General features: G+C 65.2%; 54 protein-coding genes (1 of these 54 running past the window's edge). 34 read left to right on the forward strand and 20 right to left on the reverse strand.

All coding sequences use genetic code 11. The annotated features are described in order from the left end of the window. Window positions 1–5: 5 nt before the first annotated feature. Window positions 6–311 carry a hypothetical protein gene (locus tag K410_RS0115115; protein ID WP_028135667.1) on the reverse strand — a complete coding sequence of 102 codons (306 nt, stop codon included), beginning with the start codon at window positions 309–311 and terminating at the stop codon, window positions 6–8. Window positions 312–596: 285 nt separating this feature from the next. On the opposite strand from K410_RS0115115, the gene cysS reads away from it, so the two are divergent. The 4 genes from cysS to K410_RS0115145 all read left to right on the forward strand — a co-directional run bounded on the left by cysS (window position 597) and on the right by K410_RS0115145 (window position 4,658). Then, complete coding sequence (gene cysS / locus K410_RS0115125) at window positions 597–1,979, forward strand: cysteine--tRNA ligase (RefSeq protein ID WP_028135668.1); 1,383 nt, start codon at window positions 597–599, stop codon at window positions 1,977–1,979. 115 nt (window positions 1,980–2,094) lie between these two features. Then, the gene (locus tag K410_RS0115135; protein ID WP_028135669.1) at window positions 2,095–2,586 is read left to right on the forward strand and encodes a GNAT family N-acetyltransferase; all 492 of its coding nucleotides are present in this window, start codon (window positions 2,095–2,097) and stop codon (window positions 2,584–2,586) included. Next, entirely contained in the window at window positions 2,583–4,181 is a 1,599-nt protein-coding gene (gene cimA / locus K410_RS0115140) for a citramalate synthase (RefSeq protein ID WP_028135670.1), read from the forward strand. The genes K410_RS0115135 and cimA overlap by 4 nt, the downstream gene beginning before the upstream one ends. Window positions 4,182–4,280: 99 nt before the next feature. After that, a complete protein-coding gene (locus K410_RS0115145) occupies window positions 4,281–4,658 on the forward strand; it encodes a VOC family protein (protein ID WP_028135671.1) in 378 nt (125 codons plus the stop codon). 109 nt (window positions 4,659–4,767) lie between these two features. Here K410_RS0115145 and K410_RS0115150 read toward each other — a convergent pair whose 3' ends face one another. Next, window positions 4,768–5,373 carry an LOG family protein gene (locus K410_RS0115150; protein ID WP_028135672.1) on the reverse strand — a complete coding sequence of 202 codons (606 nt, stop codon included), beginning with the start codon at window positions 5,371–5,373 and terminating at the stop codon, window positions 4,768–4,770. Between the two features lie 201 nt (window positions 5,374–5,574). Between K410_RS0115150 and K410_RS0115155 the strand changes: the two genes are divergently transcribed. The 4 genes from K410_RS0115155 to K410_RS0115170 all read left to right on the forward strand — a co-directional run bounded on the left by K410_RS0115155 (window position 5,575) and on the right by K410_RS0115170 (window position 10,103). Then, window positions 5,575–7,524, forward strand: coding sequence for an ABCB family ABC transporter ATP-binding protein/permease (locus K410_RS0115155; RefSeq protein ID WP_028135673.1), 1,950 nt, complete (start codon window positions 5,575–5,577; stop codon window positions 7,522–7,524). 69 nt (window positions 7,525–7,593) lie between these two features. Continuing rightward, entirely contained in the window at window positions 7,594–8,298 is a 705-nt protein-coding gene (locus K410_RS0115160; RefSeq protein ID WP_283805934.1) for a phosphatidylserine decarboxylase, read from the forward strand. Window positions 8,299–8,383: 85 nt separating this feature from the next. Beyond that, a complete protein-coding gene (locus K410_RS0115165) occupies window positions 8,384–9,265 on the forward strand; it encodes a CDP-alcohol phosphatidyltransferase family protein (RefSeq protein ID WP_028135675.1) in 882 nt (293 codons plus the stop codon). A 118-nt stretch (window positions 9,266–9,383) separates the two neighbouring features. Beyond that, on the forward strand, window positions 9,384–10,103 hold the full coding sequence (locus K410_RS0115170) for an RraA family protein (RefSeq protein WP_028135676.1): 720 nt from the start codon (window positions 9,384–9,386) through the stop codon (window positions 10,101–10,103). A 2-nt stretch (window positions 10,104–10,105) separates the two neighbouring features. Here K410_RS0115170 and K410_RS0115175 read toward each other — a convergent pair whose 3' ends face one another. Both K410_RS0115175 and plsY read right to left on the reverse strand, forming a co-directional pair. Then, on the reverse strand, window positions 10,106–10,399 hold the full coding sequence (locus K410_RS0115175) for a hypothetical protein (protein WP_028135677.1): 294 nt from the start codon (window positions 10,397–10,399) through the stop codon (window positions 10,106–10,108). A gap of 123 nt (window positions 10,400–10,522) precedes the next feature. After that, window positions 10,523–11,203, reverse strand: a complete 681-nt coding sequence (gene plsY / locus K410_RS0115180) for a glycerol-3-phosphate 1-O-acyltransferase PlsY (RefSeq protein ID WP_028135678.1) — start codon at window positions 11,201–11,203, stop codon at window positions 10,523–10,525. 298 nt (window positions 11,204–11,501) lie between these two features. Between plsY and K410_RS0115185 the strand changes: the two genes are divergently transcribed. From K410_RS0115185 to K410_RS0115215, 7 genes are all read left to right on the forward strand, one after another. Then, window positions 11,502–12,275, forward strand: coding sequence for a motility protein A (locus tag K410_RS0115185; protein ID WP_028135679.1), 774 nt, complete (start codon window positions 11,502–11,504; stop codon window positions 12,273–12,275). A 23-nt stretch (window positions 12,276–12,298) separates the two neighbouring features. Next, window positions 12,299–13,129 carry an OmpA/MotB family protein gene (locus K410_RS0115190; RefSeq protein ID WP_028135680.1) on the forward strand — a complete coding sequence of 277 codons (831 nt, stop codon included), beginning with the start codon at window positions 12,299–12,301 and terminating at the stop codon, window positions 13,127–13,129. 222 nt (window positions 13,130–13,351) lie between these two features. Continuing rightward, window positions 13,352–15,250 (forward strand): potassium transporter Kup, encoded by a 1,899-nt coding sequence (locus K410_RS0115195; protein WP_028135681.1) that lies wholly within the window; start codon window positions 13,352–13,354, stop codon window positions 15,248–15,250. 139 nt (window positions 15,251–15,389) lie between these two features. Beyond that, window positions 15,390–17,318, forward strand: a complete 1,929-nt coding sequence (locus K410_RS0115200) for a potassium transporter Kup (RefSeq protein WP_028135682.1) — start codon at window positions 15,390–15,392, stop codon at window positions 17,316–17,318. Window positions 17,319–17,622: 304 nt separating this feature from the next. Then, window positions 17,623–17,949 carry a rhodanese-like domain-containing protein gene (locus tag K410_RS0115205; RefSeq protein WP_028135683.1) on the forward strand — a complete coding sequence of 109 codons (327 nt, stop codon included), beginning with the start codon at window positions 17,623–17,625 and terminating at the stop codon, window positions 17,947–17,949. 9 nt (window positions 17,950–17,958) lie between these two features. Then, window positions 17,959–19,137, forward strand: coding sequence for an aminotransferase (locus tag K410_RS0115210; protein ID WP_028135684.1), 1,179 nt, complete (start codon window positions 17,959–17,961; stop codon window positions 19,135–19,137). Window positions 19,138–19,139: 2 nt separating this feature from the next. Beyond that, window positions 19,140–20,279, forward strand: coding sequence for a polyamine ABC transporter substrate-binding protein (locus K410_RS0115215; protein WP_028135685.1), 1,140 nt, complete (start codon window positions 19,140–19,142; stop codon window positions 20,277–20,279). Between the two features lie 98 nt (window positions 20,280–20,377). On the opposite strand, the gene K410_RS0115220 is transcribed toward K410_RS0115215, so the two are convergent. The 7 genes from K410_RS0115220 to K410_RS0115250 form a co-directional block, all read right to left on the reverse strand. Further along, a complete protein-coding gene (locus K410_RS0115220) occupies window positions 20,378–21,310 on the reverse strand; it encodes a lipid A biosynthesis lauroyl acyltransferase (protein ID WP_028135686.1) in 933 nt (310 codons plus the stop codon). Between the two features lie 8 nt (window positions 21,311–21,318). Then, window positions 21,319–22,596, reverse strand: a complete 1,278-nt coding sequence (locus K410_RS0115225) for a beta-ketoacyl-ACP synthase (RefSeq protein WP_028135687.1) — start codon at window positions 22,594–22,596, stop codon at window positions 21,319–21,321. Between the two features lie 18 nt (window positions 22,597–22,614). Next, window positions 22,615–23,820, reverse strand: coding sequence for a beta-ketoacyl-ACP synthase (locus K410_RS0115230; protein ID WP_028135688.1), 1,206 nt, complete (start codon window positions 23,818–23,820; stop codon window positions 22,615–22,617). Continuing rightward, window positions 23,817–24,287 (reverse strand): 3-hydroxyacyl-ACP dehydratase FabZ family protein, encoded by a 471-nt coding sequence (locus tag K410_RS0115235; protein ID WP_028135689.1) that lies wholly within the window; start codon window positions 24,285–24,287, stop codon window positions 23,817–23,819. The genes K410_RS0115230 and K410_RS0115235 overlap by 4 nt, the downstream gene beginning before the upstream one ends. A 10-nt stretch (window positions 24,288–24,297) precedes the next feature. After that, window positions 24,298–24,585: an acyl carrier protein gene (locus K410_RS0115240; protein WP_007592476.1), complete on the reverse strand. Its 288-nt coding sequence runs from the start codon at window positions 24,583–24,585 to the stop codon at window positions 24,298–24,300. A gap of 213 nt (window positions 24,586–24,798) precedes the next feature. Continuing rightward, complete coding sequence (locus tag K410_RS0115245; RefSeq protein WP_028135690.1) at window positions 24,799–25,140, reverse strand: hypothetical protein; 342 nt, start codon at window positions 25,138–25,140, stop codon at window positions 24,799–24,801. A 305-nt stretch (window positions 25,141–25,445) separates the two neighbouring features. Further along, entirely contained in the window at window positions 25,446–26,375 is a 930-nt protein-coding gene (locus tag K410_RS0115250; RefSeq protein WP_028135691.1) for a hypothetical protein, read from the reverse strand. A 421-nt stretch (window positions 26,376–26,796) separates the two neighbouring features. Here K410_RS0115250 and K410_RS40385 point away from each other — a divergent pair, with 421 nt between their 5' ends. Continuing rightward, complete coding sequence (locus K410_RS40385; RefSeq protein WP_196236018.1) at window positions 26,797–26,964, forward strand: hypothetical protein; 168 nt, start codon at window positions 26,797–26,799, stop codon at window positions 26,962–26,964. After that, window positions 26,961–29,525 carry a cation-translocating P-type ATPase gene (locus K410_RS0115260; RefSeq protein WP_028135692.1) on the forward strand — a complete coding sequence of 855 codons (2,565 nt, stop codon included), beginning with the start codon at window positions 26,961–26,963 and terminating at the stop codon, window positions 29,523–29,525. Before K410_RS40385 ends, K410_RS0115260 begins: the two co-directional genes overlap by 4 nt. Here K410_RS0115260 and K410_RS0115265 read toward each other — a convergent pair. Both K410_RS0115265 and K410_RS0115270 read right to left on the reverse strand, forming a co-directional pair. Continuing rightward, the gene (locus K410_RS0115265; protein WP_028135693.1) at window positions 29,522–30,025 is read right to left on the reverse strand and encodes an MgtC/SapB family protein; all 504 of its coding nucleotides are present in this window, start codon (window positions 30,023–30,025) and stop codon (window positions 29,522–29,524) included. The genes K410_RS0115260 and K410_RS0115265 overlap by 4 nt on opposite strands. Window positions 30,026–30,297: 272 nt before the next feature. Further along, on the reverse strand, window positions 30,298–32,037 hold the full coding sequence (locus K410_RS0115270) for an ATP-binding protein (RefSeq protein WP_028135694.1): 1,740 nt from the start codon (window positions 32,035–32,037) through the stop codon (window positions 30,298–30,300). A 436-nt stretch (window positions 32,038–32,473) separates the two neighbouring features. On the opposite strand from K410_RS0115270, the gene K410_RS0115275 reads away from it, so the two are divergent. Further along, complete coding sequence (locus K410_RS0115275; protein WP_028135695.1) at window positions 32,474–33,439, forward strand: catechol 2,3-dioxygenase; 966 nt, start codon at window positions 32,474–32,476, stop codon at window positions 33,437–33,439. A gap of 212 nt (window positions 33,440–33,651) precedes the next feature. On the opposite strand, the gene K410_RS0115280 is transcribed toward K410_RS0115275, so the two are convergent. Continuing rightward, the gene (locus K410_RS0115280; RefSeq protein ID WP_028135696.1) at window positions 33,652–37,176 is read right to left on the reverse strand and encodes a molybdopterin cofactor-binding domain-containing protein; all 3,525 of its coding nucleotides are present in this window, start codon (window positions 37,174–37,176) and stop codon (window positions 33,652–33,654) included. Next, complete coding sequence (locus K410_RS0115285) at window positions 37,176–37,658, reverse strand: (2Fe-2S)-binding protein (protein ID WP_028135697.1); 483 nt, start codon at window positions 37,656–37,658, stop codon at window positions 37,176–37,178. The genes K410_RS0115280 and K410_RS0115285 overlap by 1 nt, the downstream gene beginning before the upstream one ends. A gap of 238 nt (window positions 37,659–37,896) precedes the next feature. Here K410_RS0115285 and K410_RS0115290 point away from each other — a divergent pair, with 238 nt between their 5' ends. The 8 genes from K410_RS0115290 (at window position 37,897) to K410_RS0115325 (ending at window position 46,133) form a co-directional block, all read left to right on the forward strand. Next, entirely contained in the window at window positions 37,897–39,354 is a 1,458-nt protein-coding gene (locus K410_RS0115290) for a hypothetical protein (RefSeq protein WP_028135698.1), read from the forward strand. Next, the gene (locus K410_RS0115295; RefSeq protein ID WP_028135699.1) at window positions 39,351–40,247 is read left to right on the forward strand and encodes a UPF0280 family protein; all 897 of its coding nucleotides are present in this window, start codon (window positions 39,351–39,353) and stop codon (window positions 40,245–40,247) included. Before K410_RS0115290 ends, K410_RS0115295 begins: the two co-directional genes overlap by 4 nt. 15 nt (window positions 40,248–40,262) lie before the next feature. Next, window positions 40,263–40,847 (forward strand): amino acid synthesis family protein, encoded by a 585-nt coding sequence (locus K410_RS0115300; RefSeq protein ID WP_028135700.1) that lies wholly within the window; start codon window positions 40,263–40,265, stop codon window positions 40,845–40,847. 80 nt (window positions 40,848–40,927) lie between these two features. Further along, window positions 40,928–42,130 (forward strand): ABC transporter substrate-binding protein, encoded by a 1,203-nt coding sequence (locus K410_RS0115305; protein ID WP_028135701.1) that lies wholly within the window; start codon window positions 40,928–40,930, stop codon window positions 42,128–42,130. A 155-nt stretch (window positions 42,131–42,285) separates the two neighbouring features. Continuing rightward, on the forward strand, window positions 42,286–44,175 hold the full coding sequence (locus tag K410_RS0115310) for an ABC transporter permease (RefSeq protein ID WP_028135702.1): 1,890 nt from the start codon (window positions 42,286–42,288) through the stop codon (window positions 44,173–44,175). Then, window positions 44,172–44,963 carry an ABC transporter ATP-binding protein gene (locus tag K410_RS0115315; protein ID WP_028135703.1) on the forward strand — a complete coding sequence of 264 codons (792 nt, stop codon included), beginning with the start codon at window positions 44,172–44,174 and terminating at the stop codon, window positions 44,961–44,963. Before K410_RS0115310 ends, K410_RS0115315 begins: the two co-directional genes overlap by 4 nt. Further along, window positions 44,960–45,664: an ABC transporter ATP-binding protein gene (locus tag K410_RS0115320; RefSeq protein WP_028135704.1), complete on the forward strand. Its 705-nt coding sequence runs from the start codon at window positions 44,960–44,962 to the stop codon at window positions 45,662–45,664. Before K410_RS0115315 ends, K410_RS0115320 begins: the two co-directional genes overlap by 4 nt. Window positions 45,665–45,677: 13 nt before the next feature. Continuing rightward, on the forward strand, window positions 45,678–46,133 hold the full coding sequence (locus tag K410_RS0115325) for a MarR family winged helix-turn-helix transcriptional regulator (RefSeq protein ID WP_028135705.1): 456 nt from the start codon (window positions 45,678–45,680) through the stop codon (window positions 46,131–46,133). A 164-nt stretch (window positions 46,134–46,297) separates the two neighbouring features. Here K410_RS0115325 and K410_RS0115330 read toward each other — a convergent pair whose 3' ends face one another. Together K410_RS0115330 and K410_RS0115335 are read right to left on the reverse strand one after the other, a co-directional pair. Then, the gene (locus K410_RS0115330; RefSeq protein WP_028135706.1) at window positions 46,298–46,987 is read right to left on the reverse strand and encodes a hypothetical protein; all 690 of its coding nucleotides are present in this window, start codon (window positions 46,985–46,987) and stop codon (window positions 46,298–46,300) included. A gap of 125 nt (window positions 46,988–47,112) precedes the next feature. Then, window positions 47,113–48,309 carry an amidohydrolase family protein gene (locus K410_RS0115335; protein ID WP_028135707.1) on the reverse strand — a complete coding sequence of 399 codons (1,197 nt, stop codon included), beginning with the start codon at window positions 48,307–48,309 and terminating at the stop codon, window positions 47,113–47,115. Between the two features lie 159 nt (window positions 48,310–48,468). On the opposite strand from K410_RS0115335, the gene K410_RS0115340 reads away from it, so the two are divergent. From K410_RS0115340 to K410_RS0115365, 6 genes are all read left to right on the forward strand, one after another. Beyond that, window positions 48,469–49,242, forward strand: a complete 774-nt coding sequence (locus K410_RS0115340; protein ID WP_028135708.1) for a ferredoxin--NADP reductase — start codon at window positions 48,469–48,471, stop codon at window positions 49,240–49,242. A gap of 95 nt (window positions 49,243–49,337) precedes the next feature. After that, a complete protein-coding gene (locus tag K410_RS0115345) occupies window positions 49,338–49,661 on the forward strand; it encodes a hypothetical protein (protein WP_028135709.1) in 324 nt (107 codons plus the stop codon). Window positions 49,662–49,751: 90 nt separating this feature from the next. Continuing rightward, window positions 49,752–51,023, forward strand: coding sequence for a cytochrome P450 (locus K410_RS0115350; protein ID WP_028135710.1), 1,272 nt, complete (start codon window positions 49,752–49,754; stop codon window positions 51,021–51,023). Window positions 51,024–51,121: 98 nt separating this feature from the next. Next, a complete protein-coding gene (locus K410_RS0115355) occupies window positions 51,122–51,307 on the forward strand; it encodes a hypothetical protein (protein WP_028135711.1) in 186 nt (61 codons plus the stop codon). Between the two features lie 14 nt (window positions 51,308–51,321). After that, window positions 51,322–51,519 (forward strand): hypothetical protein, encoded by a 198-nt coding sequence (locus K410_RS0115360; RefSeq protein WP_028135712.1) that lies wholly within the window; start codon window positions 51,322–51,324, stop codon window positions 51,517–51,519. A 67-nt stretch (window positions 51,520–51,586) separates the two neighbouring features. Continuing rightward, on the forward strand, window positions 51,587–51,829 hold the full coding sequence (locus tag K410_RS0115365) for a hypothetical protein (protein ID WP_028135713.1): 243 nt from the start codon (window positions 51,587–51,589) through the stop codon (window positions 51,827–51,829). A gap of 34 nt (window positions 51,830–51,863) precedes the next feature. Here the strand turns inward: K410_RS0115365 and K410_RS0115370 are convergent, their stop codons facing one another. Further along, the gene (locus tag K410_RS0115370; RefSeq protein WP_028135714.1) at window positions 51,864–53,114 is read right to left on the reverse strand and encodes a DUF763 domain-containing protein; all 1,251 of its coding nucleotides are present in this window, start codon (window positions 53,112–53,114) and stop codon (window positions 51,864–51,866) included. A gap of 126 nt (window positions 53,115–53,240) precedes the next feature. On the opposite strand from K410_RS0115370, the gene K410_RS0115375 reads away from it, so the two are divergent. Continuing rightward, window positions 53,241–54,380: a mechanosensitive ion channel family protein gene (locus K410_RS0115375; protein WP_028135715.1), complete on the forward strand. Its 1,140-nt coding sequence runs from the start codon at window positions 53,241–53,243 to the stop codon at window positions 54,378–54,380. Between the two features lie 12 nt (window positions 54,381–54,392). On the opposite strand, the gene K410_RS0115380 is transcribed toward K410_RS0115375, so the two are convergent. Then, the gene (locus K410_RS0115380) at window positions 54,393–55,316 is read right to left on the reverse strand and encodes a PepSY domain-containing protein (protein WP_028135716.1); all 924 of its coding nucleotides are present in this window, start codon (window positions 55,314–55,316) and stop codon (window positions 54,393–54,395) included. Then, window positions 55,313–55,477: a hypothetical protein gene (locus K410_RS39510; protein WP_155253416.1), complete on the reverse strand. Its 165-nt coding sequence runs from the start codon at window positions 55,475–55,477 to the stop codon at window positions 55,313–55,315. The genes K410_RS0115380 and K410_RS39510 overlap by 4 nt, the downstream gene beginning before the upstream one ends. A gap of 99 nt (window positions 55,478–55,576) precedes the next feature. Between K410_RS39510 and K410_RS0115390 the strand changes: the two genes are divergently transcribed. Continuing rightward, window positions 55,577–55,627, forward strand: partial view of a TetR/AcrR family transcriptional regulator gene (locus tag K410_RS0115390; protein ID WP_028135717.1) — the beginning only. The gene runs 660 nt beyond the window's last position; 51 of the gene's 711 nt are visible here — the first part of the coding sequence; it begins with the start codon at window positions 55,577–55,579; the stop codon falls past the right edge of the window.

A 55,627-nucleotide genomic window follows, 5' to 3' on the forward strand; every position in this document is an offset into this window, starting at 1 on the left:
CAAATTCAGCGCTGGCAGGTGATTGCGACATATTCGTCGCAATGGCCATGGGAGCAATTTGTGCCGGATTTGGGGACGGAGCCGGTAATTTCGTCGGGATCGACCCGGCGATAGGCTGACGCCTGGGCAAAATCTCGTGACTGGCAATAGGTGCGCGCGGCGGAGGCGCCGCATTTGTCACCTTTGGCCAGGCACTGGTCGACGCCGTAGCCGCTGGCCTGGTTGGCGATGATGAAGACGCGGGTCTCGGCGCAGGCGTTGGATGCGGCGAAGACGAAGGCGCTGGCAATGAGCGCGGGCAAGAATCGCATGAAAAGGCACCGGGGCAAAAAGGGGAACTGCCGGTTCCAGAATGGGCTCAAATGGTTAGGGGATCGTGAACCCTCGGGACGGACGCGCCTTGCGGGAGACAAAGCGGGGCTTCGCGGCTCTCTTGACGCAGGGGCGCCTGATGGCCCATATGTTCCGCATGAACGGTCTCCTCGCCATTTGCGCCATTTGCCGCGAGATTACGAGCTAGCGATTCGCTGGCTGGAGCCGTCTTTTCTCAAACACGTTGAGAGCCTTGGACGCCCGGCCGCAAGGGATGGGTTGTCATGGAATTGCGCCTCTACGATACGCTGAGCCGGGACAAGCGGGCCTTTGTGCCGCTCGATGCCAGCAACGTCCGCATGTATGTGTGCGGACCGACCGTCTATGACTTCGCCCATATCGGCAATGCGCGGCCGGTGATCGTGTTCGACGTGCTGTTCCGGCTGCTGCGCCACCTCTACGGCGAGGCGCATGTCAAGTATGTCCGCAACATCACCGACGTCGACGACAAGATCAACGACCGCGCCGCGCGCGATTTCCCCGGCCTGGCGCTGAACGAGGCGATCCGCAAGGTGACGGAGGAGACGGGCCGGCAGTTTCATGCCGACGTCGACGCGCTGGGCTGCTTGCGGCCGAGCGTCGAGCCGCGTGCGACCGAGCACATCGCCGAGATGCGCGAGATCATCGAGCGGCTCGTCAAGGGCGGCTTCGCCTATGTCGCCGAGGACCACGTGCTGTTCTCGCCGCAGGCGATGAACGCGGCCAATTCCTCGCTGCCGCGCTATGGCACGCTGTCGAAGCGGTCACTCGACGAGATGATCGCCGGTGCGCGCGTCGATGTCGCGCCCTACAAGCGTGATGCGACCGATTTCGTGCTGTGGAAGCCGTCCAAGCCCGGTGAGCCGTCATGGGCCTCGCCGGCCGGCATCAAGGCCGAGGGCCGTCCGGGCTGGCACATCGAGTGCTCGGCGATGGCCTGGAAGCATCTCGGCGAGCATTTCGACATCCATGGCGGCGGCATCGATCTCGTGTTTCCGCATCACGAGAACGAGGTCGCGCAGAGCTGCTGCGCCTTCCGCCGCGAGCGCATGGCGAACTACTGGATGCACAATGGCTTCCTCCAGGTGGAGGGCGAGAAGATGTCGAAGAGCCTCGGCAACTTCATCACGATCCACGAGCTGCTGAAGGACTGGCCGGGCGAGGTGCTGCGCCTGAACATGCTCAAGACGCACTACCGTTCGCCGATCGACTGGACCATGAAGTCACTGGAGGAGAGCGCCAAGACGCTGGACGATTGGTATCGCGTCGCGGCGGACGTCGAACCCGGCAAGCCGGCTGCGTCCGTCATCGAGCCGCTGCTCGACGATCTCAACACGCCGCTGGCGATCGCGGCAATGCATGGTCTGCGCGGCGGAGACGTGAGTGCCCTGGCGGGCTCGCTGCGGCTGCTCGGCTTCCTGTCCGAGAGCGCTGCGCAGTGGGAAGGCCGCAAGCAACAGGCGAGCGGCGTCGATGCCACGGAAGTCGAGCGCCTGATCGCGGAGCGCACCGCGGCCCGTAGCCGCAAGGACTTTGGGGAATCCGACCGGATTCGTGATCTGCTCGCCGCGATGGGCGTTGCGATCAAGGATTCCAAGGAAGGAACGACGTGGGAGATTGCGCGATGAAGCGGCCCGACACGCCTTTCCCGCGGCACTGGATCTATTACATCGCGCTGAAGATCGCTCTGCTCGCGGGCGCCGTAGCGCTGGTGCTCAAGCTCTATGGGATGTGGTGAGGACGATGGGACAGACTCTGCCAAAGCCCGCACTTAGGCCGTTCCTGCCCGAGGACGTGCCGCTGCTCGCAGCGATCTTCACCGCCAGCATCGAAGAGCTGACCGGCGAGGACTATAGCGAGGTGCAGCAGCAGGCCTGGATGGAGCTCGCGGAAGGCGAAGAGTTCGGCAAGCGGCTCGCGGCCGACCTGACGCTGATCGCGACCATCGAAGGCTCGCCGGTTGGTTTTGCGTCGCTGCGCGGCAACGACCACATCCGCATGCTCTATGTGCATCCGGCAGTCAGCGGGCACGGCATCGCCAGCATGCTGGTCGACGCGCTGGAGAAGCTTGCCGGCGGCCGCGGCGCGCAAAGCCTCACCGTCGACGCCAGCGACACCGCCGAGGGCTTTTTCGCCAAGCGCGGCTACACCGCCCAGCAGCGCAACAGCATTACCGTCAACGATGAGTGGCTCGCCAACACGACGATGAAGAAGACGCTGGGAGCCGCGCGATGAGCAAGCAGCGTCTTTATCTGTTCGACACCACGCTGCGCGACGGCGCGCAGACCAACGGCGTCGACTTCACGCTGACCGACAAGCAGGTCATCGCCGCCATGCTCGACGACCTCGGCATCGATTATGTCGAAGGCGGCTATCCCGGCGCCAATCCGCTCGACAGCGAGTTCTTTGCCAGCAAGCCCAAGCTCGATCATGCGCGCTTCACCGCGTTCGGCATGACGCGACGGGCCGGGCGCTCGGTCTCGAACGATCCCGGCGTGGCCGGCTTGTTGGAAGCGAAGGCGGATGCGATCTGCTTCGTGGCGAAGGCCTCGGCCTATCAGGTGCGCGTCGCGCTGGAGACGACGAAGGAGGAGAACCTCGCCTCGATCCGCGACAGCGTCGCGGCCGCGAAGGCCGCCGGCCGCGAGGTCATGCTCGATTGCGAGCATTTCTTCGACGGCTACAAGGAAGATGCCGCATTCGCACTCGCCTGCGCCAAGGCCGCCTTCGATGCCGGCGCGCGCTGGGTGGTGCTGTGCGATACCAACGGCGGCACCATGCCTGACGAGGTCGAGGCCATCGTCACCGAGGTGACGAAGCACATCCCCGGCGATCACGTCGGCATCCACGCCCATAACGACACCGAGCAGGCGGTGGCCAATTCGCTCGCCGCCGTGCGGGCCGGCGCGCGGCAGATCCAGGGCACGCTGAACGGCCTCGGCGAGCGCTGCGGCAATGCCAATCTCTGCTCGCTGATCCCGACGCTGAAGTTGAAGCAGGGTTTTGCCGATTCCTTCGAGATCGGCGTCACCACGGAGAAGCTGGCGACCCTCGTCAAGGTCTCGCGCACGCTCGACGACATGCTCAATCGCGTGCCGAACCGGCATGCTCCTTACGTCGGCGAGAGCGCCTTCGTCACCAAGACCGGCATTCATGCCTCCGCGGTGTTGAAGGACCCGCAGACCTACGAGCACGTGCTGCCGGAGACGGTGGGCAATCACCGCAAGGTGCTGGTCTCGGACCAGGCCGGACGGTCCAACGTCATCGCCGAGCTCGAGCGGGCCGGCATCGCTTACGAGAAGAGCGATCCCAAGCTGACGCGCCTCGTCGAGGAGTTGAAGGAGCGCGAGGCGCAAGGCTACGCCTATGAGTCCGCCAACGCCTCGTTCGAGCTGCTGGCGCGTCGCACGCTCGGCAAGGTGCCGCATTATTTCGAGGTCGAGCAGTTCGACGTCAATGTCGAGCAGCGCTACAACGCGCTCGGCGAGCGCGTCACCGTGGCGCTCGCGGTGGTGAAGGTCGACGTCGCCGGCGAGCACCTGATCTCGGCCGCCGAGGGCAACGGCCCCGTCAACGCGCTCGACGTCGCCATGCGCAAGGACCTCGGCAAGTACCAGAAATACATCGAGGGCTTGAGGCTGATCGATTACCGGGTGCGTATCCTCAACGGCGGCACCGGCGCGGTCACGCGCGTGCTGATCGAGAGCGAGGACGAGAACGGCGACAGCTGGACCACGGTCGGCGTCTCCCCGAACATCATCGACGCCTCGTTCCAGGCGCTGATGGATTCGGTGATCTACAAGCTCGTGAAGTCGGGCGCGCCGGCGTAGAGTCCTGTCTCGTCATTCCGGGGCGGTCCGCAGGACCGAACCCGGAATCTCGAGATTCCGGATTCACGCTTCGCGTGCCCCGGAATGACGGGGGGACCAATGATCGACCACATTTCCGTCGGCGTCAGCGATCTCGATCGCGCCGCCAGATTCTACGAGGCGACGCTCGCAGCGCTCGGCCTTGCGCGCCTCGTCACCCGGCCGCGGACGGTCGGCTTCGGCAAGGCCTATCCCGAGTTCTGGATCAATCTGCGCGAGAGCATGCCGCCTGTAGCCCGGGAAAGCGGCGTGCACATCTGCCTGCGGGCCAAGACGACGGACGACGTCGATGCGTTTCATGCCGCGGCTCTCGCGGCGGGCGGGGCCTCGGACGGTGCGCCCGGCATCCGCCCGCACGATCGCGTGCGCTACTACGCGGCGTTCGTCGTCGATCCCGACGGCAACCGCATCGAGGCGGTGACGTTTCCGCAAGGGTAGCGGGCGGCCTAAAGCGCGATGCGATTGGGATGAATCGCCATCGCGCTTTAGGTTGTTGTTTAAGCATGATCTTTCCGGAAAACCGCTGCGCACTTTTCCGGATCATGCTTTAGAGCCGGCGCGCCACGTCGGGCGCGAGATCGCGTTGGCTGTCAGGAATCTGCGCAGCAGCGGCGCGCAATCGCGGAACGATCTCCTCGACCTTGTCGGCCTTGAGGATATCGACGGTGAGACCGGCGCGGATGAACTCGGTTTGGCGCATGTGGGCCACCAGAGAGAACAGCGGCTCCCAGAAATTGTCGATATTGGCGAGCAGCACGGGCTTGGCGTGACGACCGAGCTGCTGCCAGGTCAATTGCTCGACCAGCTCCTCGAGCGTGCCGAGGCCGCCGGGCAGGGCGACGAAGGCGTCGGAGCGTTCGAACATCAGCCGCTTGCGCTCGTGCATGTCGGGCGTGACGACCATCTCCTGCACGCGCGTCAGCGCGTTCTCGCGCATCCGCAGGAAGTCGGGGATGATGCCGGTGACCATGCCGCCGTGATCGAGCACGGAGGTTGCGACCGCCCCCATCAGCCCGAGCGAGCCGCCGCCATAAACGAGGCGGATCTTGCTATCCGCCAGCGCCTTGCCGAGCGCTTTCGCCGCCTCGATGAAGTTGGGATTGGTTCCAGGGCCGGAGCCGCAATAGACACAGACGGTTTTGATCGTGCTCATTGGTGCCATGATGCATTGCAGCGAAGAGGCGTCAAGCCCTTCAGGTGATTCGATACTCCCGGAAATCTACCGGTAAATGGCGGCAAACAATCGAAGATTCGCCATTTGACGGGGTGCGCTGGCATCGGGAAGGCTCTATATGACAGGGGAAAATCGTAAATCTCGATGACGCCCGCATCCGGTGGGCTTTCAGGCTTCTTGATGGACCAACCTCAATCGTTCGACGGCGCCGACGTTCCTGTCGGCGGTGCGCCCGAGCAGGGGACGCTGATGGGCACGCTGGCGCATCTGTGGCCCTATATCTGGCCGGGCGACCGCTTCGACCTGAAGATGCGCGTGGTGTGGTCGCTGGTGCTGCTGCTCGCGGCCAAGCTGATCACGCTCGCGGTGCCCTTCAGCTTCAAATGGGCGACGGACGCGCTGACCGGCGCCAACACCGCGCCGATTGCGGCCGACAATTGGCAGCTCTGGGTGATCGCCTCGCCGTTGCTGCTGACGGTGAGCTACGGCGTGATGCGCATCCTGATGGCGCTGCTGACGCAATGGCGCGACGGCATCTTCGCGCGCGTCGCCATGCACGCGGTGCGCAAGCTCGCCACCATCACCTTCATCCACATGCACGAGCTGTCGCTGCGCTTCCACCTCGAGCGCAAGACCGGCGGCCTGACCCGCGTGCTCGAGCGCGGCCGCGAGGGCATCGAGGTCATCGTCCGCATGGTGATCCTGCAGCTGATCCCGACCATCGTCGAGGTCTCGCTGCTGATGGCCGTGCTGCTCTGGCAGTTCGACTGGCGCTACGTGGTCGCGACCCTGATCATGGTCGCGCTCTACATGTACTACACCTACATCGCGACCGAGTGGCGGATCGGCATCCGCCGCAAGATGAACGATTCCGACACCGAGGCGAACACCAAGGCGATCGACTCGCTGCTCAACTACGAGACCGTGAAATATTTCAGCGCCGAGGCGCGCGAGGCGCAGCGCTACGACAAATCGGTGGAGCGTTACGAGGAAGCCAGCGTCCGCACCTATACCTCGCTCGCGGTGCTCAACACCGGCCAAGCGGTGATCTTCACGCTGGGCCTGACCGCGACCATGCTGATGTGCGCGATCGGCGTGCGCAACGGCACCAACACCGTCGGCGATTTCGTGCTGGTCAACGCCATGATGATCCAGCTCTACCAGCCCCTGAACTTCATGGGCATGGTCTATCGCGAGATCAAGCAGGCGATCATCGACATCGAGAAGATGTTCGGCGTGCTCGGCCGCGAGGCCGAGATCAAGGACGCCCCCGATGCCAAGCCGCTGGTCGTCTCCGCCGGCACCTTGCGCTTCGAGGACGTGCGCTTCGCCTATGAGCCGACGCGTCCGATCCTCAAGGGCATCAGCTTCGAGGTGCCGGCCGGCAAGACCGTCGCCATCGTCGGCCCGTCGGGCGCAGGCAAGTCGACCATCTCACGCCTGCTGTTCCGCCTCTATGACGTCTCCGGCGGCAGGATCCTGATCGACGGCCAGGACATCCGCGCGGTGACGCAGGATTCGCTCCGCGCCTCGATCGGCATGGTGCCGCAGGATACCGTGCTGTTCAACGACACCATTCGCTACAACATCCGCTACGGTCGCTGGGACGCCAGCGATGCAGAGGTCGAGGAAGCGGCGCAACTGGCGCAGATCGACCGTTTCATCCGCATGGCGCCGAAGGGCTACGAGACCCAGGTCGGGGAGCGCGGGCTCAAACTGTCCGGCGGCGAGAAGCAGCGCGTCGCGATCGCGCGCACCGTCTTGAAGGCGCCGCCGATTCTGGTGCTGGACGAGGCGACCTCGGCGCTCGATACCCACACCGAGCACGAGATCCAGGGCGCGCTCGATCGCGTGGCGAAGAACCGCACCTCGCTGGTGATCGCGCACCGGCTCTCGACCATCGTCGGGGCCGACGAGATCATCGTGCTGGATCAGGGCCGCATCGCCGAGCGGGGTACCCACGCCAAGCTGCTCGCCCATGGCGGCCTCTATGCCAGCATGTGGAACAGGCAGCGCGAGGCCGAGGCGGCGCGCGAGAAGCTGGCGCAGATGGGCGACACCGCCGAGGCCCCCAACCGGGAGCCGCCCCCGGTCGATGACGCCCTGACGACGCCTGCGGCGGCGGTGTGACCTTGTCTCCGGTCCCAACTCTGGCCTAAACAGGCCCGCGCGACCTGCGCCATTAACCCCGAGCGGCAGATAACGATGTCCATTCTCGATTCGATCCAGCGTCAGATCCCGCCGATCCACAAGGAGGGCTATCCCTTCATCGGCGGCTTTGCGCTGGTCAGCCTGGTCCTGTTCTGGCTGTGGTCGCCTCTGGGCTGGATCGGCACGATCCTGACCGTGTGGTGCGCGCTGTTCTTCCGCGATCCCGTGCGCGTGACGCCGGTGCGCGAGGGGCTGGTGGTGTCGCCGGCCGACGGCCGCGTCTCGATGATCACCATGGCGCTGCCGCCGGCCGAGCTCGGGCTCGGCGACCGGCCGCTGCCGCGCATCTCGGTGTTCATGAGCGTGTTCAATTGCCACGTGAACCGCGCGCCGGTCGCGGGCCGGGTGGACCGCATCGCCTACCGCCCCGGCCTCTTCATCAATGCCGAGCTCGACAAGGCCAGCGAGGACAACGAGCGCAACTCGCTGGTCATCTCGACGCCGACGGCCCGCATCGGCGTGGTGCAGATCGCAGGCCTCGTCGCCAAGCGCATCGTCTGCTTCGTCCGCGAAGGCCAGGCGATCGGTGCCGGCGAGCGCTTCGGCCTGATCCGCTTCGGCTCGCGGCTCGACGTCTATCTGCCCGTTGGCACCAAGGCATTGGTCTCGGAAGGGCAGACCGCCATCGCCGGCGAGACGATCTTCGCCGATCTTGCCGGCGACGACCCCGGCCGCGCCTTCCGCGCCAATTAACCTATAGTCGGTCCACGCGGGCCTTCCGCTGCGATGGCGGAGGGGGGCGCGGCTTGCTATATCTCGCCTCGAGGTGAGGACAGCCATGACGCCCTACGATCTGAGAGATCCCGATACGCGCCGCCGGCGGTTCCGGCCCATTCCGGTACGGATGCTGGTGCCGAACGTCATCACATTGCTGGCGATCTGCGCCGGCCTGACCTCGATCCGGCTGTCGATCGAAGGGCGGATGTCGCTCGCCGTCTATGCCATCGTGTTTGCGGCCGCGCTCGACGGTATCGACGGCCGCATCGCGCGCATGATCAAGGGCCAGTCCAAGTTCGGCGCCGAGCTCGACAGCCTCGCCGATTTCGTCAATTTCGGCGTCGCGCCCGGTCTGATGCTGTATTTCTGGCAGCTGCACGAGCTCGGCAATGCCGGCTGGATCGCCGCCATGGTGTTCGCGATTTCCGGCGGCCTGCGCCTGGCACGCTTCAACGCCACCATGGACGATCCCAACAAGCCGGCCTTCGCCGCCAATTTCTTCACCGGCGTGCCGGCGCCGGCCGGCGCGATCACCGTGCTGCTGCCGATCTACGTCGCCTTCCTCGATCTCGGCCGCATGCCTGCGGCGGTGACGGCGGCCTACACGCTTCTGATCGCCTTCCTGATGGTGTCGCGCCTGCCGGTGTTCTCCGGCAAGACCAAGCGCATGCGCGTGCCGCCGGAGCTGGTGCTGCCGGCCTTCGTCGCGGTGATCGTCTTCATCGCGCTGCTGATCGCCTATCCCTGGCACGTGCTGTCGATCGGCACGGTGCTGTATCTTCTGGCTTTGCCGCTCGGCTACAAATCCTATCGCGACCAGGCCCGCGCGATGGAGGCTGCTGCGCCCGCGGGAGACGAGGTCTCTTCGCCGCCCTCGGCGCCGACGCTGACGAATTTGTCGGAGCCGCCGCAGGACGACGACCGGCCCGGACGGCTGCACTAAAGCGCACGCGGATATCTGCCATGAAGCAGGCCTGAGTTGGGTTGAGACCCGATCTCGGCTATATCGCCCTGTGACGGCGGCATCACGTCAATCAGCCGCCAATCTGGGAGAGAACGCCGTGACCGATAACGCGACCGGGCCGCTGCCCGCTTCCGTCCTCGAAGCGCTGGGCCGCTACGACACGCCGACGATCTGCAATGCCATGGAGATCGTGGCGCCCGAGCGCCGGCTGATCGGCTACACCACCAAGCAACTGGTCTGCCCGTTCCCCGATTTGCCGCCGATCGTCGGCTATGCCCGCACGGTTGCGATCCGCTCGGTGCTGAAATCCTCGCTTCCGGCCGAGGAGCAGTCGAAGCGCCGCATCGAGTATTACGAATATGTCGGCACCGGCCATGGGCCGCGCATCTCCGTGATCCAGGACATCGACGGTCCCGACGTCGGCTACGGCGCGTTCTGGGGCGAGGTGCAGAGCAACGTCCACAAGGCGCTCGGCTGCCTCGGCGTCATCACCGACGGCTCGATCCGCGACATCCCGCAATGGGCCCCTAGCTTCCAGGCGCTGGCCGGATCAATCGGCCCGTCGCACGCCTGGGTCCATGCCGAGAGCTTTGGCGGCGAGGTCCGCGTCGCCGGCATGACCGTGAGGTCTGACGACCTGATCCATGCCGACCGGCACGGCGCCATCGTGATCCCGCTCGACGTCGCCGCAAAGCTGCCTGAGGCCGCCGAGCTCTGCGGCCGCCGTGAGACGCCGATCCTGGAGATCGCCCGCAGTCCCGATTTCTCGCTGGATAAGCTGAAGGCCGCGCTGAAACGCTCGGCGGAGATCCACTGAGTCTATGGCGACGACGCCGATCGCGGGCTGCCTTGTTCGGCCAGGAACAGGGCAGCCTGATCCGGCTCTCCCAGCACGGCGGCGGCACATCCGATCAAGGCGAAGCCGCCGGCGAAGTCCCACAGGGTGATGTCGTCCGCGCTGTTGGGGCTGTGAAGCAATCGCGCCGCGAGCAGGGCGAAGGCCGCCTCGACAAAGAGCAGGGCGCTGAACGCCGGCAGGACCAGCTCCGGTTCGAGCAGATGGAGCGCCAGCACCGCCGGCAACGCGGTGAGAACACCGAATAGCGTCAACATTGCAATCGCTCCCGCGATCGAGCATGTGCAGGCCGCAGAATAGCAGATCATTGAGGGGCCCGCCCGTGGCGCAGGGCCGCAGTTCGCTTGGGAACTCAGCTTCGATGGCGAGCGAGCAGTTCCTTAAGCCTCCGGCCGTGGTTCCGGACTGAATTGCCCGAACCGTGGTTCGGTCCCGGCGAGCAGGCGCTGAATGTTGGTGCGATGGCGCACGATCACATAGATGCCACCTGCAATCACCAGCAATCGAAAGGGCAAGGGTTGCTCGAGGACGCAGACGAGGGCGATCGCCGTCAGCGCGGCCAGCATCGAGCCCAGCGAGACGATGCGCAAGACAGCCAAGGCGACAGCAAAAGCGATTGCTGCTCCGAGCCCGACCGGCCACGCCATCGCAAGCAGGACGCCGAGCCCTGTCGCCGCGGATTTGCCGCCGGTGAAGTTCAGCCAAATCGAAAGGGCGTGTCCCAGCAACGCGGCAAGTCCGGAAAGACACACGGCCCAGTCGATCCAGCCTTGCGGATCGAGCGCGGCCGGCGGCGACCCCGATGGAAACGTGAAGACCCAGCCAAAGAACCAGCGGGCAAAGACGATTGCCGCGGCACCCTTGAGCACATCAACCAGAAGCACAGCCAGCGCGGGCCATTTTCCGAGGATGCGCAGCACATTCGTCGCGCCGGTCGATTTGGAGCCGTGCTTGCGAATGTCGATACCCCTCAGCAGTTTCCCTGCGAGATAGCCGGTGGGCACAGAACCAAAGAGATAGGCGATGGCCAATCCAATCGCGCACGTCAGCCAGAAAACCATGGGAGACCCCTCGACGCTCCAGTGTCGGCCATAACGGCTGCGTGTTCATGGGTCCGCCGCCCGGAGGGCGAGGACATCATCGGCCGAGGGCGCTTTTATGGTTAGTGAAACGTTGAGATCCCTGTCGGCAAGCGGCAAAGCCGGCATCCCCCAAGCGCACTGTGCCGGTCCGGCGTGCTGGCTCAACTTAACCTTTACGCGGCTTTAAGGGCGGCGCTCTAGGGTTTGCGATGCGGTTCGGGGTTGGGCCGCACCAGCGGCCAGGACGGCCGTTGTCGCGTACGCGTTGGAGTCGAGAATGGATATCGCAACACTCGTCGGGTTGGCCGCGGGCGCCGTGGTGGTGTCGACGCTGATCTTGATGGGCGGCAGCTTCGGGATGTTCTACGACATCCACGCCGTGATCGTCATCTTCGGCGGCTCCTTCGCCGCAACGATGATCCGCTTTCCATTGTCTGCGATGATCCATGGCGTGCCGCTCGGCGCGAAGTTTGCCTTCACGCTGAGCCGCCTTTCGGCCCACGACCTCGTCGACGAACTCGCCCGCATCGCCGAAATCGCCCGCAAGCAGGGTCCGGTCGGGCTGGAAAAGGTCGAGACTGACGAGCCGTTCCTCGCCAAGGGCATCCGCTACGTCGCCGACGGCTACGACCTCGATTTCATTCGCGACAATCTGGAGCGCGACCGCGACAACTTCCTGATGCACCTCGACGAAGGCAGCAAGATCTACCGCGCCGTCGGCGACTGCGCCCCGGCGTTCGGCATGATCGGCACGCTGCTCGGCATGGTGCAGATGTTCTCCAACATGTCGGATCCTTCCAAGCTCGGTCCGTTCATGGCCACCGCGCTGCTGGCGACCCTGTACGGCGCCGTTGTCGCCAACCTGGTCTGCCTGCCGATTGCCGACAAGCTGCACGGCAAGCTGCTCGACGAAGAGACCAACCGCACCCTGATCATCGACGGCATCCTGATGATCCGCGACTCCAAGAGCCCGACCCTGGTGCGCGAAATGCTGCTGGCCTATCTGCCGGAGAAGCATCGTAACACCGAGGGAGAGCCGGTGCCGGCCTAAGGCCGCTGCCTGGAATTTGAGAGATGGCCAAGAAGAAGCGCGGCAATGCTCACGGCGGCGGCCACGGCTGGTTCGTGACCTTCGCCGACCTGATGGCGCTGCTACTGGCGTTCTTCGTCATGTTGGTCGCGTTCTCCACGCAGGATGCCAACAAGCTGAAGATCGTCGCGGGCTCGATGCGCGAGGCGTTCGGCGTGCAGAGCGAAGCGCGCTACTCCGGCATCGTCGAATCGGACGGTCTGCCGACGCGCCCGCGGCTCAAGAACGTCGACCACATCCAGCCGGAAGATGCCTCCAACACGCCGACGCCGGATCAGGAAGACCGCGAGAAGACTTCCGGCGCAAAGATCAAGGTCGACCGCAATTTCGCGCTCGCCGCAGCCTCGCTGCGCCAGGCGTTGCAGGACATGCCGGAGCTGACCGAGATGTCCAAGCACATCATGTTCGAGGAGACCAAGCAGGGCCTCAACCTGGAGATCGTCGACCAGGACGGCCGCTCGATGTTCGCCGACGGCTCCAAGGTGCCCTATGACCGCACCCGCCGCCTGGTCGAGAAGCTAGCGATCCCGCTCAAGGCCACGCCGCTCCGCGTCTCCATCGCCGGCCACACCGCGGCCGGCTTCGTGCCGAACCGCAGCGATTACGGCGCCTTCGATCTGTCGGCCGACCGCGCCAATGCCGTGCGTCAGATTCTCGAACGCGAGGGCCTGCCGCCGTCGCACATCTTCGCCGTCTCCGGCAAGGCGGACACCCAGCCACTGTTTCCGGACGATCCTTCGCTCGCAGCCAACCGGCGAGTGACCATCACCCTGATGCGCGAGGATCCGCCGCTGCCGCCAAATCTGAAGCCCTGATCGGGACGGTGAGCGTCGGCTTCCGACGCGATCATGCCCGGAGGATAATTCTCTTGCGCTACCATGTTACCTGAGGCATGTCGTCGCGCGGGCGATGAGCGTGGCTGCAGCGTCACAGCATCCGGCTCCGCGCCTGCTATGGTGGTGCGCCGATTGACAGGCGCACCGGAAGCGTCAAAAGGCGCCGGATCAATTCCCAGGGAAGAAGCGTTCTCCACCCTCATGACGGCGAGCATCACACAGGCCGAGACCCAGGAAGGGCCGGTCAGATCAGGTTTTTGGGCCCTTACGCTCGGGAGCATCGGCGTCGTCTTCGGCGATATCGGCACCTCGCCGCTCTACGCATTTCACGAGGCGGTCAAGGGCGCGGCCCATGGCGAGCCGGTCTCACGGGTCATCGTGCTCGGTGTGCTCTCGCTGATCCTGTGGGCCCTCTTGATCGTCGTCACCGCCAAATACGTCCTGCTGTTGCTGCGTGCCGACAATAACGGGGAGGGCGGCACGCTCTCGCTGATGGCGCTCGGTCAACGCGCGCTCGGGCGGCGAAGCTGGGTCTTGATGGCGCTCGGTGTGGTGGGCGCCTCCATGTTCATCGGCGATTCCATGATCACGCCGGCGATCTCGGTGCTCTCGGCGGTGCAGGGCCTCAAGCTCGCGACCCCCGCGCTCGAGCACTATGTCGTGCCGCTCACCGTCCTCATCCTGGTGCTGCTGTTCGCGGTCCAGAGCAAGGGGACCGCCTTGGTCGCATCGGCCTTCGGGCCTGTGATGGTGGTCTGGTTCGCCGTGATCGCGGTGATGGGGGCCGTCCACATCGCAGACGACCCCACCGTGCTCGCGGCTATCAATCCCTATTACGCGGTGCAGTTCGTGCTGTCGCACGGCGTGATCGGCCTCGTGACGCTCGGCGCCGTGTTCCTGGCGGTGACTGGCGGCGAGGCGCTTTATGCCGATCTCGGCCATTTCGGCCGCAAGCCGATCCAGTCGGCGTGGATGTTCTTCGTGCTGCCCGCGCTCCTGATCAACTATTTCGGGCAGGGTGCGCTGGTGCTGTCCGATCCCAGCGCGATCGAACACTCCTTCTATCGCATGGTGCCCGAGAGCCTGGTGCTGCCGCTGGTCGGACTCGCGACAGCTGCAACCGTGATCGCGAGCCAGGCGGTGATCACCGGCGCCTATTCGCTGATCCACCAGGCCGTGCAACTCGGTCTCCTGCCGCGTTTCGAGGTGCGATACACCTCCGAATCCCATGCCGGCCAAATCTATCTGCCGCGCGTCAATCGCCTCCTACTGATCGGCGTGATGCTGCTGGTGCTGCTGTTCCACACCCCCAGCAATCTGGCCTCGGCCTACGGCATTGCCGTCTCCACCACCATGGTCGTCGACGGCATCATGGGTTTCGTCGTGATCTGGAAGTTGTGGAACTGGCGCGCGGCGACGGCCGCGGCCGTGATCGTCCCCTTCGTCATCGTCGATTTGAGCTTCTTCAGCGCCAACCTGCTCAAGCTGCTCGACGGCGCCTGGGTGCCGCTGCTGTTCGGCGTCGTCATGGCGGGGACGATCTGGACCTGGCGCAAGGGCTCCGGAATCCTGATCCAGAAGACGCGACGGATCGAGGTGCCGCTCGACGATCTGATCCGCAGCCTCGAGAAGCGGCCCCCGCACATCGTCAAGGGTACCGCGGTGTTCCTGACCAGCGATCCCGCGTTCGTGCCGACCGCGCTGCTGCACAATCTCAAGCACAACAAGGTGCTGCACGAGCACAACGTGATCCTGACCATCGAGACCGCGCACACGCCGCGGGTCGATCTGGCGGAGCGATTCCGCATGGAGAAGATCAGCGACAAGTTCTCCAAGGTCCGTCTGCGCTTCGGCTTCATGGAGCAGCCGAACGTGCCCAAGGCGCTCGCGATCGCGCGCAAGCAGGGCTGGCAGTTCGACATCATGTCGACGTCGTTCTTCGTGTCACGACGATCGCTGAAAGCATCCGCGCAGTCGGGCATGCCGCTGTGGCAGGATCATCTGTTCATCGCGCTCAGCCGGTCCGCCAACGATGCCACCGACTATTTCCAGATCCCCACCGGTCGCGTGGTTGAGGTCGGAACCCAGGTCACCATCTAGAACGAAACTGCAGTAGCTATGCGGATTTGCATGGCTAAGGCCCGAAATCGGGCTAGGCCATGCCGGTAGCGCAGGACTATAAGCCGCGCGCTCTTCCGCCGTTGTGCAGTGAAGCATTCTAGAGGCCGCAGGCTCTCCCATGACAAGTGATGTAGCGATTTCCGCTCCGGAAACGGTGGCGGCCAATGGGCATGGCGACGCCCATACCACCGCCGGTTTCGGGGCGCTGACGCTCGGCAGCATCGGGGTGGTCTACGGCGATATCGGCACCAGTCCGCTCTACGCCTTCCGCGAGGCGGTGATGGCCGCCTCGGGCGCAGAGGGGCTGCCGACGCCGGCCGCGGTGCTTGGCGTGCTCTCCCTGATCCTGTGGGCGCTGATCGTCGTTGTGACGCTCAAATACGTCGTGATCCTGCTCCGGGCCGACAACAACGGCGAGGGCGGCACGCTGGCGCTGATGGCGCTGGCACAGCGCGCGGTCGGCACCGGCGGGACGACCATCGTGCTGCTCGGCATCATCTCCGGCGCGCTGTTCTACGGCGACGCCGTGATCACGCCGGCGCTCTCGGTGCTGTCGGCGATCGAGGGCATGAAGGACGTCACGCTCAGGTTCGAGCCCTATATCGTGCCGCTGACGGTGATCATCCTGGTCTGCCTGTTCGCCGTGCAGTCGCGCGGCACCGCCCGCGTCGCCGCCTTCTTCGGCCCGATCATGTGCGTCTGGTTCGCCGTCATCGCGGCGGCGGCAATCCATCCGATCATCCAGCAGCCGCAGGTGCTGCTGGCTCTGAACCCGCTCTACGCCGTGTCCTTCATGCTCCACCACGGCATCATCGGTTTCGTGACCCTGGGCGCGGTGTTCCTGGCCGTCACCGGCGCCGAGGCGCTCTATGCCGATCTCGGCCATTTCGGCAAACGGCCGATCCAGATTGCCTGGCTGTCGATCGTGCTGCCCTCGCTGGCGCTGAACTATCTGGGGCAGGGCGCGCTCGTGCTCAGCGACCCCGGCGCGATCGTGAGCCCGTTCTTCCAGCTGTTTCCGCAAGGCTTCTTCCGCGGCTGCATGGTCGTGCTCGCCACCATGGCGACCGTCATCGCCAGCCAAGCGGTCATTACCGGCGCCTATTCGCTGACGCGCCAGGCGATCCAGCTCGGCCTGCTGCCGCGCTTCGAAATTCGCCACACGTCTGAAGCCCATTCCGGCCAGATCTTCATCCCCCGCATCAACCAGCTGCTGCTGGTCGCGGTGGTGCTGCTGGTGCTGCTGTTCCGCTCCTCGAGCGCGCTGGCTTCGGCCTACGGCATCTCCGTCACCGGGACCATGGTGGTCACGGCGATGATGGGCTTCGTCGTGGTCTGGAAGGGCTGGCGCTGGAAGCCGCTGGCGGCCGCGGCGCTGATCGCCCCGTTCCTGCTCCTCGATCTGACCTTCCTGAGCGCGAACCTGCTCAAGGTGCTCGAAGGCGGCTGGGTGCCGCTGGCGCTCGGCGCGCTCATGATCATCGTGATGTACACGTGGCGGCGCGGGAGCCGGCTCCTGTTCGAGAAGTCGCGTAAGCTCGAGTTCCCGCTCGCCGAGCTCGTCGCCATGCTGGAGAAGCGGCCGCCGCAGCGCGTGCCGGGCACCGCCGTGTTCCTGACCTCGGATCCCCTGAGCGCGCCGACGGCGCTGATGCACAGCCTGAAGCACTACAAGGTGCTGCACGAGAAGAATGTCATTCTCACCATCGAGACGGCGCAGACCCCGCGCATCGATCCGTCCGAGCGGGTCAAGCTGGAGCAGATCTCGCCGACCTTCTCCAAGGTGACGCTCAGGTTCGGCTTCATGGAATCGCCCAACGTGCCGAAGGCGCTGGCGATCGCCCGCAAGCTCGGCTGGCAGTTCGACATCATGTCGACCTCGTTCTTCCTGTCGCGAAGGGCGCTGAAGCCCGCAGCTCATTCGGGCATGCCGCGTTGGCAGGACCGGCTGTTCATCTCGCTCAGCCGCTCCGCCAACGACGCCACGGACTATTTCCAGATCCCGAGCGGCCGCGTGGTCGAGGTCGGCACCCAAGTGGCGATCTAGCTCCGCTGTCGTCGCCCGGCTTGACCGGGCGACCCAGTCTTCCAGAGACGGCGCGGCTAGAACCGAGGAGCCGCGGCGTACTGGATTCCCCGCCTGCGCGGGGAATGACATCGAGGGCGTGGTGAGAAGGAGCGCGGTGTCTCTGGCGCGGCCTCCGAACGCCGCACTTCAAGTCGCTGTGATTTAGCTTTAACTTGCGCCGCGCGGCTCAAGCCTTTGTAGCGCTTGATTTTCGTCTCCCGAGAGGCGAGGTTGCCGGCGGCCGGGACGCCCCGGCCTGCGGCTCGCGATGTTGGAGGATGATGTGGCAAACCAGGTGCAGGATCTGACCCCGGACGAGGTCTCCAAAGGTGTCGCGGAAGGACGCTATCTGCTGGTCGACGTTCGCGAGCCGAACGAGGTCCAGGCCGAGGCCTATCCTTACGGCGTCGTCGTTCCGCTCTCGACCTTCGATCCCAAGGCGATTCCCGATCCCCAGGGCAAGCAGGTCGTGTTCGCCTGCCGCTCGGGCAAACGCTCGGTGACGGCCTCGCTCGCGGCGCAGGCGGCGGGCCTGCCTTACGACAAGCATCTGGCCGGCGGCATGCTGGGCTGGAAGGCGGCCGGTCTTCCCAGCAAGGCCGGCGGCTGACCTCACCCGATGTCCAAGAGCTCCTCGCTGAACAAGGTCTTCGCCGACCTTCCCGTCACCATCTTCGAGGCGATGTCGCAGGCCGCCCGCGACAACGACGCGATCAATCTCGGCCAGGGCTTTCCTGACGATCCCGGCCCGGAGGACATCCGCCGTGCCGCGGCCGAGGCCTCGCTGAACGGCTACAACCAGTACCCGTCGATGATGGGCCTCCCGGAGCTGCGCCAGGCGATCGCGACCCATTACGGTCATTGGCACGGCCTCAAGCTCGATCCGATGAGCGAGGTGATGGTCACCTCCGGCGGCACCGAGGCGCTGACCTCGGCGATCCTCGCGGTGGTCCAGCCCGGCGACGAGGTGGTGTGCTTCCAGCCGGTCTATGATTCCTATCTGCCGATCATCCGCCAGGCCGGCGGCATTCCGCGCCTCGTGCGGCTGGAGCCGCCGCACTGGCGGCTGAATGAGGACATGCTGAAAAGCGTCTTCAATTCAAAGACCAAGGCGGTGCTGTTCAACAACCCCTTGAATCCGTCCGCGGTGGTCTATCCGCGCGAGGACCTCGAGCTGCTGGCGCGCTACTGCCAGGAGTTCGACGTCATCGCGATCTGCGACGAGGTCTGGGAGCACGTCACCTTTGACGAGCACAAGCACATCCCGTTGATCACCATCCCGGGCATGCGCGAGCGCACCATCAAGGTCGGCTCGGCCGGCAAGATCTTCTCGCTGACCGGCTGGAAGATCGGCTTCGTCTGCGCCGCGCCACCGCTCCTGCGCGTCGCCGCCAAGGTGCACCAGTTCCTGACCTTCACCACCGCGCCGAACCTGCAGGCCGCCGTGGCCTACGGTCTCGGCAAGTCCGACGACTACTTCCTGTCGATGCGCAAGGATTTGACGCGGAGCAGGGACCGCCTGACCAGGGGGCTGGAGAGCCTCGGCTTCCCCGTGCTGAAGTCGCAAGGCACCTACTTCCTCACCGTCGACCTGTCACCGCTCGGGCTCAATGAGAGCGACACCGAATTCTGCTGGCGCATCGTGAAGGATTACAAGGTCGCGGCGATCCCGGTCTCGGCATTCTACGAGCAGGACCCGGTGACCTCGGTGGTGCGTTTCTGCTTCGCCAAGAAGGACCAGACGCTGGACACCGCGCTGGAACGGCTCTCTGACGCGGTGCGTGGACGCAAGAGGTAGTGATGACGAAGGTCGGCCGCGCGAGGCTTTGCTTTTCCTGGCTTTGCCTTGGTTTTGCGATCGTCGCGCCGCTGACGTTGCTTTCCGCCCCGGTTCAGGCGGAGCAGCGGGTCGTCAATTTCTACAACTGGTCCAATTACATGGCGCCTGATGTCCTGGAGGCCTTCACCAGGGAGACCGGGATCAAGGTCGTCTACGACACGTTCGATGCCAACGAGACGCTGGAGACGCGCCTGATGGCCGGAAAGTCCGGCTACGACGTCGTGGTGCCCACCGCCTATTTCCTGCAGCGCCAGATCAAGGCCAGCATCTTCCAGAAGCTTGACAAGGCGAAGCTGCCGAACCTCGCCAATGCCTGGCCGATGGTGACCAAGCATCTGGCGACCTACGATCCCGGCAACGTCTATGCCGCCAACTACATGTGGGGCACGACCGGCATCGGCTACAACGTTGCCAAGGTGAAGCAGATCCTCGGGGCCGATGCCAAGATCGACAGCTGGGACATCGTCTTCAAGCCGGAGACCCTGGCAAAATTCAGAGATTGCGGCGTGCACATGCTCGATTCCGCCGACGACATCTTCCCGGCGGCGCTGAACTGGCTCGGGCTCGATCCGAACTCGACCAAGCAGGCCGACCTCGAGAAAGCCGCCGATGCCGTCGCCAAGGTCCGTCCGTCCGTCCGCAAGTTCCACTCGTCCGAATATTTGAGCGCGCTCGCCACCGGCGAGATCTGTTTCGTGGTCGGCTGGTCCGGCGACATCATGCAGGCCCGCGCCCGCGCCGCCGAAGCCAAGAAAGACAACAGCAGCGGCATCGAGATCGGCTACGCCATTCCGAAGGAGGGCGCGCAGATGTTCCTCGACAATTTGGCCATCCCCGCCGACGCCAAGAACGTCAACGAAGCCCACGAGCTGATAAACTATCTCTACCGTCCCGATGTCGCCGCCAAGAACTCGGACTTCCTGTCCTACGCCAGCGGCAACCTCGCCGGCCAGAAGCTGGTCGATCCGAAGATCCTGAACGACAAGAACATCTATCCGGACGAGGCGACGCTTTCAAAGCTGTTCGTCATCACGGCGCGCGAGCCGGCGACGCAGCGCATCATCAACCGGCTCTGGACCAAGGTGAAGACGGGGCGGTGAGGCTCAGGTCATTCCGGTGCGATGCGAAGCATCGAACCTGGAATCTCTAGATTCCGGGTTCGGTCCTGCGGACCGCCCGGAATGACGGCAGACGGCTGCTACCGCCACCTGCGATGCAGCCACAGCCATTGCTCGGGATGTTCGCGCACCCAGCTTTCCACCACGCTCGTGATCGCCTGGGTCGTGCCCTGGATGTCGATCTTGCCCTCGGCGTCGCGCACCGGCGGGATCTCTTCGCTGATCTCGCCGCGGAAGCGGCCACCGGGCAGGCGGATGATGCGCACGCCGTGGATCGGGCAGTCGACCTGGCGCAAGAGGCGCGCCAGCATCGGATTGGCGCGGGTCTTGCGGCCGAAGAAGGTGACCTCGACGCCGCCGGTCAGGTATTGGTCGATCAGCATGGCGACGTGCTTGCCGTCCTTCAGCGCCTGCGCGAGCCGCAGCGGCGCGTCGCGGCCGGCGGGGATCAGCGTGCCCATGTTGACCTGGCGCATCTCCTGGATGATGCGGTCGGCGGAGGCAATGTTGGGGCGGCGGTAGAGGATCGCAGCGTCCAGCCCGTGCGCGACTGCCGCGAGCGCCGGCAATTCCCAATTGGCCAGGTGTGCGGCGAAGATCAGCGCCGGCTTGCCGTCGTCGCGGATGCGGTCGAACAGTTCGATGCTGCTCTGGCTCAGTTCGATCCGGCTCTTCTCCGGATGGGCACGGTCGTAATCCCAGACACGGTCCATATGGGCGAACTCGGCGCCGACGCGGCCGAGATTGTCCCACACGCCCATCAGGATCCGTTCGATCTCCTCCGGCGGTTTCTCGGGAAATGCCGCAGCGAGATTGGCACGGCCGATGCGGTGCTCGCGCAGGCGCGGGCCGATCGTCTTCACGACGCGTGCGAAGAAGTCCGAAGTCTTGACCGGGTCGAAATAGCGCGTGGTGCGCAGCATGCCGACCGTGGCGGCACCGATCAGGCTGCCGCCGATTGATTTGGCAGCCGCCCGCGCGCGGGCCTTCGTGCTCGCAGTCAGTAGCGCCATGCGTCCGGTCAGGCCGGTTCGCGGGTCAGGATCAGCGAGGCGTTCTGGCCGCCGAAGCCGAACGAGTTCGACATCACGGCGGTGACGCGGGCATCGCGTGCCTTGTTGCCGACGACGTCGAACAGGATCGTGGGATCCGGGGTGTCGTAGTTGATCGTCGGCGGAATGCGCTGATGCTCGAGCGTGAGCAGCGAGAAGATCGCCTCGACCGCACCGGCGGCCGAGATGGTGTGGCCCACCATCGACTTGTTGGAGGTGACCGGAATCTTCTGCAGGAGCTCGCCGAACACGGCCGATGTCGTGTTGTACTCCATCTTGTCGTTCTCGGGCGTTGCGGTGCCGTGCGCGTTGATGTGGTCGATCTGGTCCGGCGTCATGCCGGCGTCGGCCAGCGTCTTGTTCATGCAGCCGATGATCGGCTTGCCGTCGGGCGAGGAGCGGGTGCGATGGAAGGAATCGGTGAGCTCGCCGCAGCCGGCGATCACGCCGAGAATCTTTGCGCCGCGCGCGGTGGCGGCCTCGTAGCTTTCGAGCACCAGCGCGCCGGCGCCTTCTGCCATCACGAAGCCGTCGCGGTTCTTGGAGAAGGGGCGGGAGGCCGCCTGCGGCGGATCGTTCTGGGTCGACAGCGCCGAGAGCAGCGAGAACCGCACCATGGCTTCAGGATTGACCGTGCCGTCGGTCGCGACGCACAGCGCAGCGTCGGTCTCGCCGCGGCGGATCGCTTCGACACCGAGCTGGATCGAGGTTGCGCCGGAGGCACAGGCTGTCGACAGCGAGATCGGCGAGCCCTTGGTGCCGAAGGTCTCGGCGAGGTGTGCTGCGACCGAGCCGAACATGAAACGGTGATGATAGGCGGCGTACTTGCCGCCGCCGGAGATGCGCAGCAGATCGTCATAGTTGAAGTCGGGCTTGCCGACGGCGCGACCGAGCTCGCGGCGCTGCGGCCATTCCACCTCGACCGGCGCGACCGCCAGGAACAGGGGGCCCGGGAAATCGGCCTTGGCGCCGATGCCGGCCTGATCGAGCGCCTCCTGCGTGACGAGCTCAGCCATCCGTTCGGACAGGCCGGTGGACGAGAACGGCTCGACGCTGACGAAATCGACAGTGCCGGCCATCGTGGTCTTCAGACCGTCGACCGGAAAGCGGGTGATGGTGCGGATGCCGGATTCGCCGGCGACGAGCTTCGCCCAATTGTCGGCCTTGCCGGCACCGAGCGAGGTCATGATCCCCATGCCGGTGACGACGACGACGGGGCGCCCGAGTTTGTCGCGTGGTGCAGTCATGTCGATCCCCCGGGTGAGCTAGTCAACTGCCTCGACCAGCGCCATGCCTTCGCCGCGCCAGTGTCCGGCTCCCACCACCACAATCTGGGTGGGCGCTCCCTGCATTTCAATCTCGGTGCCGGTGGAATCGTTCGGCGGGAACAGCGCACCACGCGAGATCGACAGCGCGGCGAGTGCGATGCCGAGCGGGAATTGCGTCTCCATGGTGTGGCCGAACATCGTGCCGGTCGAACGCACCGGGAATTCGGCGTGAGCCTTCAGGAAGCCGCGCTCTTCGCTCGTCGCCGGCTCCGCACCGGTCGCGCCCGTGATGATCGCGCCCTTGCCCTCGCGCTTGGGCAGCTTGGCCCAGAGCTGCTCCAGCGTCGCGGCCATGTCGCCGGGCTGCTTGCGCCGGGCGAGATCGGCGACGACGCTCGACAGTCTTGCGAACGGCTTTGCGCCGCGCGCTTGCGCGTGGGCTTTCGATTCCAGCACCAGGAACGCGCCGGCCGAGCCGAGCGCGAAACCGGCGTGATCCTTGCGCGCCCACACCGGTGCGAACTTGTCCTTCAGGTTGAAGTCGCCGAATTCATAGAGGACCATGAGGTCCTTGCGCTCGCCGTTATGCGAGCCGCCGACCAGGGCAATGTCGCTCTCGCCTGAGGCGATGCGCGCCAGCGCGATGCGGGCGGCATCGGCCCCCGCAACTTCTTCGCCCATGAAGGTGCGCGAGGTGCCGCCAAGACCGTGCACGATGGCGATGTTGCCGGCGAGCAGGTTGGAGAGCTGCGCCAGGAACAAGGTCGGCCGCAGATCGCTCATCAGCCGTTCGTTGAGGAAGCCGGGCGCGTTCGCCCCCTTGGCCTCGGCTGTCAGCACGCCGGTGTCGACGTTGAGGTCGCGCTCGCCGCCGCCGGCGGCTACCACCATGTCGATCTTCGACAGGATGTCCTTGTTGCCCTTGATCCCGGCGGAATCGAGCGCAAGGCCGGCGGCATAAGTGCCGATGCGCTGCCAGGCTTCCATCTGGCGCTGGTCGCCCTTCTTCGGGATCTGGCTGTCGAAGCTGACAGGCATCAGGGGATGCACGATGTAGGGCGCAAAGCCCTTCTCGTCGACGTTGATGCGCTTCTCGGAAAGCGCGGCCCAATTGGCGTCCAGGCCTTCGCCGAGCGAGGTGGCAAGGCCAATGCCGGTGATCCAGACCTCGGTCTGGCCGGGCTTCGAAGCAGTGTCAATCATGGCGATACGGCCTGTTGCGGAAAGCCGACACGCTCGGCGACTTTCGCCATGTATCCGCGCATATCCGCATTGGGGAAGGGGATCAGCGTGAAGGTCAGCGCTGAATTCGCGCGCAGCTTGCCGCCGACCCTGATCTTGGCTTCAGTCATGGCGTAGCCGGAGCCTTCATAGGTGAGGCTCGCCTCGATGCTCATGAGATCGCCGGGGAAGACCGAGCCGCGCACCTTGGCTTCCTTCACGGCGGCAAGAATCGGCATGCGCTCGAACTTGAACACGCCGAGTTGGAGCCAGCCGGAGGCCTGCGCCATCGATTCGATCAGGAGCACGCCGGGCATCAAGGGGTAACCCGGAAAGTGCCCCTCGAAGATGGTGCTCTCCTTGGGGACCTGGGCTTCGACGACGATCGTCTTCTCGTCGACCTTGAGGTCGACGATGCGATCGATCATGTGGAAGTATTCGAGTTGCATGGCCGCGCGCTTACGCGCTCGCGCCCTTGGCCGCAACCAGTTCGTCGATGCGGGCGCACAGGTTCTTCAGTACGAAATACTGCTCGGTGGTCGCCTTGCCGTCGTTGACCTCCTGGGTCCACTTTTCCAGCGGCAGCTTGATACCGAACTGCTTGTCGATCGCGAAGGCGATGTCCAGAAAATCGAGGCTGTCGATGCCGAGGTCATCGATGGCATGGCTATCCGGCGTGATCGTGTCGCGTGGGATGTCGCAGGTTTCAGCGATGATCGTGGCGACCTGATCGAATGTGGAGGACATCACTAAGCCTTTGATATATTGCGGGTATTTGTCAGATTGTCCAGAGTGGCACGGTGGGTGGGCATCGCGCCCCTGATGACGCCCTCAACCCCCGCTCTGGCCGGGTCGAAAGCCCGTATATCGGAGCGCCGCCCTGAGTTCAATGGAGCCGGGCAGGCGAGGAGACGGGGCTGGGGACGCCCGCCGGGGCCTGCTCCCGCCGGCGGACCGGGCCTAGATATGCGGCGTCGTGATCTTGACGCAGTCGCGACGGCCCATCAGCACGCAATCCTGGGTCCGGCGCAGGTCAGCGATGCTGACCGCGAGCCAAATTCCAATGGCGGTCAACGCGATGGTGAAGGCCAGCGCCGCGATGTTGGCGAGCATGCGATGACGGAAATCGCCCGGCTCGGCACGAGGCTGCTCGTAGCGCGACAGGTCGAGCGGTTCGGGCGCGCCGCGCAACGGCTTCACGGTACCGCTACCGCGGTGGACCGCGGGGGGAGGCGAGGTGCGCGGCCTGAACTGGAGCACCCGGTGCTCGTCGTCAGAGCTTATGGGCCGCTGGGTCGTCATAGGGCGGGATCACTCCGAAGCACGCTTTTTGATAGCATACGTGATCAACGTGTTGCAGAAAATCTTCGCAATGTCCGCGTGCAATCATGCGCCCGCTCTATTTGTGCATGGACTGTGCGGAGCGATCGTGAAACCGGCCGTCACGGCGTCGGCACGACGCGAGGGTTGCGTTGCAACAACGGGCATAGCGACGGCCACAGACGTCGCGCCCTGGTTTCCGTCTCCGGCCGCGGCGCGCGCCTCATGGGATCGAGCATCAACGCGGCCGCGCCCCGCCATACACGGCCGCGCGTGAGCGCATGGCGTCAACCGGCCAGGCCTCGTTCGATGTTCCGCAGCCGCACGAAGGCCGCCCATGCCCGCGGATAATCCTTGTCGGCGGGATCGATCGAAAGCAGCGCGCAACGCGCTCTCTGGATCTCTTGCGACGACACACGTTTCGTCGGAGCCTCCGATGTTCTCGACTGCTCCCAACGCGCCTCGATCTCCTTCGCAGCAGCCAAGGCTTCGGCGGCCGTCAGCTCCTGCGTCGATTTCGCCGGACACTGGCCTGAGGGCGGCGCCGGCCATGCGACCGGTGGCCGATCGGCCTGCCAGATCGGTTCGCTGTCCGGTGCAGCCTTCATCTGCGACACTGTAGGTTGCCCTGCCGGCGCCGGTCCCGTCCCGGCCAGTCCTGTCCTTGCCGGACCGGGCGAGCCCGCCACGGCTGGTGCGACTGCTGCAGTCCGCGCGGCGAGTTGGCCAAGCTGTTGCTCCATCGTGCCGCCGCTCGGTTGGGGAATGACCTTCCCGACGGCCTTGGCGACGGCCAGCGCGCCGGGGGCTATCGGCATTTGTTGTTCGGCAGTCCTGACCTCGGTTGCCGTCGGGCACGATCTGTATGGCAGGTGTTGAGAGGTAATCCGGCCGCCGTCGTCGACCCGGGCGAGGTCGCTGGCCACGGCGTAAACGAACGCGGCACCGATCGCGTGGCCGGCCTTGTCCTTCGCGTTCACAGCGCCGCAGACATATCTCGCAGCGTCCACCTCGACCGTGCGCAGGCCGCTGAAGTGAGCTGAATGCGGTTCGATCAGCATGCGGGAGACTGCTGCTCGGGCCTTGCGATGCTCAGATTGAAACATGCTCCATATTTCATCGGGATTGACGATGTCGGGCTGGTAGTTCCACATGTAGCCAGCCCCGAAGAATGCTGCGCCGACGCACGTCGCGATGATGGATGCTCGCAGGTTCATGAGATCGCGCCCTCCAGCAGGCACGACTCGTCCGCGTCTCCGTCTGTGGACTTGACGAAAACCGTGGAGGTTGTGCCGGATTATTTACGCTAGTAGTGCGCGAGACTCTTAATAAAGCGTGTTCGATTGTGAAATCATCTCGGTTCCCGTAGGGCGGGAACTTTATTTCCCGCCGGCGGCGTCATTTTCGCCTGCGAGCTTCACTCTTCGTTGGACCGCGCTTGTCATGAGGGTGTCATGAAGCAAGCGGCGGCGGAGTTCTCGGGATCGGCGCCATCGCGTCCCGGGCAACGGTTTGACATTCCGCAAACACGTATGGGGGCTGCCCGGTACTGTCCGCCTGCATGATTGCCGAAGCAGCGTTCTGCCCCGATGTCGGGGGTGAGGTGGGCTCCAGGTCATGCTAACTGGAGACACGACCATGAGCATCATCTTCCGCATCCTCTTCGTCATTGCCGGCGCCATCACCGCGTTGTTCGTCGCGCGTGATGCCCTGAACTTCACCATCATTCAGACCTTCGTCGCCGTCCTGCTTGTGACGGCCATCGTGGGGGCTGGAAGTCTCTGGGGCCTGCGGCGGAAGACGTGAGCAAGGCAGAACGCGGCGTTTCCGGCGGACTGAGCGAAACCGAGGCTCGGCTGCGGCTGCAACACGAGGGGTTCAACGAACTGCCTCGGGCCGAGCGACGCACGCCGCTGCGCATCGTGCTGGAGGTGCTGCGCGAACCGATGCTTGCGCTGCTCCTGGGCGGCGGGCTGGTCTACCTCCTGCTTGGCGACCTCCGCGAGGCGCTGCTTCTGCTGGCGTTCGGCGCCATCTCCGTCGTAATCACGATCGTGCAGGAGACCCGCACTGAACGCGTGCTGGAAGCCCTGCGGGAGCTGACCAGTCCGCGCGCGCTCGTGGTCAGGGATGGGGAGCGGCGGCGGATCGCGGGCCGGGACGTCGTCCGCGGCGATCTTCTCGTCCTGGCCGAAGGCGACCGGGTGCCGGCGGACGCGGTGCTCGTCAGCGCGCATGATCTGGCGGTCGACGAGTCGCTGCTGACCGGCGAGTCGGTCCCTGTTCGTAAGCAGGCCGTCAAGACGCCGGCGCGCGAAGCCGCTTCGGCCGAGCATCGCCCCGGCGGCGACGATCAGCCTTTCGTGTATTCGGGCTCGTTGGTGGTGCGAGGCGAGGGACTGGCCGAGGTCGGGGCCACCGGCCCTCGCAGCGAGATCGGGAAGATCGGCCTGTCGCTACATGGCTTGCAGGCAGAGCCGCCGCGGTTGCAACAACAGACCGCACGGCTCGTGCGGCTTTGCTTTCTCGGCGGCGCGGCGATCAGCCTGGCCGCTGTCCTGCTTTACGGAACGTTGCGCGGGGATTGGCTGCAGGCGCTGCTCGGGGGCATCGCCATCGGCATGTCCATGCTTCCCGAGGAGTTTGCCGTCGTCCTCACGGTGTTCATGGCGATGGGCGCCTGGCGCATTTCGAAGGCGCGCGTGCTGACGCGGCGCTCCGCCGCGATCGAGGTGCTTGGCTCTGCCACGGTGCTGTGTACCGACAAGACCGGCACGCTGACGCAGAACCGGATGTCGGTTGCGGAGCTGAGGCTGCGCGACGGGACGAGCATGCGCCTTGCCTCATCGCAGCCAGCTCCCGTGGGAGCAGAGTTCTTCGAGCTGGCGCGTTGCAGCGTGCTGGCGAGCTCGCCGGAACCGTTCGATCCGATGGAGAAGGCCCTGCACACGTTCGTGCAGGCGCAGCTGCCGAAGGATGAGGAAGCTGGCGGCGCTCGGACCTTGATACGCACCTACGGCCTGCGGCCCGAGCTGCTGGCGATGACCCAGGTTTGGCGGTTGTCGCACCGCCAGGAGATATTCGCTTCCGCGAAAGGCGCCCCCGAGGCGATCGCCCGCCTCTGCAAGCTGGACGGTGCGCAGCAGGAGGCGATGCGCGATTCGGTCGCGGCGATGGCAAAGAACGGCCTTCGCGTGCTGGGCGTGGCCGCTGCGAGCCATGGCGGCGAGAGTCTGCCGACCTCGCAGCAAGGTTTTTCGTTTCGTTTCCTCGGTCTCGTCGGGCTGGCCGATCCGCTGCGTCCTGGCGTCCCCGAGGCAGTGGCGGAATGTCGTTCGGCCGGCATTCGCGTCGTCATGATCACGGGCGACTATCCTGCGACCGCCATGGCGATCGCCGGGCAGGCCGGGCTCGACGTCGAGGAGGTCGTAACCGGCGAGCAGATCAAGCTCGCGAACGAGGACGAGCTGGAGGCACTCGTCAGGAACGTGAACGTGTTCGCCAGGGTCCTGCCGGAGCAGAAGCTGCGGATCGTTCAGGCGATGAAGCGCAACGGCGAGATTGTCGCGATGACCGGCGACGGCGTCAACGATGCGCCGTCCCTGAAGGCTGCCCATATCGGCGTCGCGATGGGCGGCCGCGGCACCGATGTGGCCCGCGAGGCGTCCTCGATCGTCCTGCTCGACGACGATTTCGGCTCGATCGTCGCATCCGTCCGCCTCGGGCGCCGGATTTACGACAATCTCCGCAAGGCGATGGCCTTCATCTTCGCCGTCCACGTTCCGATCGCGGGGCTTGCCCTGCTTCCCCTGGTGTTCGGGTTGCCGGTGATTCTCGGCCCCGTTCACATCGCGTTTCTGGAGCTGATCATCGATCCCGTCTGCTCGCTGGTGTTCGAAGCCGAGCGGGACGAGCGCGATGTCATGGCGCGCCCGCCGCGGCGCGCCGACGCCGAGCTGTTCTCGTGGGCATTGGTCGGGTGGAGCGTTCTTCAGGGCGTTCTGGCATTTGCGCTGATCGCCGCGATCTTCGTCGTCGCGCTTCGCTCCGGCATTCCTGCCGACGAGGCGCGCACGCTCACCTTCATCGCGCTCGTCGTCTGCATCGTCGCGCTGGTGCTGGTCAATCGGTCCTTCAGCGCGTCGTTCCTGTCCGCCTTCTTTCGTCCGAACCCGGCATTGCTCTGGATCTTCGTGTCGATCGCGTCGATTCTGACTACTGCTCTGGTCTGGCCGCCGGCGTCCGGCCTGTTTCGTTTCGGTCCCCTGCACCTGAACGATCTGATGGTCACGCTCGGCGCAGGCCTGCTGGTGCTCACGGTGCTCGAATTGCTGAAACCGATCTGGGCGCGGCGGCTGCGATTCTAGCCTTCGTCCCGGCGGGCCGTCTTTGTCGAAGCCTCCACCCGGTGAGGATCGTCCTTGCCACCGAGCATCCGATGCAGCCAGCGCTCCAGGCGGCGGCCGATCGTCAGCAGAACGAAGGCGAAGGCCAGCGCGGCCAGCACGATCTTCCATTGCCCGGCGCCGCAGGCAATGCCGAGACAGGCGGCCAGGAAGGTGCAGGCGGCGCTGGTCAGGCCGCGCACGCGAAAATGTTCGCTTTCATGGACGATGACGCCGGCCCCGAGGAAGCCGATGCCGGTCAGGATGCCCTGGATCACACGGCTCGCCGCATCGGTGATCTTGCCGGGCTCGGCGAATTGGACCGCAAGCAGCACGACGGTTGCGGTGGAGAGCCCGACGATTCCAAGCGTCTTCAGCCCGATCGGCTTGCCGTGCAGGTCGCGGTTCAGGCCGATCGCGCTGCCGGCGAGCGTCGCGCTGCCGAGACGCAGCAGGATTTCGGGCCAGTCCAGCTCGGTCATGTCCTGTTCGTCATCTCGTTGGCCCGCATCGCATGAGATCGCAAGCCGGCCTGTCATGGGAAGCGACAGGGGTTCGCACCGGCGAACATAGTCGATGCGGGCGAGAGCCTCCAGAGGCGGCCATCACGTCTCGTGCCCGGGACGCAGCGCAGCGCTTCTCCAGCGGTGCGCTGCAGAGCCGGGGCCCATGCCTGCGAGAGTGCTGCGTTTGTAGTGTGGTCACGGCTCTGCGCGGCAGCGCTTCACGCTGCGGCGCGTCCGGGACACGGGTGCTACCGCAGCGGCTTCTTCAGCAGCGAGAAGCGATCCGGATCGAGCCCCATCGACGGTTGCAGCATCGGGGCCTCGACGCTCCCGAGCGTCTTGGCGGGCGGGGCCGAGAACACCGGATCGTTCGGCACGTCGCGCTGCGAGGTGGCGCCGCGCCAGCGCTCGAGCACGGCGCTGACGAAATGCATGTCGTGGCCGGAGGTGACCGACGGCACGCTCGAGATGGTGGCTTCGCCGCGCGGCAATTGATGCGGCGGCACCTCCTTGAAGCGCAAGCGCGTCGGCAGCGCGACGCCCTCGCCGAAGGCCAGCACTTCACGGGTGCCGAGCGAGGGCACGAAGGACAGCAGGTTGGCGGCGGCGTCCGACACCGCGGCGCGCAGCAGCGCCTGGTCTCGGTCGTTGGCAAGACGCATCGTAAACAGCGTGTTGCACTGGGAGATGATGGTGGCGTCGAGCTCGGCCGGACGCTGGGTGATGAGGCCGAGATAGACGCCGTATTTGCGGCCTTCCTTGGCAATGCGCGACACCGCCTTGCGGGTCGGCCCGAAGCCGATGTTGCGGTCGGCGGAGGCGTAACGATGCGCTTCCTCGCACACGAACAGCAGCGGCGAGACGCCGTCGCTCCACAGGCCGAAATCGAAGGCCATGCGGCACAGCACCGAGACGACGGAATCGATCACTTCGGCCGGGAAGCCGGCGAGTTGCATCACCGTCATCGGCTTGCCGTTGGCCGGCAGGCGGAACAGATGGCTGATCACTTCGGCCATGGTGTCGCCGCCGACATTGGCGTTATCGAACATGAAGGTGTAGCGCGGGTCGTTGCGCACCGCCTCGATGCGCGAGATCAGCTTGTGATAGATGATGCGCGAGGAGCGGTTCTCGAGCTTGCCCATGCGCTCGTCGATCAGCGACAGCAGGTCGACCAGGCGATAGGGCACCGGCGTGTCGACCGTGTAGCCGATCTGCTTGGGATCGATGCGCTTGAGGCCGATGCGGTCGGCGTTCTGGTACTGGGTGTAGACGCCCTTGGCGAGCGGGATCACCTCGGCGAGGATGTCGAGCTCCTCGGGCACGCCGGCGCGGCCACCGAACAGCACGTCGACGATTTCCTCGAAGTTGAACAGCCAGAACGGCAGCTTCAGGTTGCGCGGGTTGAGGACCAGCGCGCGATCGCCGAAGCAGCGGCCATATTCGTTGTGCACGTCGAGCAGGAAGATGCGCAGGTTCGGGCGCGCCTTCAGGATCTCGTTGAGCAGCAGCGACACGCCGGTGGATTTGCCGACGCCGGTCGATCCCAGCACCGCAAAATGCTTGGACAGCATTTCCTCGACGTCGACATAGGCGACGACGGAGCGGTCCTGCTGGAGGAAGCCGACATTGATCTGGTCCGAGCCGGTGGGCGCGTAGATCGTGCGCAGCTCTTGGCTGGTGATCAGGTCGACGGCATCGCCGATGGTCGGATAATTGGTGACGCCGCGCTGGAATTTCGGCTTGTCGCTGGCGTTGAGGATTTCGCCGAGCAGGTCGACCGATGCGACCGCGATGTAATTGTCGCTGCTCGACAAATTCTCGCAGGACACCTCGGTGATCATCGCGACGATGACCGAGCTGGCACTGCGAATGCTGACGAAGCGGCCGACGGTTGCCCGAACTTCCGAGATCGGCATCTGGCTTTCCGCCAGCAGCCCAACCCGGGCGAGCGATCCGCGAACCGAAATCACGCGTCCAAAGGATGTCACGATCAATGAACCTGGCAAGAGCGAGAGATTTGTCCCGGACTATGCCCGGCGGTCGCTGGACAAACGGTTAAGCGCCAGGCGCGGCCGCTTTGTTAAATCTGTGACAATTCGGCCGTGAGGTTTGTTTCCGAATGCGGACTTATGGGCGGAAACGTCGGGAAAATGCTGCAGTTCAAAGGCCTTTGAAGCAAAAGACGGGTTAAGGAATATTTTACCATCCGGTCACTCCGCTCCCCGTTCGGGAATGATGGCCCTCGCGCAGCGAACGTCATCCGAGTCCGGGCTGTCGTTTGATTTGTTGACGGCACCTAATCATTTGTACATTAGTACAAATGAGCCGGCGGCCTCGGTGGCGCCATGGGGCGGGTGAGCGTGCTGCACCCCCGCACCCGATCGCGCGATCCGGTCCGGCGGGTCGCTAGCCGTGGAGGAAGACATGCAGCCCGAACCGATCCTCGATCTCGCTCATCTCGGCCATATGGAGCTGCTGACGCCCAAGCCCGATGAAAGCCTGAAATTCTTCGTCGACGTCATGGGCATGACCGTCAGCGGCCAAAAGGGCGAGTCGGTTTATTTGCGCGGCTGGGACGATTACGAACGCTACTCGCTGAAGCTGACGGCGTCGAAGACCTCGGGCATGGAGCACATGGCGCTGCGCGCGCGCAGCCAGCAGGCGCTGGAGCGCCGCGTCGCCGCGCTGAAGGGATCCGGCTTCGACATTGGCTGGATCGACGGCGACATGGGACAGGGCCCGACCTTCCGCTGCCGCGACCCCGATGGCCACATCGTCGAGCTCTATTACGAGACCGAATGGTATCAGGCACCGCCGGAGCTGACGCCCGCGCTGAAGAACCAGGCGCAGCGCTTTCCCGCGCGCGGCGTCAATGTCCGGCGTCTCGATCACCTCAATTGCCTCGCGGTCGACATCAAGGCCAACCGCGAATTCTTCGAGAATTACCTCGGCTGCCGCCTCACGGAGCAGATCGTGCTCAACGACGGCCGGGAAGCGGCGATGTGGCTGACGATGTCGAACAAGAGCTACGACTTCGCCTATTCGCTCGACCATTCCGGCGTGCCGGGCCGTTTCCATCACGTCACCTACGCGCTCGACAGCCGCGAGGAAATTCTTCGCGCGGCCGATATTTTCCTCGAGAACGGCGTGCATATCGAGACCGGGCCGCACAAGCATGCGATCCAGCAGACTTTCTTCCTCTACGTCTATGAGCCCGGCGGCAACCGCGTCGAGGTCGCCAATGCCGGCGCGCGCCTGATCCTCGCGCCCGACTGGAAGCCGATCGTGTGGACCGAGGAGGAGCGCAAGAAAGGCCAGGCCTGGGGATTGAAGACGATCGAGTCCTTCCACACCCACGGCACGCCTCCGGTGGAGATGAAGCACGGTTAGAGTTGAAGGCGTGAGCGGGGCGAGGTCTGAGCAAGCGCCTCGCCCTTCGAGACGACCGCTTTCGCGGTCTCCTCAGGGTGAGGCTAAGCGGCAGCCTTGCCCTATTGAACTCGTCCCACGTACTCCGTCCTCATCCTGAGGGCCCGCCGCAGGCGGGCGTCTCGAAGGATGGCCACAGGCAAGCGTTCAGCCACGCCTTCCTTCGCCTTATCTCAGTGCGCCGACACGCGCACCCGTGCGATCGTATCGCGCACGCCCGGCCACGCCGGCTTGTCGGGTGCGAACTGCCTGCGCAGGAACGTGACGAGCTCCTCGACCTGCGCGTCGCTCATGCTGTTCCCGAACGCCGGCATGTAGCCGAGATCGCTGGAGACCGGATCAGTGATCCCGTGCAGGATCACCTGGACCAGATTGTCCGCCGTCGCGCTGTGCAGGTTGCTGTTCAGCGCGAGCGAGGGGCGAGTGCCGAACAGCGGCAGGCCGCCGACCTCGTGGCACACTGCGCAGGCGCCCTGATAGAGCCGCGCGCCGGGGGACGAGGCGACGGTGACTTGCGTCGCGCCCTCCAGCCTTGCCGCGAGCGCATCCTGTGCCTGCGTCGCAGGGTCGTTGAACGAGTTGAGATAGACCGCCATTGCGCGGATGTCCTGATCGGGAAGGGCCTTGAGATCTCTGACGACAGGCGCCATCGGTCCGGCGGCGACGCCGTGATAGCGCGAATGACCAGTGCGTAAATAGGCGTAAAGTTCGTCCTCGTTCCACGGGATCGGCGCGTGCGAGAGCGAGGTCAGCGGCGGTGCTTCCCACCCCTCGGCGAAGCCGCCGGCGAGATAGGCATTGCGCTGCTCTGCGCCGAGCGCGTTGCGGGGCGAATGGCAGCCGCTGCAATGGCCGAGGCTTTCAATCAGATAGGCGCCGCGATTCCATTGATCGGACCTGGCGGGATCGGGCTTGAATTCCTTCGTGTCGTGGAACAGCGCATTCCAGCCCGCGAGCAGCGGGCGCAGGTTGAACGGGAAGGCGAGTTCGTTCGCCGGTGCCGTCGCACGCACTGAAGGCTGCGCCATCAGGTAGGCATAGAGCGCCTGCATGTCCGCGTCGCTGGTCTTTGCAAAATGCGTGTAGGGAAAAGCGGGATAGAGTTGCCGTCCATCGCGATGCAAGCCATCGCGCATCGCGCGCTCGAAGGCGGGATAGGACCAGGCACCGATGCCTGTCTCGACGTCGGGCGTGATGTTGGTCGTGTAGATGGTCCCGAATGGCGTCTCCAATGCGCGGCCGCCGGCGTTGAGCGCGCCGCCATAATTGGTGTGGCACTCCGCGCAATTGCCGAGCGCTGCAAGCTGCTGGCCGCGCGCGATGGTCGCCGCCGAATAGACCGAAGCGTCGGGCCGGGTGATCGGTGCGATGGCGCGGCCGGGCAGCAGCGCTGCCCCGACGCCGATCGCGGCGGTGCAGACGGCTGCGATCGCTGCAGCGATACCGGCGCGCTTGGCGAATGGATTTACCCAGACGCGAGATGGCTGCGGGGGCGCGGGAGCGGGCAGGGCCTGCGGCGTCACCGCCGCTTCGCCGTGCAGCCCTTTCAGGATGCGCTCGGGCGTGAATGGCGGCTCGCGAAAGCGCACGCCGGTGGCATCGAAGATCGCATTGGCAATCGCCGCCGCACTCGGCACCGAGGCGGACTCGCCAACGCCGAGCGGCGGCTGGTCCTGCCGCGGCAGCATCAAGACGTCGATCTTGGGCACGTCGGGGAAGGGGATGATCGGATAGGCGCCCCATTCGCGCGCCGCCACCGCGCCGCGTTCGAACGAGACCTCTTCCATTAGCGCGCGGCTGGTGGACTGGATGACGTTGCCGTGAATCTGGTGGCGCACGCCGTCCGGGTTGATCATCAGGCCGGAATCCTGCCCGGCGACGACGCGGGTCACGCTGACGTCGCCGGTGGTCTTGTTCACGGCAACATCTGTCACCCAGGCCGACCATGCCGCGCCGTAGCCGGGAAACTTGCTGTGGACGTAAAGGGCATAGGCAAATCCGCGCCCGTGCACGATTTCGCCGTCCTTGTCCTGCCTCACAGGCCGTGGCGTCCAGCCGGCGCGCTCCGCCACGGCATTGACGAGATCGATGGCGCGCTGGTCTTTCAGGTAACGCAGGCGATATTCGATCGGGTCGATTCCGGCCTCGGTGGCGGCCTCGTCGATAAAGGATTCGTGCGCAAAGGTGTTCGGCAGCGCAGAGACGCCGCGAAACCAGGACGCGCGCACGATCGGCGGCGTGTCGTGGGCGACGACGCGCATGTGCTCGTAGTCATAGGGTGGGATCGCAGTGCGGTCGCCCATCTGGAGCACGGCTGGTTCCGGTGAGATTCGACCGGTCAGCAGTAACGCCAGCGTCGGCGCGGCGTTCGAGGGATAGCGCGTGGCGAGATCGTAACCGGCGATGCCGCCGTCGGCATCGAGCCCGCCATTGACGTCGATGAGCTGCGCGGTGCCTTTGGGCTCCCAGGCGTGCTCCTGCTCGCGCGACAGCTGCACGCGCACGGGACGGCCGACCGCACGCGACAGCAGCAGCGCGTCGGCGGTGACGTCGTCGGCGCAGTTGCGGCCGTAGCACCCCGCGGCCTCCAGGCGGATGACCTCGATCTCGCTCTCGGGCCGCTCGATCAGGAGCGCAAGATCGCTGCGCAGCAGGTGCGGGTTCTGCGTGCCCGACCAGACCCTGATATGGCCGTCCTGGAAATCCGCGACCGCGCAGGAGGGACCGATCGAGGCGTGCATCTGATACGGCCAGACATAAGTGCGCTGCATCGGCTTGGCCGCGCCGGATATCGCCGCGCCAACATCGCCCTTGTCGATCAGCGTGCGCGGGGTCGATGGATTGGCGCGCAGTGCGGTCTCGACGTCGGAAAGATCGGTGAGGGTGGGCGTCGGCTTCCAGCTCAGCTTGAGCTGCTCCGCCGCCCGGATCGCATTCTCCTCGCGCTCGGCGACGACACCGACGAAATCGCCGATGCGCACCACGGCCACCAGACCAGGAATGCCGCGGACCGATGCTTCATCGACGCCGATCAGGCTGGTGCCGACAAAGGGTCCTGCATCGACGCCGGCATAGGGCGGTCGCACCACGCGGCCGTGCAGCATGCCGGGCACGCGAATGTCGTGGACGAAGGTCAACTCGCCCGTGGCCTTGGCCGGCAGGTCGACGCGGGGGACGGACTGACCGACGATCGCGTAGTCGCCGACGGGTTTGACCGCGACATCTTCGGCAAGCTCGAGCCGGATCTCTTCGCCGCCGATCAGCTCGCCATAGCTGACGCTGCGATTGTCATGCCCGCGCACCAGGCCGTCCTCGATCCTGAGATCGGCCTCCGGCAGCTCCAGCCGCTCCGCCGCGCGCGAGATCAGGAAGCCTCTTGCCTGCGCTGCGGCCTTGCGCAGCGGCACGGCGGTGATCTGGATGGTCTCGCTCGCGATGGTCGCGCCCTGCTTCGGCACCAGGGCCGTGTCGCCGAGCACCACGATGACGCGTGCAAAAGACACGTCCAGCTCTTCGGCGACGATCTGACCGAGTGCGGTGCGAATGCCGGTGCCGAGATCGACATGGCCGTTATAGGCGGTGACCGAACCGTCGGCCGTGATGCGGACGAAGGTCTCGGACGTCATCTCGTCCACGGTGCGGACGACGACAAGCGATCCCGATGACCGGTCGGCTCCGTTCGAAACAGGGGAGGCCATCAGTCAGCCGCCTCGATGAGCTGGCCCGACGCCCGCATCACGGCGCGCAGGATTTCGACATGGGTGCCGCAGCGGCAGAGATTGTAGCGCAACGCCGCCAGCGCCTCCTGTTCGGTCGGCCGCGGGTTGATTGCAAGCAATGCCTTGGTGGTCATGATCATGCCGTTGAGGCAATAGCCGCATTGGGCGGCCTGCTCGTCGATAAACGCCTGCTGCACGACGTCAGGCTTGTCGCGCGTGCCGAGACCTTCGAGCGTCACGATGTCGCGGCCGGCGCAGCCACTGACGGGAATCACGCAAGCGCGCGCTGCAGCTCCGTCGATCAGGACGGTGCAGGTGCCGCATTCGCCCAGACCGCAACCATATTTCGGGCCGTTGAGCGCGAGATCGTTGCGCAGCACATAGAGCAGCGGCGTCTCCGGCGCCGCATCGATCTCGTGGATCCTGCCGTTCACGGTGAGGCGGATCGGTGTCTGCGTCATCCCTAGGTCCAAGCCCGCATCAAATTCGACATCGTGACGATACCGTTTGTACACAAACGTGCAAGCCATGCATGCCGCAGTGCAGCGCGGCTGCCTTGTTTGTGGACAGAGCGGATGGGCAAATGAGGCTTTATGCGGCAGTTGCATCTTTTGCACTGCACCGCCGCTTGACAGTCGGAGGCGACCGCGCGCAACATCGTTCGTATACGAATGATAACCCGCGCCAGCTGGCTCCGACATGGTGACTGAAACGACGAGCGCCGCCATCGACAAGATCCGCTGCGATGCGTGTCCGGTGATGTGCTACATCAAGCCGGGCGCGGCGGGTGCCTGCGACCGCTATGCCAACCACGACGGCAAGCTCGTCCGCGTCGATCCGCACGTGATCCTGGAGCGCACTGTCTCGCATGGCGGCAAGCTGGTTCCGTTCAGCCGCACGGAAGACTGGGACGGCAAGATCGTCCACGAGCCCTCGACCTTCGTCACCGCGATCGGTGCCGGCACCACCTATCCCGATTACAAGCCTGCGCCCTTCATCGTCTCCGCCGAGGTCGACGGCGTCGACATGGTGACCGTGGTCACCGAGGGCATCTTCTCCTATTGCGGCGTCAAGGTGAAGATCGACACCGACCGCTATCTCGGTCCGGAGACCGCGACCGTGCGCGCGCAGGGTGAGGCGGTCGGCCACGCGACCACCAGCGAATACGGCTCGCAGATGCTGTCGCTCGGCGGCGTGCATCATCTCACCGGCGGCTCCAAGAAGGAGGGCCGCGTCACCTGCGACACGCTGATGGACCTCGCCAATTGCAGGCCGGTCGAGCTCACCATCGACGGCGGCGCCACGGTGGTGGTGCAGGCCGGTCAGCCGCCGATCGTCAACGGCGTCAGGGAAGAACGCATGCGCGTCGGCTGCGGCTCGGCGACGATCGGCATGTTCGCCAAGCAATGGCACGGCAAGGTGGATGAAGTCGTCGTGGTCGACGACCACATCACCGGCGTGCTGAGCGAGCACCAGGCCGGCAAGCTGCTCGACATCGCCGACACCGGCATCAAGATGAAGGGCCGGCGCTCGACGCCGGGCCGCTATTTCCAGGTCGCCGATCCCGGCACGGGGTGGGGCGGCACCAACATTTCCGATCCGCTGACGATCCTCGGACCATTCGATGCCAAGGAAGCCAGACCCGGCCTGACCATGCTGATGGTCTCTACCACCGGTGAGCACTCGTCCTACTACGTGCTCGACGAGGCCTTGAAGCCGGTCGAGACCGAGATGCCTGATGATCTGAAGTTCTCGGTCGAGCGCATCCAGGAGAACTGCGAGCCGGCGCTGTGCACGGTGCTGTTCATGGCGGGGGCCGGCGGTTCCTTGCGCGCCGGCGTCACCGACAATCCGGTGCGGCTGACGCGCTCGGTGAAAGACGCGCTGACGCGCGTCACCAGCGGCGGTGCGCCGGTCTATGTCTGGCCCGGCGGCGGCATCACCTACATGGTCGATGTGACGCAGATGCCGGCAGGCGCGTTCGGCTACGTTCCGACCCCGGCGCTGGTCGCGCCGATCGAGTTCACGATGAAGCTGTCGGACTATGCCGCGCTCGGCGGCCATATGGATTACGTGAAGCCGCTCTCCGAGGTGCAGAATGGCGAAGATGTGCGGCAGCTGCCGTGGCAGAACCCGATTCCTGGGCCACGGGCATGACGAGGCTCCCGCAAATCGCATTGCTGTCTGAGGGCCGGCGGCTGCATTTGCAGGATGGACCGATCGACCTGATCATCGAGGCGAGGGGGCGTGCCGACGCGGTGCGTGCGGCCTATGAGGCCGCGGCGCAGCGGTTCAACGGATTGCTCGACGAGCTCTGCGCGGAGCTGCCCGCGCTGCGCGCTGCGGCCGAGGCGCGGACCTCGCTGAGCGGCGTGGTGGCGCGCCGGATGCACGCGGCGGTCGCGCCCTTTGCCGCCGATGGCTTCATCACGCCGATGGCCGCCGTTGCCGGCAGCGTGGCGGAGGAGATCCTCGGCGCCATGCTGGGCGCTGCGACGCTCGATCGCGCCTATGTCAATAATGGTGGCGACATCGCTCTGCATCTCGGCCGAGGCGAGCATTTTTCGATTGGCCTGATGGATCGCCCCGATGGTGAGGGCGTGATGCGCGCCATGCGGGTCGATGCGGATGACCAGGTCGGGGGTATTGCGACCAGCGGGCGCCACGGCCGCAGCTTTTCGCTCGGGATCGCCGACGCGGTGACGGTGCTGGCCGCGACGGCGTCGCAGGCCGATGCGGCGGCGACGGTCATCGCCAATGCCGTGGATCTGCCCGGGCATCCTGCCATCGTCAGGCAACCGGCCTGCGAGCTTCAGCCCGACAGCGATCTCGGCGCACGTCTTGTCACCCGGCATGTCGACGAGTTGTCAAAGAGCGAGATCGCAGCTGCCCTCGAATCTGGCGTGGAATGTGCACGTCGATTGTTCGATCGCAGATTGATCGAGGGTGCGGTAGTGCGCCTTTGTGGTGATATGCTTGTCATCGGACCTAAGGATATAAGAGAGCAACGAACGCGCCCGCGTCTGCCGGAAGACGCGGTCTGTGCCTGAACAGGGAAGCGAAACATGAGCGCGATCATCCGCAAGATCGTCACCGTCGTCGAAGAGACGCACATGGAGATGGGCCGGCAGGTGTCGCCACCGACGCGGCGTGCGGCTGCGATCGCAGTCATCGAGAATCCCTTTGCCGGGAAATACGTCGAGGATCTTTCGCCGCTAATCGCGATCGGCGAGGAGCTGGGCGAATTGCTGTCGAAGCGTGCGGTGGCGGCGCTCGGCATCGATGGCGCGAAGGCGCAGAGCTACGGCAAGGCCGCGGCCGTCGGCGAGAACGGCGAATTGGAGCATGCTGCCGCGATCCTGCATCCCAAGATGGGGGCGCCGGTGCGCAAGGTCCTGGGCAAGGGCGCGGCGCTGATCCCGTCCTCGAAGAAGCGCAGCGGACCGGGCACGACGCTCGACATTCCGCTCGGGCACAAGGATGCGGCCTTCGTGCGCAGCCATTTCGACGGCATGGAAGTGCAGATCAACGACGCCCCGCGCGCCAACGAGATCATGGTCGCGGTCGCCGTCACAGACAGCGGCCGTCCGCTGCCGCGCGTCGGCGGGCTGACGGTCGCGGAGATCAAGGGCGAAGACGGTCTGAGATAGGGTTTGAACCGGGGAGGCGGGCATAGCTTCCCCGACACGATTACGCTGAAGACGTAGAGAGTTCAAAACTGGAGGTTGGGATGCGAGCGAGAAACTATTTTGTGGGAGCGGCCTTCGCGCTCCTGGCAGGCGGCATGGCTCATTCGGCCATGGCGCAGGACATCAAGATCGGCGAGATCAACAGCTATTCGCTGCTGCCGGCGTTCACCGAGCCCTATCGTAAGGGCTGGCAGCTCGCGGTCGAGGAGGTCAACGCGGCCGGCGGCATCAACGGCAAGAAGCTCGTCGTCGTCTCCAAGGACGACGGCGGCAAGCCGGCGGACGCGCAGACCGCGGCCAACGAGCTGGTGTCGAGCGAGGGGGTTGCGATGCTCGCCGGCACGTTCCTCTCCAACATCGGCCTCGCCGTCAGCGACTTCGCCAACCAGAAGAAGGTGTTCTTCCTCGCAGCCGAGCCGCTGACCGACGCCATCACCTGGTCGAAGGGCAACAAATACACCTTCCGCCTGCGCCCCTCCAATTACATGCAGGCCGCGATGCTGGTGGAAGCCGCCAGCAAGCTGCCGGCCAAGCGCTGGGCGACGATCGCGCCGAATTATGAGTACGGCCAGTCGGCGGTCGCGGTGTTCAAGAAGCTGATGTCGGAGAAGCGCCCGGACATCCAGTGGGTCGACGAGCAATGGCCGCCGCAAGGCAAGATCGACGCAGGTCCCGTGGTGCAGGCCGTTGCCGCCGCCAACCCCGAAGCGATCCTCAACGTCACCTTCGGCGCCGATCTCGTCAAGCTCGTGCGTGAAGGCAACACCCGCGGCCTGTTCAAGGGACGCGAGGTCGTCTCGTTCCTGACCGGCGAGCCCGAATATCTCGATCCGCTCAAGGACGAGACGCCCGAGGGATGGATCGTCACCGGTTATCCCTGGTACTCGATCAAGACGCCCGAGCATGATGCGTTCCTGAAGGCCTACCAGGCCAAGTACAACGACTACCCGCGCCTCGGCTCGATCGTCGGCTACCAGACCATCAAGGCGGCAGCGGCAATCCTGGCCAAGGCCGGCTCCACCGACCCGGAGAAGCTGATCGCGGCCGCGGAAGGGCTCTCCATGCCGTCACCGTTCGGCGAGATCACCTTCCGCAAGATTGATCACCAGTCGACACTCGGTGCCTTCGTCGGCAAGACCGCGCTGAAGGACGGCAAGGGCGTGATGGTGGATTCGTCCTACAAGAAGGGCGCGGACTATCTGCCGAGCGATGCCGAAGTCGCGAAGCTGCGTCCGAAGGATTAAAGAGCCGTTCCGAACTCCGCCGCGTAGGGTGGGTTAGCCGAAGGCGTAACCCACCTTCTGCGGCACACGAGAGATGGTGGGTTACGCCGGGCGACAGCGCTCCGCGCTGTCGCTGGGCTAACCCACCCTACGACATCACTCAACCCGGACCGCCGATGGCCTTTTACGTCGTACAGTTTCTGACCGGTCTCGCCAGCGCGGCGTCGCTGTTCCTGGTGGCCTCGGGCCTGTCGATCATCTTCGGCGTGACCCGGATCGTGAATTTCGCGCATGGTGCCTTCTACATGATCGGCGCCTACATCGCCTTCACGCTCACCGAGCGCCTGTCCGGCGCGTTCGGCTTCTGGGGCAGCATCGTGCTGGCGGCGCTCGCGGTGGCCGTCATCGGCGTCATCGTCGAGATGGTGCTGCTGCGCCGCATCTATCATGCGCCGGAATTGTTCCAGCTGCTCGCGACGTTCGGCCTGACCTTGATGGTCGAGGATCTCGTGGTGCTGGTCTGGGGGCCGGACGATCTCGTCGGCCGCCGCGCGCCGGGCTTCAGGGGCGCCATCGATTTCTTTGGCCAGAACATCCCGAGCTACGATCTGTTCCTGATCGTGCTGGGGCCGGTCGTGCTCGGTATCCTCTGGCTGCTGTTTCAGCGCACGCGCTGGGGGGTCCTGGTGCGCGCCGCGACGCAGGACCGCGACATGGTCGCAGCCCTCGGCGTCAATCAGAAATGGCTGTTCACGTCAGTGTTCGCGGTCGGCGTCTTCCTCGCCGCGCTTGGCGGCGCCCTTCAGATCCCGCGCGATGCCGTGCATCACGCCATGGATCTGCGCATCATCGTCGAGGTCTTCGTCGTCGTCGTGATCGGCGGCCTCGGCAGCATCATCGGCGCCTTCGTCGCGGCGGTGCTGGTCTCCGAGCTCAATGCCTTCGGCATCCTGATCTTTCCGAAGATCTCCATCATCCTGGTCTTCCTGGTGATGGCGGTGGTGCTGATCGTGCGCCCCTGGGGCCTGTTCGGCAAGCCGGAGGCGCCCGCGCGCAAGACGCCGGGCCTGACGGTCAATCCGTGGCGGCCGTTGACGTCAAACGAACGTCTGGCCGCGTTCGCAGCGCTCGTCGCGGCGGCCACCTTGCCGCTGTTCGCCGGCAATTACCTGCTGACCGTCGGCTCGGAGATCGCGATCTTCGTGATCTTCGCCGTCTCCCTGCATTTCCTCATGTCTGTCGGCGGGCTCGCGTCGTTCGGCCATGCCGCCTATTTCGGCCTCGGTGCGTATGGCATCGCATTCCTTGCCAAGATGGCGGGGCTGCCGATGGTCGTCTGCCTGCTTCTCGGGCCGCTGCTGGGCTGCATGGGCGCCGCCGTGTTCGGCTTCTTTGCCGTGCAGCTCTCCGGTGTCTACTTTGCGATGCTGACGCTGGCCTTTGCACAGATCGTCTGGTCGATCGCGTTCCAATGGGTCAGCGTGACAGGCGGCGACAACGGCATCCTGGGCGTCTGGCCGGAGACGTGGGCGGCGAGCCCGTCGCACTTCTATTGGCTGGCGCTCGGCGTTGCGGCGCTGGTCACCGTCGCACTGCGGGCCATGGTGTTCTCGCCCTTCGGCTACGCGCTTCGTGCCACGCGCGACTCGCTGCTGCGCAGCGAAGCAATCGGCATCGACGCCAAGCGCATCCAGTGGACGGCGTTCGTGATCGCTGGCACGACCGCCGGCATCGGCGGCGCGCTGTTCGCCTACCTCAAGGGCAGCGTCTTCCCCGACAATCTCGGCATCTCGCTGTCGGTCGATGCACTCGTCATGGTGCTGCTCGGCGGCGTCGAGACGGTGTCGGGCGCGGTGATCGGCGCCATCGTCTACAAGGCGCTCAACATCTGGCTGGTCAGCCAGACCGATCTGTCGAAGCTCGTGCTCGGCGGCTTCATCATGCTGATCGTCGTCGTCTTTCCCAAGGGCATCGTCGGCATGCTGGAAACGTTGGCGCAGCGCCGCAGGAAAGCGCCGCCGCCGGCCTCGCCTCTGCTTGCCAAGCCGATCGAGTCTGCCGAATGAGCGTTGCACCTCCACTTCTCGCGGTCGAAGGTCTGACCAAATCCTATGGCGGCATCCATGCCGTGCGCGGCGTCTCGTTCTCACTGCGCGCCGGCGAGATCCTGGCACTGATCGGGCCGAACGGTGCGGGAAAGAGCACGTGCTTCGACATGCTCAACGGCCAGAACGTGCCTGATAGCGGGCACGTCCGCCTGCTCGGCGAAGAGATCACCGGCAGAAAGCCGCGCGATGTCTGGCGGCTCGGCGTCGGGCGCACCTTCCAGATCACCGCGACATTCGCCACCATGACCGTGCGCGAGAACGTGCAGGTCGCGCTGATCTCGCACGGGAGGCAGCTGTTCAATCTGTTCGGTTCGGCACCCAAGTTCGACCGCGACGAGGCCGGCCGGCTGCTCGAACTGGTCGGCATGGGCGGTTATGCGGATCGGCCCTGCGGCGAGCTCGCCTATGGCGATCTCAAGCGGCTCGAGCTTGCGGTGGCGCTCGCCAACCAGCCCAAGCTTTTATTGATGGACGAGCCGACTGCCGGCATGGCGCCGCGCGAGCGCGTCGATCTGATGCGGCTCACGGCGCAGATCGCGCGGGAGAAATCGATCGGCGTGCTCTTCACCGAGCACGACATGGACGTGGTGTTCGAGCATGCCGACCGCATCATTGTGCTCAACCGCGGCACCCTGATCGCCGAGGGCTCGCCGGCCGAGGTGCGCGGCAATCCGCAGGTACAGGCGGTCTATCTCGGCGAGGGCCTGGTCTACGATCCCCGCCACCGCGAGGGAGCATCCGCATGAAGCTCACGGTGCAGGACCTCAACAGCCATTACGGCCCGGCCCATATCCTGTTCGACATCGGCTTCGAGGTCGGCGAAGGCGAGGTGGTGGCGCTGCTTGGGCGCAACGGCGCCGGCAAGTCGACTACGTTCCGCTCGATCGTCGGCCTCGTCGCACAGCGAACCGGCCGCATCACGTTCGAGGGCAGGGACGTCTCGACAAAGCCGACCCACGAGATCGTGCGCGGAGGGCTCGGCTACGTGCCGGAGGAGCGGCGAATCTTCACGGATTTGACGGTTGAAGAGAATCTCGAGGTCGGCCGCCAGCCGAAGCGGGCGAACGCGCCGCACTGGACGCGCGAAAAGCTGTTCGCGCTGTTTCCCAATCTCGGTGAGATGAAGAACCGTCCGGGTGGCCGCATGAGCGGCGGCGAGCAGCAGATGCTCACCATCGCGCGTACGCTGATGGGCAATCCCTCGCTGGTGCTGCTCGACGAGCCCTCGGAAGGCCTATCGCCCAAGATCGTGGAGCAGATGGTGGATGCCATCCTGACCATGAAGAAGGAGGGCGTCAGCATCGTGGTCTCCGAGCAGAACCTGCACTTTGCGCGGCTGATCTCGGATCGCGCCTATATCATCGAGCGCGGCCGCATCTGCTTCGGCGGCACCATGGCCGAGCTCGACGCGCGTCCTGATATCCGCGACGCGCATCTGTCGTTGTAGGGGCGGGGAACGGATGGCGAGAAGCGTCACGGCGAAGAAGAACGTCAAACCGGCAAAACCGCCTTACGTGCTCGACGAGCAGGTCGGCTTCATCCTGCGCCAGGTCTGGCAGCGCCACAGCTCGATCTTCGCCCGCGATATCGGCACCAATCTGACGCCGACGCAATGGGCCGCGTTGTCCAAGCTCGCCGAGACCGGTCCGTGCTCACAGAATCAGCTCGGCCGCCTGACGGCAATGGATGTCGCCACCATCAAGGGCGTGATCGACCGCCTCACGGCGCGCGGCCTGACCGAGACCAGTCAGGATCCCGAAGACGGACGCCGCTTGCTTGTGAGCCTGACGCGCGCCGGCCAGCAACTCGCGGAGAAGCTGGCGCCCAATGCGCTGGCGATCACCCGCGAGACTCTGGCGCCGCTCGACGCCAAGGAGCGCGAGACGTTGATGGCGCTGCTGAACAAGCTGCGCTGACGACGGTGTCGAAGGGTGGGCAAAGCGCAGCGTGCCCACCATCTCTGTCATCAGTGAGAGATCGTAGGCACCGCGCTTTGCGCCTTTGCCCATCCTTCGGCAGTTGGACAAGGAGCGCAGATCTGTTTGCGTTGTGAAATTCCTAAAGAGAGCCGTTCTCAACGTTATGTCTTGCCCGGCCATTTGGCGCGGTAGCGGATTTCGCTGCCGTCAGTCAGCCGCCGCCACGTTCCGAACTCCGGCGTATGCGGGGCGCGGGCCGTCAAGTCGATCGGATAGATTCGGGTCGGCTGGCCCTGGATGCTCACAGCGAGTTGACGGTGCGAGGTTCGAAAGGCGAGTTCGACCTCGCCTGCGATGACAGGCTGGTCGCCGTCGCGATAGAAGGCGGTCGGGTTCACTTCGCCCGGCATGGTGTTGAGGTCGGTTTGCAATTCGATGCTGATGCCCTGTGCTGCCGTCGGCACTGCTACTCCCGCCGGAAGGCGGACCTCGAACACGAGAAGCGGATTGGCCGCGTTCGGATTGAGCCACGGCGTCGCGGTCGCATAGGCGTAAGCGAGGTAAGCGGCGGCGGCTGCGACGCACAAGAGTGCGACGATACCAAGGGACTTCAGACTGGTGCGGGCGACGCTTCCGTTGCTTGCGTCTGTCTCTGGGCGCGTCACCAGCCAGCTTGCGAGCACCGCGCCGGCGATTGCGCCGATGGGAGAGTAGACGAACAGTCCCAGCAGACCCGATGTGATCGGGTCCGCCCGGTTGCCGAAATCGAAGAAGGACAACAGCACAAAAGTGGCGATATAGCCCGCCACCGCGCCGGCAGCGCCGACGGCTATTCGCGATGAGCTTTTCATGTCTGCCTCGATGGTCCAGCAATGAATTGCCGCCGCCGAGGGCTGCCTGCGTTAGACGCAGCAGGCCGCAAATTTGTTCAAACTCTTCGAGGGACGATGCGGAGCGTTTGGCCGCTCCGCCTGAGTCACTTCGCCACCACCTCGGGCACTTTCCCCGCCGGCGGGGTGTTGCGGCTGCGCTGGGTGCGTACGATGCCGTCGATGATGGTCATGCCGATGCCGGGCAGGTCGCCGAGCTGGACGCTCTCCAGGATGTTCTTGCCGGGCGAGTGCTGCGCCTTGTCCATGATGACGAAGTCGGCGGAACGGCCGACCTCGATCAGGCCGCAATCGAGCTGCCGCATCCGCGCGGTGTTGCCGGTGGCGAGGCAGAACGCGATCTCGGCCGGCAGATCGCCGAGCGAGGACAGCATCGAGACCATGCGCAGGATGCCGAGCGGCTGCACGCCGGAGCCGGCGGGCGCATCGGTGCCGAGGATGACGCGGTGCAGGTCGCCCATCTCGCGCGCGGTGCGCAGCGTGAACAGGGCCGAGCGTTCATTGCCGTTGTGCACGAGCTCGAGCCCGCGCTTGCAGCCCTCGCAGATGCAGCGGATCTGGTCGTCGGGCAGCGCCGTGTGCCCGCCGTTGATGTGGCCGACGACGTCGGTGTCGGCCTCCAGCACCACGTCCTTGTCGATCAAGCCGGAGCCGGGGATCGAGGGGCCGCCGGTGTGGATCGTGCTCTGGATGCCGTATTTGCGCGCCCAGCCGACCATCTTGCGTGCAGTCGGGCCGTCCTTGACGCCGCCAAGGCCGACTTCGCCGAGCAGCTTGACGCCGTTGGCGGCCATCTCCTTGAAGTCTTCCTCGACCATCTCGCATTCGATCACCGGCGCGCCGGCGTGAACCTTCACGCCGCCGGGACGCAAGGTCCAGAACGCGCGCTGGGCGAACACCGCCATGGCCTTGAGGCCGACGACGTCGCGGGGACGGCCGGGCATGTGCACCTCGCCGGCGGAGATCATGGTGGTGACGCCGCCATGGAGATAGCTGTCGATCCAGTTGATCTGGTTCTGCCGCGGCGTCCAGTCGCCGGCGACCGGGTGGACGTGGCTGTCGATCAGGCCCGGCGCCACCGTGGTGCCCTGGGCGTCGACAATGGTGGTCGCGCCCTCGATATCGACGTCCTTGAAGCGGCCGATGGCGGTGATCTTGCCGTTCTCGGCGACGATGGTGTCGCCGTCCAGGATCGGCTTTTCCAGGGCGCCGGACAGGATCAGGCCGATATTCCGGATCACGAGCTTGGAGGGTCCGGCGGCCTGGGGGGCGTCATGCGCCATGGAAAGGGCTCCTTATTCCTAACTGCAACGCTTCCGATCTTGGGCAGCCTTGACCGCGGGATCAAGCCGGATTATTCATTAGTACACGAATGATCGTGTACAAACGACGCATAGCTGGACCGCCTCGAAGACCGCAATTGACGCGACAGGGAAGGTGAGATGAGCAATTTCAATCAGGAAAGCGTTTTGAGCGTCCACCACTGGACCGACACGCTGTTCTCTTTCAAGACCACGCGGAGCCCGACCTTCCGCTTCCGCAACGGCGAATTCACCATGATCGGGCTCAAGGTCGGCGAGAAGCCGCTGCTGCGGGCCTACAGCGTCGCCAGCGCCAATTACGAGGACACGCTGGAGTTCTTCTCGATCAAGGTGCCCGACGGCCCGTTGACGTCGCGGCTGCAGCACCTGAAGGAAGGCGACGAGATCATCGTCAGCCGCAAGGCCACCGGCACGCTCGTGATCGACAATCTGGAGGAGGGGCGCAACCTCTACCTCATCGGCACCGGCACGGGCCTTGCGCCGTTCCTGAGCGTGATCAAGGATCCCGAGACCTACGAGCGGTTCCAGAAGGTGGTGCTGCTGCATGGCTGCCGGCACGTCAAGGAGCTCGCCTATGGCGAGATGATCACCCAGACGCTGCCGCAGGACGAGCTGATCGGCGAATACATCCGCGAGCAGCTGATCTATTACCCGACCGTGACCCGCGATCCCTTCCGCAATCGCGGCCGCATCACCGATCTGATCACCTCGGGCAAGCTGTTCAGCGATATCGGTCTGCCGGTGCTGGAAGCCGCCCACGACCGCGTCATGATCTGTGGCAGCCCCGCGCTGGTGGCGGACACCCGCGTGCTCCTGGGCGAGCGCGGCTTCGTCGAGGGCAATCACGGCGAGCCGGCCCAGTTCGTGGTCGAAAAGGCCTTCGCGGAGCGCTAAGCGCGCAGAAAGACCGTATTTTCGCCCTCGGGCGGGCGTTGCGGTGCCGATTCGGCGCTTGATACACTGTGGGAACGAATCAGCGGAGTTCCCACATGGTTGCGGACAGCGACAGCAACATCGCCTGGCACCGGGTTCAGTTGAGGAAGAATCGTGCCGAGTTGAAGGCGCTCGAGACCGCGCGCTTCACGATGGGGGAAATCGCATCGTCGAAGCGGAACGGCCAGACCCAGAAGGCGGTCGCGGAAATCAAGCGCAAGATCGCGCAGTCGGAGCGTGTGATCGCCGATCACGACAAGCGCACGCGCCGTCCGCTCGCAACCGACCTGCAGAGCCTCAGCAATGGCAGTTGGAGCCATTGGGACGCCTACACCCAGCAGCAGCGCAAGACGGGTCAACGTTCGCCGGAACGCGGCTAGACTCGTCTCGTTCCCGAAGGGGAAGGCCCCTTGCGCCGCCCGGGCCGCGCACCATCTGGGTGAGACGCCAGTAATCAGTGCGGTGATCCCATGAATGTGCGCCTCGATTTCACCAGCGAGGCCTTCTTTCGCGATCCGCCCAGGGCCATTGCGACGCTGCGCATGTCCGGGCCCGTGGTTGCGACACGGTTTCCTCTCATCGGCGACGTCTGGATCACCACGACCCATGACGCCACCGCGCAGGTCCTGAAGGACGACGCGATCTTCACGTTGCGAAAGGAAGACGGCGACGTCGCCGGTCTGCGCTGGTGGATGCCGCGCTACGTCCGGACCATCGCCAACAACATGCTGACGATGGACGAGCCGGATCACACCCGGCTGCGCAGCATCGTGGACGAGGCCTTTCGCCGCCGCGCGATCGTCGCGATGGAGCCGCGCATCCGTGCCATCGCCGACGGCCTCGCCGACGAGCTGTTCTCGGCGGGAAGTCCGGCCGATCTGGTTCAGCGCTATGCGCGCATCCTGCCGCTCGCGGTGATCTCGGAATTGCTCGGGTTGCCGTTGGCCGATCGTCCCCGCTTCATCGCCTGGGCCAATACGATGTCCTCGCTGACCAACGTCGTCAGCTTCTTCCGCCTGCTGTTTGCGTTCCGCAAGATGCGTGCCTATCTGGATCGACAATTGCAGGTCGCGCGCGAACATGGCGGCGAGGGCCTGATCGCAGAGCTGGTCCAGGTCGAGCGCGAGGGCGGCCAGATCACGCCGGATGAAATGGTCTCGATGGTCTTTCTGCTGCTTGCGGCGGGGTCGGAGACCACCACACATCTCATCAGCGGCTCCGCTTACGAGCTCCTCAGAAGTCCGGACTTGCGCGATTGGCTGGAGCAGGACTGGAGCCGCATCGGGCTCGCTGTCGAGGAGTTCCTGCGCTTCGTCTCCCCCGTGCAGTTCTCCAAGCCGCGCTATGTCCGGCGGGATGTCGTGGTCGAAGGCGTACGTCTGAGCAAGGGCGATCGGGTCATGGTGATGCTCGCCGCCGCGAACATGGATCCGGCGATGCATGACCGTCCGGAGCGGCTCGATCTCGAGCGCAAGCCGAATCGTCATCTCTCGTTCGGAACGGGAATCCATTTCTGCCTCGGCCATCAGCTCGCGCGCATCGAGGCGGCCTGTGCGCTGGAAGCGCTGTTCGTGCGCTGGCCGAAACTCGGCTTGGCCGTCGATCCCGCAGAGGTGCACTGGCGCAAGCGGCCGGGCTTGCGCGCGATCGCGAGGCTTCCGGTCACGGCCGAGGGCCGGGGAACACGGATGACTGCGTGCAGCGAAGCAAGCATCGATCGTTCCCTTACCGCGGCGAGCTGACGCAAGTGTCCCTTCGGAGAATCTTTGTCACACATCGTCCAGGAACGGTGTGCCGCTCGTCCTGTTGTCCCCTCGCACGTTCGAACGGGAGACAGATCATGACCAGCAAGATGCCACCTGTTCCGCCGGAAAATCAGAGTCGCAAGGGAACCAGCGACAGCAAGCAAATGTCCGCTGATCAGACGCCGCATGGCCAGCAGCGCGCGGAAAATCCGGACCAGCAGGGACAGCAGGGCAACATCAAGCAGAACACGACCAACCAGGGATATCAGCAAGATCGTTGAGGAGGGCGACATCCATGTCGACATCCACCAAGACCCCGAACAGCATCCGCCAAGGCGGACCCGGCGCCTCACACGAGAACGCCAAGGCGCCGCTGGAGGTGAAGAAGCCGCCCGCCGACAATTCGCAACGCAATCATAGCCGCGTCTCGGGCGGTGGAGGCGAGCGCGACTCCCATCACACGCACGACGAGGCGGGCAAGGGCGGCAGGTGACGCTGCAAGTTCCGATGCAGAGCTCGTCACGGAAACACGAAGAAGATCACTGCAAGAGGAGAAACCGATGCCAGGAGGGCATGGCAGCAAGACGCATTTCAGATCCGGCATGCACGGCAAGGGCGACGGCACCGGCGGCATGACCGAAATCCCCAAGGAGATGATCGGCGACAACATGGTCCTGTCCAACCGCGACAAGAAGCAGCATTCGGACATCCGCGGCATGGACGGCAAGACCATCCAGACCGAACAATATCAGGACCACGCCGCCAACCGGCTCGACGAGAAGCCGGAGACCGACGAGACCTAACAGCGTTCCTCCCGACCAACTTGCGGACCGGTGTTCAACCGGTCCGCTTTTTTGTGAGCGCGAGGTCGCGTTCCCAGCCGAACACGGAGCGGCCGTCGAGATCGGGCGAGGCGGCGCGCTCATTGGCGATGTAGGCCTCCACCGAAGGTCCCCGGGCAGTCCGCTCCAGCCGCCGGGCCTGATCGTCGAGCCGTTTCATCGCCTGCATCTCTTCCTCACGCCCGAGCTTGGCGCTCTGGATCGCGCCCTTCAGCACGCGGATGGTCTCGTCATAGACCTTGATCGGGACGGGATAGGGATGCCGGTCCTTGCCGCCATGGGCGAGCGAGAAACGCGCCGGGTCCGCGAAGCGATAGGGCGCGCCGTGCACGACCTCCGCGACCATCGCCAGCGAGCGCACGGTGCGGGCGCCGACGCCGGGCGTCAGCAGCAATTCGGGAAAGTCGGCCGGGCCGCGCTCGGCCGCGGCGGCCAGCGTGCCGTGCAGGCGGCGCGCAAATACGTCCTTCGGACGCACGTCGTGGTGCGCGGGCATGATCAGATGCGGCAGCATGGGCTGAGCCGGCTCGGACGCAGTCCCGACCAGACGTTCGAATTCGGAGACGATGCGATCGGGACCGAGATCATCCAGGAGATCGAGCTGCGCGGTGCGTGAGACGTCGGCGCGATGGTCGGTGAGATTGACGATCTCGCCCTGTTGCGGCCCGTCGATCGCGCTATGCGGCGCATCGACGAAGCTCTTCAGCGCCTCGGAATGCCAGTGATAGCGGCGGGCCTGGCGCTTGTCGCCGTTCATGCCCTGCTGCACCACCGTCCATTTGCCGTCGGCGGTGACGAAGAAGCCGTGGAGATAGAGGTCGAAGCCGTCCTGCACGGCCGCGCTGTCGACCTTCGCCACCAGGCGGCTGGCGCGAGTCAGCTCTGCGCCGTCGAAGCCGACGCGCTCGCCGAGTTGCATCAGCTCGTCCGGTGTCTTGCGCGAATGCTGGCCCCGGCCGCCGCAGACATAGATCCCGAGCTCGTCCTGAAGCGGGCCCAGCCCGCGCTTCAACGCGCCGATCACCGACGTCGTGATGCCGGAGGAGTGCCAGTCCATTCCCATCACGGCGCCGAACGACTGGAACCAGAACGGATGGGACAGCCGCTGCAAAAATGCATCGCGGCCGTAATGATGCACGATCGCCTGCGTGACGATCGACCCGAGCGAGGCCATGCGGCTCGCCAGCCAGGGCGGAACCCGTCCGGTATGCAGGGGAAGATCGGCGCTGCCGCTACGTCGAGTCATGAGCCCCCAAATTAGCCCAGTTCGGCGACACTTGCACCTATGGGATGCTGCGTTGCACAGGGCGGGGGAGCGAAGCCGGCTGAGAGGCGTTGAGCCGGCTGTCGCGGAGCAAATTGGGAAATGGCGATGCATTGGCAGGCTGTGATGGCCGACATCGACGGAATGCTCGGCTGGATACCGTCATGGTTCATCGGTCTCAGCCTCGTTGCGGCAGCAATCCTCCTTGCGCTGTCGTTCTACCGGATCGCCAAATGGCTGCTTAACCGGGCCTTTGGAACCCGCCTGCCGCTGCTGAGCGTGTTCATCGAGCGGACGTCCGGCCCGGCTCAGCTGGCGCTGTGTCTGGCGGCCGTCGCCCTGGTCCTGCCGCTCGCGCCGCTCGACGACACGATCCGTACGCCGATGATGCGCCTGTTCGTCGTCGCCGTCATCGCACTGATCGGCTGGATCTCGATCAGGATCGTCGATATGAGCGCGGCGCGCTATCTGCAGAATTTCCGCGATGTCACCGAAAATTTCGTCGCGCGCAAGCACGTCACGCAGGTCCGCGTGTTCAAGCGCGTCACCGACACCATCATCGTCATCATCACGGTGTCGACCGCGCTGATGACGTTCGATTCGGTCCGGCAATACGGCGTCAGCCTGTTTGCCTCGGCAGGCGCCGCCGGCATCATCGTCGGCCTTGCGGCGCGGCCGCTGCTGAGCAACCTGATCGCGGGCTTGCAGATCGCGATCACCCAGCCGATCCGTATCGAGGACGCGGTGATCATCGAGAACGAGTGGGGCTGGGTCGAGGATATCGCCGCGACCTATGTCGTGATCCGGCTGTGGGACTGGCGCCGCATGGTGGTGCCGCTGTCCTATTTCATCGAGAAGCCGTTCCAGAACTGGACCCGCGACACCGCATCCCTGATCGGTGTGATCGCGCTTCATGTCGATTATCGCGCCGACGTTCCGCGCATTCGGCGCTGGCTGGAGGAGGCGGTGAAGCAGTCCAAGCTCTGGGATGGGGCCGTCGTCAATCTTCAGGTGATCGATGCGGACGCGCGCACCATCGAGCTGCGCGCGCTGGTCAGCGCGCGAAACGCGCCGCAATCCTGGGATCTGCGCTGCGAGATGCGAGAGAAGATGATCGCCTTCATCCGTGACGAGATGCCGGAAGCGCTGCCGCGCGATCGCGCGATCCTGATCCCCTCGGCCGACAACGATGGCGATCTCTTCCAGCGCGTCGCACCGGAGAAGATGCGGGCGGGCGCACGCAATTGACTCTCCGCGCGATCAGCTAGCGCCGACCATTGCCGCGTCGGTCGGCCCCTCCGCGCGCGGTCGCCGCTTGCGCAACGTTCGCCGCGCCCAGATCAGCAGGCCGGTCGACAGCAGGATCAGCAGCGCGATCGACGTCACGACATTGAGCGGCGTGGCGATCAGGGCCGACCAGTTTCCCTCGTGGATCAGGCGCGGCCAGTTGCGCGGCAGGGGGGTGGCCCCGGACGACGTGACGGCATAGGCGCGCAACTCGCCGCCGTCATAAAGTCTTGCCATCGTGCGGCCGCCGCGCGTGCCGATCGAGACCAGATGCGACAGCTCATGCGAGGCTGCAACCATGCGGATCGCGTCCGGCAGGGCGAGAGGGCGGTCGGTTGCGGCCGGAGCAGTTCCACTCTGGAATGTCAGGCCGAACGCCATGCACAGACCGGTCAGCGGACTGAGCAGGATCAGCGGCAGCGTGAACCAGGCGGTTGCCTTGTGCCATCCCGACAGCGTGTTGCGCAGCCGCGGCAATCCCATGACGATGCCGAGCAGCATGATGATCACGATGGCCAGCGTGGATGCCGTCACCAGCCAGGCCTGGCCGATGAGGCGTTCGTGCGTGAACCGGGCCCAGAGCAAGACATTCGACAGGGTCGAACCCGCCGAGGCGGCTTCGCCGGTTGCAAGATCGATCGCCGGCACGTTGGTGCCCCGGAGCGTGATGCTGCGGCTGCCCGCGTCGATGGAGAGGCCTCGCGCCTTGCCATCGGGATCGTATCGCTCCACCACCTCGATGATACGGTCGGCCTCGATCGCGGCACCGCTCATGATAGTCGTTTGCACGAGAGGCTCGATCGACAGAATCAGGCCGGTGACGATGATCGCGAGCAAGGGAAGAGCGAAGACCAAAGTGATCCAGCGATGCAGCCTCAACAATGCGGGTTTACTCATTCGTCGTCCTCGGTGCCTTCCAGACAGTGCTCGCGCAGCGCCGTGCAAAACACAAATGACGCTTTGTCCATGCTGTTGCGTTGACGCGCAGCAACCGGGCTCAGAATTCGCGGCGAAATATGCCGTCGCCAGCCGATCGGTTCGGCAAGCGGATTCGACATGCCTAGGAGAGGCTTGTCCGGCTCCTTCCGAGCCGTCCTCGCAGGCCGCCGCGGTTTTTGTTGACGAGACCTGATCTTTTGTACGATAGTACAAATCACATGGTCCGCAAGCCCACCAGCAAGGAAACGGCCCGCAAGCCGAATATGCGC

The organism is Bradyrhizobium sp. 22, from assembly GCF_000482425.1.
GTDB lineage: Bacteria > Pseudomonadota > Alphaproteobacteria > Rhizobiales > Xanthobacteraceae > Bradyrhizobium > Bradyrhizobium japonicum_B.

Excerpts from the sequence above, each read along its gene's own strand:
- K410_RS0115115 (WP_028135667.1), bottom strand. The coding sequence starts at position 311 with ATGCGATTCTTGCCCGCGCTCATTGCCAGCGCCTTCGTCTTCGCCGCA.
- cysS (WP_028135668.1), top strand. The coding sequence starts at position 597 with ATGGAATTGCGCCTCTACGATACGCTGAGCCGGGACAAGCGGGCCTTT.
- K410_RS0115135 (WP_028135669.1), top strand. The coding sequence starts at position 2,095 with ATGGGACAGACTCTGCCAAAGCCCGCACTTAGGCCGTTCCTGCCCGAG.
- cimA (WP_028135670.1), top strand. The coding sequence starts at position 2,583 with ATGAGCAAGCAGCGTCTTTATCTGTTCGACACCACGCTGCGCGACGGC.
- K410_RS0115145 (WP_028135671.1), top strand. The coding sequence starts at position 4,281 with ATGATCGACCACATTTCCGTCGGCGTCAGCGATCTCGATCGCGCCGCC.
- K410_RS0115150 (WP_028135672.1), bottom strand. The coding sequence starts at position 5,373 with ATGAGCACGATCAAAACCGTCTGTGTCTATTGCGGCTCCGGCCCTGGA.
- K410_RS0115155 (WP_028135673.1), top strand. The coding sequence starts at position 5,575 with ATGGACCAACCTCAATCGTTCGACGGCGCCGACGTTCCTGTCGGCGGT.
- K410_RS0115165 (WP_028135675.1), top strand. The coding sequence starts at position 8,384 with ATGACGCCCTACGATCTGAGAGATCCCGATACGCGCCGCCGGCGGTTC.
- K410_RS0115175 (WP_028135677.1), bottom strand. The coding sequence starts at position 10,399 with ATGTTGACGCTATTCGGTGTTCTCACCGCGTTGCCGGCGGTGCTGGCG.
- plsY (WP_028135678.1), bottom strand. The coding sequence starts at position 11,203 with ATGGTTTTCTGGCTGACGTGCGCGATTGGATTGGCCATCGCCTATCTC.
- K410_RS0115185 (WP_028135679.1), top strand. The coding sequence starts at position 11,502 with ATGGATATCGCAACACTCGTCGGGTTGGCCGCGGGCGCCGTGGTGGTG.
- K410_RS0115190 (WP_028135680.1), top strand. The coding sequence starts at position 12,299 with ATGGCCAAGAAGAAGCGCGGCAATGCTCACGGCGGCGGCCACGGCTGG.
- K410_RS0115195 (WP_028135681.1), top strand. The coding sequence starts at position 13,352 with ATGACGGCGAGCATCACACAGGCCGAGACCCAGGAAGGGCCGGTCAGA.
- K410_RS0115200 (WP_028135682.1), top strand. The coding sequence starts at position 15,390 with ATGACAAGTGATGTAGCGATTTCCGCTCCGGAAACGGTGGCGGCCAAT.
- K410_RS0115210 (WP_028135684.1), top strand. The coding sequence starts at position 17,959 with ATGTCCAAGAGCTCCTCGCTGAACAAGGTCTTCGCCGACCTTCCCGTC.
- K410_RS0115215 (WP_028135685.1), top strand. The coding sequence starts at position 19,140 with ATGACGAAGGTCGGCCGCGCGAGGCTTTGCTTTTCCTGGCTTTGCCTT.
- K410_RS0115220 (WP_028135686.1), bottom strand. The coding sequence starts at position 21,310 with ATGGCGCTACTGACTGCGAGCACGAAGGCCCGCGCGCGGGCGGCTGCC.
- K410_RS0115225 (WP_028135687.1), bottom strand. The coding sequence starts at position 22,596 with ATGACTGCACCACGCGACAAACTCGGGCGCCCCGTCGTCGTCGTCACC.
- K410_RS0115230 (WP_028135688.1), bottom strand. The coding sequence starts at position 23,820 with ATGATTGACACTGCTTCGAAGCCCGGCCAGACCGAGGTCTGGATCACC.
- K410_RS0115235 (WP_028135689.1), bottom strand. The coding sequence starts at position 24,287 with ATGCAACTCGAATACTTCCACATGATCGATCGCATCGTCGACCTCAAG.
- K410_RS0115240 (WP_007592476.1), bottom strand. The coding sequence starts at position 24,585 with ATGTCCTCCACATTCGATCAGGTCGCCACGATCATCGCTGAAACCTGC.
- K410_RS0115245 (WP_028135690.1), bottom strand. The coding sequence starts at position 25,140 with ATGACGACCCAGCGGCCCATAAGCTCTGACGACGAGCACCGGGTGCTC.
- K410_RS0115250 (WP_028135691.1), bottom strand. The coding sequence starts at position 26,375 with ATGAACCTGCGAGCATCCATCATCGCGACGTGCGTCGGCGCAGCATTC.
- K410_RS40385 (WP_196236018.1), top strand. The coding sequence starts at position 26,797 with ATGAGCATCATCTTCCGCATCCTCTTCGTCATTGCCGGCGCCATCACC.
- K410_RS0115265 (WP_028135693.1), bottom strand. The coding sequence starts at position 30,025 with ATGACCGAGCTGGACTGGCCCGAAATCCTGCTGCGTCTCGGCAGCGCG.
- K410_RS0115275 (WP_028135695.1), top strand. The coding sequence starts at position 32,474 with ATGCAGCCCGAACCGATCCTCGATCTCGCTCATCTCGGCCATATGGAG.
- K410_RS0115280 (WP_028135696.1), bottom strand. The coding sequence starts at position 37,176 with ATGGCCTCCCCTGTTTCGAACGGAGCCGACCGGTCATCGGGATCGCTT.
- K410_RS0115285 (WP_028135697.1), bottom strand. The coding sequence starts at position 37,658 with ATGACGCAGACACCGATCCGCCTCACCGTGAACGGCAGGATCCACGAG.
- K410_RS0115290 (WP_028135698.1), top strand. The coding sequence starts at position 37,897 with ATGGTGACTGAAACGACGAGCGCCGCCATCGACAAGATCCGCTGCGAT.
- K410_RS0115295 (WP_028135699.1), top strand. The coding sequence starts at position 39,351 with ATGACGAGGCTCCCGCAAATCGCATTGCTGTCTGAGGGCCGGCGGCTG.
- K410_RS0115300 (WP_028135700.1), top strand. The coding sequence starts at position 40,263 with ATGAGCGCGATCATCCGCAAGATCGTCACCGTCGTCGAAGAGACGCAC.
- K410_RS0115305 (WP_028135701.1), top strand. The coding sequence starts at position 40,928 with ATGCGAGCGAGAAACTATTTTGTGGGAGCGGCCTTCGCGCTCCTGGCA.
- K410_RS0115310 (WP_028135702.1), top strand. The coding sequence starts at position 42,286 with ATGGCCTTTTACGTCGTACAGTTTCTGACCGGTCTCGCCAGCGCGGCG.
- K410_RS0115315 (WP_028135703.1), top strand. The coding sequence starts at position 44,172 with ATGAGCGTTGCACCTCCACTTCTCGCGGTCGAAGGTCTGACCAAATCC.
- K410_RS0115320 (WP_028135704.1), top strand. The coding sequence starts at position 44,960 with ATGAAGCTCACGGTGCAGGACCTCAACAGCCATTACGGCCCGGCCCAT.
- K410_RS0115325 (WP_028135705.1), top strand. The coding sequence starts at position 45,678 with ATGGCGAGAAGCGTCACGGCGAAGAAGAACGTCAAACCGGCAAAACCG.
- K410_RS0115330 (WP_028135706.1), bottom strand. The coding sequence starts at position 46,987 with ATGAAAAGCTCATCGCGAATAGCCGTCGGCGCTGCCGGCGCGGTGGCG.
- K410_RS0115335 (WP_028135707.1), bottom strand. The coding sequence starts at position 48,309 with ATGGCGCATGACGCCCCCCAGGCCGCCGGACCCTCCAAGCTCGTGATC.
- K410_RS0115340 (WP_028135708.1), top strand. The coding sequence starts at position 48,469 with ATGAGCAATTTCAATCAGGAAAGCGTTTTGAGCGTCCACCACTGGACC.
- K410_RS0115345 (WP_028135709.1), top strand. The coding sequence starts at position 49,338 with ATGGTTGCGGACAGCGACAGCAACATCGCCTGGCACCGGGTTCAGTTG.
- K410_RS0115350 (WP_028135710.1), top strand. The coding sequence starts at position 49,752 with ATGAATGTGCGCCTCGATTTCACCAGCGAGGCCTTCTTTCGCGATCCG.
- K410_RS0115355 (WP_028135711.1), top strand. The coding sequence starts at position 51,122 with ATGACCAGCAAGATGCCACCTGTTCCGCCGGAAAATCAGAGTCGCAAG.
- K410_RS0115360 (WP_028135712.1), top strand. The coding sequence starts at position 51,322 with ATGTCGACATCCACCAAGACCCCGAACAGCATCCGCCAAGGCGGACCC.
- K410_RS0115365 (WP_028135713.1), top strand. The coding sequence starts at position 51,587 with ATGCCAGGAGGGCATGGCAGCAAGACGCATTTCAGATCCGGCATGCAC.
- K410_RS0115370 (WP_028135714.1), bottom strand. The coding sequence starts at position 53,114 with ATGACTCGACGTAGCGGCAGCGCCGATCTTCCCCTGCATACCGGACGG.
- K410_RS0115375 (WP_028135715.1), top strand. The coding sequence starts at position 53,241 with ATGCATTGGCAGGCTGTGATGGCCGACATCGACGGAATGCTCGGCTGG.
- K410_RS0115380 (WP_028135716.1), bottom strand. The coding sequence starts at position 55,316 with ATGAGTAAACCCGCATTGTTGAGGCTGCATCGCTGGATCACTTTGGTC.
- K410_RS39510 (WP_155253416.1), bottom strand. The coding sequence starts at position 55,477 with ATGTCGAATCCGCTTGCCGAACCGATCGGCTGGCGACGGCATATTTCG.